General features: G+C 42.2%; 61 protein-coding genes (1 of these 61 running past the window's edge). 28 read left to right on the top strand and 33 right to left on the bottom strand.

Annotated features, from left to right (window positions below; translation table 11 throughout):
• The first annotated feature begins 292 nt into the window (after positions 1-292).
• The 6 genes from F905_RS04615 to F905_RS04640 all read left to right on the top strand — a co-directional run bounded on the left by F905_RS04615 (position 293) and on the right by F905_RS04640 (position 4,415).
• Positions 293-550 carry a hypothetical protein gene (locus F905_RS04615; protein ID WP_005177774.1) on the top strand — a complete coding sequence of 86 codons (258 nt, stop codon included), beginning with the start codon at positions 293-295 and terminating at the stop codon, positions 548-550.
• A gap of 3 nt (positions 551-553) precedes the next feature.
• Entirely contained in the window at positions 554-1,300 is a 747-nt protein-coding gene (locus F905_RS04620; RefSeq protein ID WP_005177777.1) for an ATPase, read from the top strand.
• A 496-nt stretch (positions 1,301-1,796) separates the two neighbouring features.
• Positions 1,797-2,213, top strand: a complete 417-nt coding sequence (locus tag F905_RS04625; protein ID WP_016658158.1) for a YeeE/YedE family protein — start codon at positions 1,797-1,799, stop codon at positions 2,211-2,213.
• Position 2,214: 1 nt separating this feature from the next.
• Positions 2,215-2,637 carry a DUF6691 family protein gene (locus F905_RS04630; RefSeq protein ID WP_005177782.1) on the top strand — a complete coding sequence of 141 codons (423 nt, stop codon included), beginning with the start codon at positions 2,215-2,217 and terminating at the stop codon, positions 2,635-2,637.
• The gene (locus F905_RS04635; RefSeq protein WP_005177784.1) at positions 2,634-3,509 is read left to right on the top strand and encodes an MBL fold metallo-hydrolase; all 876 of its coding nucleotides are present in this window, start codon (positions 2,634-2,636) and stop codon (positions 3,507-3,509) included. The genes F905_RS04630 and F905_RS04635 overlap by 4 nt, the downstream gene beginning before the upstream one ends.
• A gap of 141 nt (positions 3,510-3,650) precedes the next feature.
• Positions 3,651-4,415, top strand: coding sequence for an alpha/beta fold hydrolase (locus tag F905_RS04640; protein ID WP_005177786.1), 765 nt, complete (start codon positions 3,651-3,653; stop codon positions 4,413-4,415).
• A 13-nt stretch (positions 4,416-4,428) separates the two neighbouring features.
• Here the strand turns inward: F905_RS04640 and F905_RS04645 are convergent, their stop codons facing one another.
• Genes F905_RS04645 through tssH form a run of 6 tightly spaced genes read right to left on the bottom strand, consistent with a single transcriptional unit; the run spans position 4,429 to position 12,049 of the window.
• Positions 4,429-5,391, bottom strand: a complete 963-nt coding sequence (locus F905_RS04645; protein WP_005177787.1) for a M15 family metallopeptidase — start codon at positions 5,389-5,391, stop codon at positions 4,429-4,431.
• Positions 5,388-6,032, bottom strand: a complete 645-nt coding sequence (locus F905_RS04650) for a hypothetical protein (protein ID WP_005177790.1) — start codon at positions 6,030-6,032, stop codon at positions 5,388-5,390. The genes F905_RS04645 and F905_RS04650 overlap by 4 nt, the downstream gene beginning before the upstream one ends.
• Before the next feature lie 14 nt (positions 6,033-6,046).
• A complete protein-coding gene (icmH, locus tag F905_RS04655; protein ID WP_005177793.1) occupies positions 6,047-6,853 on the bottom strand; it encodes a type IVB secretion system protein IcmH/DotU in 807 nt (268 codons plus the stop codon).
• A 12-nt stretch (positions 6,854-6,865) separates the two neighbouring features.
• Positions 6,866-8,230, bottom strand: coding sequence for a type VI secretion system baseplate subunit TssK (gene tssK, locus F905_RS04660; RefSeq protein ID WP_005177795.1), 1,365 nt, complete (start codon positions 8,228-8,230; stop codon positions 6,866-6,868).
• 5 nt (positions 8,231-8,235) lie between these two features.
• Complete coding sequence (gene tssA, locus F905_RS04665; protein WP_005177797.1) at positions 8,236-9,351, bottom strand: type VI secretion system protein TssA; 1,116 nt, start codon at positions 9,349-9,351, stop codon at positions 8,236-8,238.
• 19 nt (positions 9,352-9,370) lie between these two features.
• Positions 9,371-12,049: a type VI secretion system ATPase TssH gene (gene tssH, locus F905_RS04670; protein ID WP_005177799.1), complete on the bottom strand. Its 2,679-nt coding sequence runs from the start codon at positions 12,047-12,049 to the stop codon at positions 9,371-9,373.
• A 390-nt stretch (positions 12,050-12,439) separates the two neighbouring features.
• Here tssH and F905_RS04675 point away from each other — a divergent pair, with 390 nt between their 5' ends.
• The 11 genes from F905_RS04675 (at position 12,440) to F905_RS04725 (ending at position 25,972) form a co-directional block, all read left to right on the top strand.
• Positions 12,440-13,078, top strand: a complete 639-nt coding sequence (locus F905_RS04675; RefSeq protein ID WP_051065016.1) for a hypothetical protein — start codon at positions 12,440-12,442, stop codon at positions 13,076-13,078.
• Positions 13,079-13,098: 20 nt separating this feature from the next.
• Entirely contained in the window at positions 13,099-13,602 is a 504-nt protein-coding gene (tssB, locus tag F905_RS04680) for a type VI secretion system contractile sheath small subunit (protein WP_005177803.1), read from the top strand.
• The gene (gene tssC, locus F905_RS04685) at positions 13,595-15,076 is read left to right on the top strand and encodes a type VI secretion system contractile sheath large subunit (protein WP_005177804.1); all 1,482 of its coding nucleotides are present in this window, start codon (positions 13,595-13,597) and stop codon (positions 15,074-15,076) included. The genes tssB and tssC overlap by 8 nt, the downstream gene beginning before the upstream one ends.
• Before the next feature lie 44 nt (positions 15,077-15,120).
• The gene (locus F905_RS04690) at positions 15,121-15,624 is read left to right on the top strand and encodes an Hcp family type VI secretion system effector (protein WP_005177807.1); all 504 of its coding nucleotides are present in this window, start codon (positions 15,121-15,123) and stop codon (positions 15,622-15,624) included.
• A gap of 67 nt (positions 15,625-15,691) precedes the next feature.
• The gene (tssE, locus tag F905_RS04695; RefSeq protein WP_005177810.1) at positions 15,692-16,168 is read left to right on the top strand and encodes a type VI secretion system baseplate subunit TssE; all 477 of its coding nucleotides are present in this window, start codon (positions 15,692-15,694) and stop codon (positions 16,166-16,168) included.
• Between the two features lie 11 nt (positions 16,169-16,179).
• A complete protein-coding gene (gene tssF, locus F905_RS04700; protein ID WP_005177813.1) occupies positions 16,180-17,985 on the top strand; it encodes a type VI secretion system baseplate subunit TssF in 1,806 nt (601 codons plus the stop codon).
• Positions 17,949-18,944, top strand: a complete 996-nt coding sequence (tssG, locus tag F905_RS04705; RefSeq protein WP_005177817.1) for a type VI secretion system baseplate subunit TssG — start codon at positions 17,949-17,951, stop codon at positions 18,942-18,944. Before tssF ends, tssG begins: the two co-directional genes overlap by 37 nt.
• Entirely contained in the window at positions 18,941-20,356 is a 1,416-nt protein-coding gene (locus F905_RS04710; protein ID WP_005177820.1) for a hypothetical protein, read from the top strand. Before tssG ends, F905_RS04710 begins: the two co-directional genes overlap by 4 nt.
• Positions 20,357-20,396: 40 nt before the next feature.
• Positions 20,397-24,212: a type VI secretion system membrane subunit TssM gene (gene tssM, locus F905_RS04715; RefSeq protein WP_005177822.1), complete on the top strand. Its 3,816-nt coding sequence runs from the start codon at positions 20,397-20,399 to the stop codon at positions 24,210-24,212.
• A gap of 31 nt (positions 24,213-24,243) precedes the next feature.
• Entirely contained in the window at positions 24,244-25,203 is a 960-nt protein-coding gene (gene tagF / locus F905_RS04720; protein WP_005177824.1) for a type VI secretion system-associated protein TagF, read from the top strand.
• A 1-nt stretch (position 25,204) separates the two neighbouring features.
• Positions 25,205-25,972, top strand: a complete 768-nt coding sequence (locus F905_RS04725) for an OmpA family protein (RefSeq protein WP_005177826.1) — start codon at positions 25,205-25,207, stop codon at positions 25,970-25,972.
• Between the two features lie 222 nt (positions 25,973-26,194).
• On the opposite strand, the gene F905_RS04730 is transcribed toward F905_RS04725, so the two are convergent.
• Together F905_RS04730 and F905_RS04735 are read right to left on the bottom strand one after the other, a co-directional pair.
• Positions 26,195-26,416: a hypothetical protein gene (locus F905_RS04730; RefSeq protein WP_005177828.1), complete on the bottom strand. Its 222-nt coding sequence runs from the start codon at positions 26,414-26,416 to the stop codon at positions 26,195-26,197.
• Positions 26,417-26,534: 118 nt separating this feature from the next.
• Positions 26,535-26,726: a hypothetical protein gene (locus F905_RS04735; RefSeq protein ID WP_005177829.1), complete on the bottom strand. Its 192-nt coding sequence runs from the start codon at positions 26,724-26,726 to the stop codon at positions 26,535-26,537.
• Positions 26,727-26,847: 121 nt separating this feature from the next.
• On the opposite strand from F905_RS04735, the gene F905_RS04740 reads away from it, so the two are divergent.
• The 7 genes from F905_RS04740 (at position 26,848) to F905_RS04770 (ending at position 32,493) form a co-directional block, all read left to right on the top strand.
• Positions 26,848-28,071, top strand: a complete 1,224-nt coding sequence (locus F905_RS04740) for a phage/plasmid replication protein, II/X family (RefSeq protein ID WP_034597672.1) — start codon at positions 26,848-26,850, stop codon at positions 28,069-28,071.
• 11 nt (positions 28,072-28,082) lie between these two features.
• Positions 28,083-28,406: a hypothetical protein gene (locus F905_RS04745; RefSeq protein ID WP_005177831.1), complete on the top strand. Its 324-nt coding sequence runs from the start codon at positions 28,083-28,085 to the stop codon at positions 28,404-28,406.
• 345 nt (positions 28,407-28,751) lie between these two features.
• A complete protein-coding gene (locus F905_RS04750) occupies positions 28,752-29,033 on the top strand; it encodes a major capsid protein (RefSeq protein WP_005177836.1) in 282 nt (93 codons plus the stop codon).
• A 65-nt stretch (positions 29,034-29,098) separates the two neighbouring features.
• Positions 29,099-30,727, top strand: coding sequence for a hypothetical protein (locus F905_RS15585; RefSeq protein ID WP_005177839.1), 1,629 nt, complete (start codon positions 29,099-29,101; stop codon positions 30,725-30,727).
• On the top strand, positions 30,728-31,042 hold the full coding sequence (locus F905_RS15125) for a DUF2523 family protein (RefSeq protein ID WP_005177842.1): 315 nt from the start codon (positions 30,728-30,730) through the stop codon (positions 31,040-31,042). It abuts the gene before it with no gap.
• Positions 31,043-31,045: 3 nt separating this feature from the next.
• Complete coding sequence (locus F905_RS04765; RefSeq protein WP_005177844.1) at positions 31,046-32,236, top strand: zonular occludens toxin domain-containing protein; 1,191 nt, start codon at positions 31,046-31,048, stop codon at positions 32,234-32,236.
• On the top strand, positions 32,233-32,493 hold the full coding sequence (locus F905_RS04770) for a hypothetical protein (RefSeq protein WP_005177846.1): 261 nt from the start codon (positions 32,233-32,235) through the stop codon (positions 32,491-32,493). Before F905_RS04765 ends, F905_RS04770 begins: the two co-directional genes overlap by 4 nt.
• A gap of 450 nt (positions 32,494-32,943) precedes the next feature.
• Here the strand turns inward: F905_RS04770 and F905_RS04775 are convergent, their stop codons facing one another.
• From F905_RS04775 to F905_RS04820, 10 genes are all read right to left on the bottom strand, one after another.
• On the bottom strand, positions 32,944-33,123 hold the full coding sequence (locus F905_RS04775; RefSeq protein WP_228127887.1) for a hypothetical protein: 180 nt from the start codon (positions 33,121-33,123) through the stop codon (positions 32,944-32,946).
• Between the two features lie 171 nt (positions 33,124-33,294).
• On the bottom strand, positions 33,295-33,552 hold the full coding sequence (locus F905_RS04780) for a hypothetical protein (RefSeq protein ID WP_005177851.1): 258 nt from the start codon (positions 33,550-33,552) through the stop codon (positions 33,295-33,297).
• On the bottom strand, positions 33,542-34,789 hold the full coding sequence (locus F905_RS04785; protein ID WP_005177854.1) for a zonular occludens toxin domain-containing protein: 1,248 nt from the start codon (positions 34,787-34,789) through the stop codon (positions 33,542-33,544). The genes F905_RS04780 and F905_RS04785 overlap by 11 nt, the downstream gene beginning before the upstream one ends.
• A 58-nt stretch (positions 34,790-34,847) precedes the next feature.
• Positions 34,848-35,132 carry a DUF2523 family protein gene (locus F905_RS04790; RefSeq protein ID WP_005177856.1) on the bottom strand — a complete coding sequence of 95 codons (285 nt, stop codon included), beginning with the start codon at positions 35,130-35,132 and terminating at the stop codon, positions 34,848-34,850.
• Positions 35,125-36,330 carry a virulence factor TspB C-terminal domain-related protein gene (locus F905_RS04795; RefSeq protein ID WP_005177858.1) on the bottom strand — a complete coding sequence of 402 codons (1,206 nt, stop codon included), beginning with the start codon at positions 36,328-36,330 and terminating at the stop codon, positions 35,125-35,127. The genes F905_RS04790 and F905_RS04795 overlap by 8 nt, the downstream gene beginning before the upstream one ends.
• 153 nt (positions 36,331-36,483) lie before the next feature.
• A complete protein-coding gene (locus F905_RS04800) occupies positions 36,484-36,756 on the bottom strand; it encodes a major capsid protein (RefSeq protein ID WP_005177859.1) in 273 nt (90 codons plus the stop codon).
• Positions 36,757-36,773: 17 nt separating this feature from the next.
• A complete protein-coding gene (locus F905_RS04805) occupies positions 36,774-36,977 on the bottom strand; it encodes a hypothetical protein (RefSeq protein ID WP_005177860.1) in 204 nt (67 codons plus the stop codon).
• A gap of 163 nt (positions 36,978-37,140) precedes the next feature.
• On the bottom strand, positions 37,141-37,428 hold the full coding sequence (locus tag F905_RS04810) for a hypothetical protein (RefSeq protein ID WP_005177861.1): 288 nt from the start codon (positions 37,426-37,428) through the stop codon (positions 37,141-37,143).
• Complete coding sequence (locus F905_RS04815; protein WP_005177862.1) at positions 37,418-38,863, bottom strand: replication initiation factor domain-containing protein; 1,446 nt, start codon at positions 38,861-38,863, stop codon at positions 37,418-37,420. The genes F905_RS04810 and F905_RS04815 overlap by 11 nt, the downstream gene beginning before the upstream one ends.
• A gap of 4 nt (positions 38,864-38,867) precedes the next feature.
• Complete coding sequence (locus F905_RS04820) at positions 38,868-39,116, bottom strand: hypothetical protein (protein WP_005177864.1); 249 nt, start codon at positions 39,114-39,116, stop codon at positions 38,868-38,870.
• A gap of 122 nt (positions 39,117-39,238) precedes the next feature.
• On the opposite strand from F905_RS04820, the gene F905_RS04825 reads away from it, so the two are divergent.
• Positions 39,239-39,433, top strand: a complete 195-nt coding sequence (locus F905_RS04825; RefSeq protein WP_005177866.1) for a hypothetical protein — start codon at positions 39,239-39,241, stop codon at positions 39,431-39,433.
• Positions 39,434-39,659: 226 nt separating this feature from the next.
• Here F905_RS04825 and F905_RS15700 read toward each other — a convergent pair whose 3' ends face one another.
• The 8 genes from F905_RS15700 to F905_RS04860 form a co-directional block, all read right to left on the bottom strand.
• A complete protein-coding gene (locus F905_RS15700) occupies positions 39,660-39,794 on the bottom strand; it encodes a hypothetical protein (RefSeq protein ID WP_257978080.1) in 135 nt (44 codons plus the stop codon).
• A 2-nt stretch (positions 39,795-39,796) separates the two neighbouring features.
• On the bottom strand, positions 39,797-40,357 hold the full coding sequence (locus F905_RS04830) for a hypothetical protein (RefSeq protein WP_005177867.1): 561 nt from the start codon (positions 40,355-40,357) through the stop codon (positions 39,797-39,799).
• A 21-nt stretch (positions 40,358-40,378) separates the two neighbouring features.
• Entirely contained in the window at positions 40,379-40,999 is a 621-nt protein-coding gene (locus tag F905_RS04835; protein WP_005177869.1) for a hypothetical protein, read from the bottom strand.
• Positions 41,000-41,190: 191 nt separating this feature from the next.
• Positions 41,191-43,380, bottom strand: a complete 2,190-nt coding sequence (locus tag F905_RS04840) for a TonB-dependent receptor (protein WP_005177871.1) — start codon at positions 43,378-43,380, stop codon at positions 41,191-41,193.
• Positions 43,381-43,732: 352 nt separating this feature from the next.
• Positions 43,733-44,533: a sulfite exporter TauE/SafE family protein gene (locus tag F905_RS04845; protein ID WP_005177874.1), complete on the bottom strand. Its 801-nt coding sequence runs from the start codon at positions 44,531-44,533 to the stop codon at positions 43,733-43,735.
• 41 nt (positions 44,534-44,574) lie between these two features.
• The gene (locus tag F905_RS04850) at positions 44,575-45,066 is read right to left on the bottom strand and encodes a flavin reductase (protein WP_005177877.1); all 492 of its coding nucleotides are present in this window, start codon (positions 45,064-45,066) and stop codon (positions 44,575-44,577) included.
• Between the two features lie 109 nt (positions 45,067-45,175).
• Positions 45,176-46,204, bottom strand: coding sequence for a methionine synthase (locus F905_RS04855; protein ID WP_005177880.1), 1,029 nt, complete (start codon positions 46,202-46,204; stop codon positions 45,176-45,178).
• A gap of 28 nt (positions 46,205-46,232) precedes the next feature.
• A complete protein-coding gene (locus tag F905_RS04860; RefSeq protein WP_005177882.1) occupies positions 46,233-47,219 on the bottom strand; it encodes a DUF1852 domain-containing protein in 987 nt (328 codons plus the stop codon).
• A 662-nt stretch (positions 47,220-47,881) separates the two neighbouring features.
• Between F905_RS04860 and F905_RS04865 the strand changes: the two genes are divergently transcribed.
• Positions 47,882-48,889, top strand: a complete 1,008-nt coding sequence (locus F905_RS04865; protein ID WP_005177886.1) for an OmpA family protein — start codon at positions 47,882-47,884, stop codon at positions 48,887-48,889.
• Between the two features lie 196 nt (positions 48,890-49,085).
• Here the strand turns inward: F905_RS04865 and F905_RS15385 are convergent, their stop codons facing one another.
• The 5 genes from F905_RS15385 to dsbD form a co-directional block, all read right to left on the bottom strand.
• Positions 49,086-49,250, bottom strand: a complete 165-nt coding sequence (locus tag F905_RS15385; protein WP_212749289.1) for a hypothetical protein — start codon at positions 49,248-49,250, stop codon at positions 49,086-49,088.
• A complete protein-coding gene (locus tag F905_RS04870; RefSeq protein ID WP_171065060.1) occupies positions 49,247-50,101 on the bottom strand; it encodes an Abi family protein in 855 nt (284 codons plus the stop codon). The genes F905_RS15385 and F905_RS04870 overlap by 4 nt, the downstream gene beginning before the upstream one ends.
• A gap of 341 nt (positions 50,102-50,442) precedes the next feature.
• Positions 50,443-51,183 (bottom strand): thiol:disulfide interchange protein DsbG, encoded by a 741-nt coding sequence (gene dsbG / locus F905_RS04875; RefSeq protein WP_005177894.1) that lies wholly within the window; start codon positions 51,181-51,183, stop codon positions 50,443-50,445.
• Between the two features lie 12 nt (positions 51,184-51,195).
• Positions 51,196-52,038 (bottom strand): TlpA disulfide reductase family protein, encoded by an 843-nt coding sequence (locus F905_RS04880; RefSeq protein ID WP_005177895.1) that lies wholly within the window; start codon positions 52,036-52,038, stop codon positions 51,196-51,198.
• Positions 52,035-54,017, bottom strand: a complete 1,983-nt coding sequence (gene dsbD / locus F905_RS04885; protein WP_005177896.1) for a protein-disulfide reductase DsbD — start codon at positions 54,015-54,017, stop codon at positions 52,035-52,037. Before dsbD ends, F905_RS04880 begins: the two co-directional genes overlap by 4 nt.
• Positions 54,018-54,126: 109 nt before the next feature.
• On the opposite strand from dsbD, the gene F905_RS04890 reads away from it, so the two are divergent.
• The gene (locus F905_RS04890) at positions 54,127-54,798 is read left to right on the top strand and encodes a response regulator transcription factor (protein ID WP_005177897.1); all 672 of its coding nucleotides are present in this window, start codon (positions 54,127-54,129) and stop codon (positions 54,796-54,798) included.
• A gap of 2 nt (positions 54,799-54,800) precedes the next feature.
• On the top strand, positions 54,801-56,192 hold the full coding sequence (locus tag F905_RS04895; RefSeq protein WP_005177898.1) for an ATP-binding protein: 1,392 nt from the start codon (positions 54,801-54,803) through the stop codon (positions 56,190-56,192).
• A 30-nt stretch (positions 56,193-56,222) separates the two neighbouring features.
• Here the strand turns inward: F905_RS04895 and F905_RS04900 are convergent, their stop codons facing one another.
• Both F905_RS04900 and betA read right to left on the bottom strand, forming a co-directional pair.
• On the bottom strand, positions 56,223-56,996 hold the full coding sequence (locus tag F905_RS04900; protein WP_005177899.1) for a TorF family putative porin: 774 nt from the start codon (positions 56,994-56,996) through the stop codon (positions 56,223-56,225).
• Positions 56,997-57,152: 156 nt separating this feature from the next.
• Positions 57,153-57,671 carry the 3' end of a choline dehydrogenase gene (gene betA, locus F905_RS04905; RefSeq protein ID WP_005177901.1) on the bottom strand. Its footprint extends 1,149 nt past the window's final position, so 519 of the gene's 1,668 nt are visible here — the last part of the coding sequence; its start codon lies beyond the right edge, outside the window; the stop codon is at positions 57,153-57,155.

A 57,671-nucleotide genomic window follows, 5' to 3' on the forward strand; every position in this document is an offset into this window, starting at 1 on the left:
TCTGTACGAAAGCCGTTCAGGCAAGGTTGGCAAAATTTGATAGTTCACGTATTGCCTAAACTGATTTGGCGAGTAGGGCCTTGATTTTAGAATTAAAAAATAACAGTATTGCTTTAATTAAGGGGAAATCTTCTTAAAAGCGACAAATATCTTAATTTAGCCTAAGTAAGACAGATCTATCTAATTCAGCCTGTGACAACTCTGTATCGGCGAAGTGCTGTATAAATAGACAAATAGCCCTGATGTGCTAAGATAAAGACATATTACACACAGTGTGAATAGGAGTTGTCCAATGACAGCTTATACGATTATGAAAGCAGGCAAGGTGGAGGATGATATGATTCCAAAACTGGCGATTCACGCATTTCGTGATGCCTTTAAGCAGGCATGTGCGTCTTCAACTGTGGTGTATGTGAAAGATCAGCAACTGGTACAGCGCCAGCCGAATGGTCAGGAAAGCGTAATGAAAGATGTATCGGCGGCTTATCGTAGTGCGCAGCATCTTCCAAAAACCTTGACACGCAAAAAGAAATTACAGACCGTTCACTAATTTATGCCACAACCCCGCATCAGAATGTTTGCAGGTCCGAATGGTTCAGGAAAAAGTACCATTAAGGAATATTTGTTGCCCCATCATATTGGGGCATATTTAAATGCAGATGAACTCGAATATCAGCTTAAACACTCTGCAGTTTTGCATTTGGACCATTATCATCGGGCATTGAATGCAGCTGCTTTAATTTCCTTTCTAGAACAAAAACAACGACCGCAGGCAAATACATGGGTGCCTTTATTACGTCAGCCACCGGTACTGATTAGTGCAAGCTGCGTACAGTTTGATCCTGCGGAAATCGACTCCTATTTATGCGCGCGTATTATTGATTATATTCGCCTGGAGTTTTTACGTTTAAAGGTGAGTTTTACCTTTGAGACGGTGATGTCGCATATTTCCAAAGTGGAATTTTTACATGAGGCAAAACGTCAGGGATTTAAAACCTATCTGTACTATGTTTCCACGGTTGATCCGCTGATTAATATTGCACGGGTGCAGTATCGCGTAGAGAAGGGCGGGCATGGCGTGCCTGAACAGAAGATTAAACAGCGTTACTACCGCAGTATGGATTTATTAATGCAGGCGGTGGATGCCACAGATCGAACCTACTTTTTTGATAACTCGACGGATGGTCAAGCCGCATCTTTTCTGGCCGAGATTGAAAATGCCGAGCTGTTAAAAATAAATCCCGAGGCGCAGGTGTTGCCAGAGTGGTTTGTAGAGAAAGTTTTAAATGCTTTTGAGTAAGTCAGTTCACTTGGATGGGTACTCATCTCTATTTCTGATCAGCAGCTTTAAAATGCCAAGAAATTAAAGCCAAACTACATAATATTCTGCCGAAGTACAAAATTCCCCGAGGATATATTCGGGGGATTTGCCCAACTATCAAGATCAGCTAATTAATTCACATGATTTTTCTAGCAAACTGTTTTCCATTTACGACCTGTAAGGCGGTTTATTAAACTAAAATAGTCTTTATCCAAGTCCTATTTTTAGAGATGTGCTGGCCGCGCTAAGCCTCTAGTCAGTGGAAGCTTTTTTATTTTCCTTATTTTTTAAACGCTTCATTCTCATTCCTTTATCCCTAAAATAGCCTAAGCAATACTCTCCTTAATCAGCAAATGACAACGCAAAAGCCAGAATAAAGGAAGGGGGGAGGATGGTTAGCTCTTTGTAAGAAAGGATAGCTATTTATTGATATTTTATATATTATAAAAACATATAATGTTTTGGGTGTATGGCGATGCATGATTTCCTGATTGCGTTTTTAGGTGGTCTTTTATTAGGGGCCGCCGTGGTCGGCTATTTATATGTGAACGGACGAATCGCAGGGATTAGTGGTTTGCTGGCTCAGGTGATGCAGCCAAGCACCATCTTTAAAACACCGGCGCTGTGGTTTTTATTGGGACTGTTTGTTACGCCGTTTATTTATGGAATCTGGCAGCAGCCACAGATTGAACTTGACGCCAGACCACTCATGATGGTGGTGGCCGGTATTTTGGTTGGTTTTGGGACCCGTTTAGGTTCGGGTTGTACCAGTGGTCATGGTATTTGTGGAATCAGCCGTTTATCCAAACGTTCGATGGTAGCGACCTTGACCTTTATGCTGACGGGCGTATTGACAGTGTATGTCATCCGCCATATCACAGGAGCATTCTAAAATGAAAAATATCTGGGCGTTTCTATTTGGCGGATTATTTTCATTGGGCCTGATGATTTCGGGTATGTCCAATCCGGAAAAAGTACTAGGTTTTCTGGATATTTTTGGGGATTGGGATGCCAGTCTGGCTTTTGTGATGATGGGTGCCATCGCCGTGGCTTTTATTCCGTTTCAAAAGGCAGTACGTCAGGCCGAACCTAAGACGGTGTATCATGAGGCCATTGAGTTACCGCGGCAAAATCAGCTAGATTCTAAACTGATTATCGGCAGCGCTTTGTTTGGGATTGGCTGGGGAATTGCCGGCATTTGTCCTGCACCTAGCTTTACGTTAATTGGTTTGGGCTATTATCAGGCGCTGTACTTTATTGCTGCGATGATGTATGGCATGTATCTCCATCATCGACTTTTAGGGAAAAAATCATGACCGCTACGCCAGTTGTACAACATTTTTTTGACAAAGAGACCAATACATTCAGCTATGTAGTGACCGATCCAGCCACGCAGCAATGTGCAATTATTGATAGCGTCTTGAATTATGATGCGGCTTCAGCATCTACCTCGACTGAAGGTGCAGACGCAATCATTAGCTATATTCAGCAAAATAGCCTAAGCGTTGAGTGGATTTTAGAAACCCATGTGCATGCAGATCATCTGACCGCAGCCCAGTATTTAAAAGAAAAGCTCGGTGGAAAAATTGCCATCAGTAACAAGATTATTGTGGTGCAGGATACGTTTGGCCGTATTTATAATCTGGATTTGAAATATCTGAATGCGCATCAAGCCTTTGATTATCTGTTTGATGATCATGAGCAATTCAGTATTGGTGAATTAACGGCCTACAATATTCCAACACCAGGGCATACACCGGCCTGTTTAAGCTATGTGATTGGTGATGCAGTCTTTGTCGGCGATACCTTGTTTATGCCGGATTATGGTACTGCACGCTGCGATTTCCCGAAGGGTAGTGCAGAGCAACTGTTTGATTCTGTGCAAAAACTGTATAAGTTGCCAGCACAGACACGGGTATTTTTATGTCATGACTATCTGCCTGAAGGGCGTGAGGTCTTTATACACGAAACCAGTATCCAGCAGCAAAAAGCCGAGAATATCCATATTCACGATGGCACGCAAAAAGCTGAGTTTGTAGAAATGCGTAATCGCCGTGATGCCGGTTTATCGATGCCAAAACTGATTCTGCCTGCCATTCAGATCAATATGGTGGCCGGACATTTCCCTGAACCGGAAGCCAATGGCACGCGCTATCTGAAACTGCCACTCAATTATTTCAACAAATAAACTGGATCGGCCAATGCTTTCGTGCAACTGGCCGATATTTTTGGCCTGATACAAAATAGCCTAAGCAAAAATACAATTTTAATAAAACACTTATCCTATAATATCGAGAAAGCCAAAACCGATGCATACAAGGAATCAAAAATGCTGCTCAATTTCCAGACTTCACAACAACATCTATCAAGCACCGACATTCCGGTTGTTCTTATTCATGGTTTATTTGGCAGCCTGAGTAATTTGGGTATGTTGGCACGTGCGTTACAGGAACGTTATCCGGTCATTCAGATTGATGTGCGTAACCACGGAAAATCGGAACATTGCCAGAGCATGAGCTATACCGAGATGGCGCAAGATGTACTGGAAACCCTGGATGCGATTCAGGTACAAAAATTTATCGTGATTGGCCATTCCATGGGCGGAAAAATTGCCATGCAACTGGCTGACCTTGCACCAGAGCGGGTAGAAAAACTGGTAGTGCTGGACATGACCCCATTTGCCTATCAGGAAAATCATCATGATCAGGTGTTTGATGCGCTATTTGCCGTCAAAAAAGCACAAGTAGAATCACGCCAGAATGCCACCCAGATTATGCAGCAGCATTTGCGTGAAGATGCGGTGATTCAGTTTTTGATGAAATCGTTTAGTAAAGGGCAGTGGTTATTTAATGTCGATGCACTTTATGCATCTTATCCGAAAATTTTATCTTGGCAGCCAGTCCAGGTGGATGCACCAAGTTTATTTATTCGTGGCGGTGCATCTCCATATTTATCTAAACCGGAACACTATGCTGCCATTGAACAGCAGTTCAGTCAGGCCAGCATTGAAACTGTTGAAAATGCGGGCCATTGGCTGCATGCAGAGAAAACTGCTGAAGTGGTTGATAAAATCCAGCAGTTTTTATCTGCATAAGCCCGGTATTGTTTTAATCAAGTGCATTGGCCATCAACTGACCTTCCGAGGTCAGCTTTTCTGCCATTTCCCGGGTTTTCTTTAAGCCTGGCATCCGGTATTCGGTATGGCCATAATCTTTAATGGATTTCCAGCGGCCACCCCAGGTCAGGCCGACCGACTCCGCCACCTCACCATACAGTTCATAACCGCGCATTGCCCACGGGTCACGCTCGGAAATTACCACTTTGCCATTGCGTTTAAAGGCCACATCGGCGGCTAAACCAAATTGATGATAGCTTTGATAACCACGGGCACGGGTGGTGTTTTTATTTTTGGACAGCGAGTTTTGTCGCTCCGGACTACGATACCCCTCCAATAGCACCAGCTCATAGCCATGGCGTTCTTTCATGATTTTAAACACCATCAGCAGGCGCTGTTTATAACGCGGATTCATCTTATGCCACTTTCGGTCAGCGCTCACAATTGATGGATTGACATGAGAATGAGCATGTAGATCTTCCACCGCTGGATCATAACTATGCTGATCTGCCGGCACAGACGCCCACTGATTTTCCAGTTGCATGGCCTCAACCACGGCGGCTTCAACCAGTGCTTCTTCTACTTCAGGTGGTGGCGACAGCATTTCACCTTCAAGCAGGGCATAAACTTGAGGATCGACTTCTCTTAAATAGTCGGCTTCAATTTTGGTGGCGCTAATCGGGCGGGTAAAGGCAAACAGGATGATGCTGGAAAACAGAAAAAATCCGGCAATCAGAATCCACCATTGCTGAATATGCCAATGGGTTTGAGTCTGTTCTGCTGCAGCCGCATGATTAAACTGTTGAGCCAGACTTTTCACCGAGCTCAACTGTTTTTTGCTGTTGGGAATAAGTGCCTGAAAACCGGATAATACCTTGGCCCGCAGTTCATAAGACAATAGCAGTGCCAAACTGCAGGCAACAAGCACAAAGGCAATAAAAATAACCGCAATCATGGATGAACGGCAGTGTCCTGTACGCTTACAGTTTCAACTTTTTCTACCGGTTTACGGGTGACCGAAATTTGGACACTGGCCTGTGGTGTTTCTTCTGGTTCTACGGCGGCCATTGGCACCACAACCGGTGCGGCCGGTTTAGCAGGACCAGCTTTGGCTGGTGCTGGAGCTGGTTTTTGTACAGATGGCTGTTTTGCTGTCGCCACAGGAGTACTGGCCATGTCTTGCGGAAAGTTCGGAGCTACACGCGCTTGATTTGGCGCAGGCTGGGCAGTAACTTTTGCTGGTTGATGGGCAAAGATTTTACTTAAATCACCATCATTGGGTTGCTGAAACTCAACCGGATGTTCAGCCTGCACATCTTCGAACTCGTCAAAACTGCCAGAGTGATCGGTCATCTGGTTTTTTAATTCTTCCAGTTCTGCCGGCAGTTCCGATGGAGTAGCCGCTGGCGCGGCCATTGCCTGAGTGGACTCTGCTAGTGTTGTCGATGGCTGGCCTGCATAAAAATAGGCATAACCGGCTAAACCGGTGACCACGACCCCCGCCACAAAACCGCCCAGACTATATAAAAGTGGCGACGGCGATTTTGGCTTGTTACTTTGTAAAATCCGTAATGAAGTTTGTTTTTCGTTTGCCATGTTTTATCTAAATTTTATGGTAAATGAATGGTGATATGCGCCTGTTCCGTTGGTGCAGTAATCACGTTTTGATATTGGCTCATTGCGCTATTATTCTGGTTGGACAGCATGTAACGCAGGCCGGCAAAGGACAATAAGGCAAAAAGGGCTAAGAACAGCAAAATCCAGAAAAAAGGTAATTCACGGTGAATAATATGTTTGATCTGATCCGGTAAGGCGGCAAAAGGCGAAAACGCGGTTTTCTTGCCTTTCAGATAATCAATTTCATCGCCAACACGCGCCACAATATGGTTCAGCGCTTCCATCGACTCAATACGATATTTGCCCTGAAAGCCCAGCAGCATGCAGTAATGATAAACCTCTAAAGCCGCCAGACGTTCTTTGCCACGACTTCTGAGCTGTTCCAGCATTTCAAAAAAGCGATAGCCGGCCAGCTGCGAACCGAACAGATTGAGTTGTAGGGGATTAATCAGCCAGTGATTCTGCAAATCAAAAAATTGCGGGTCCTGCTGGGTCACAATGGTTTCATCCAGCAAGGCACAATACGCATATTTGGCATCGTGAATATCATCGGCTGAAAACTGCAGTTTTTTTGCCTGGGTTTCAAAGCGGTTCAGCATATCCATGATTTTTTCACGGAATGCTTCAACATTGCCTGGCACATACTGGTTCTTGATCAAGAACACAATATAGAAGCCGTCATGAAGTAAATCGACCAGATTGGCACTATTGCTAATTTTCGGGTTGACCTGTGGTGGGGTCAGACCAGTACCAATCTGACCATCATCAAATAAGGAAGGTGCATGATGTGGAGTATTCATGAAAAAATGTCCTTAACCGTTCATGACAGCAATAAGTTCAATAGAAAGATCCTGGAAGCCGGCCGGCACATAGATACAGATCGATTCCGAGTCGAGCATGCGTTGATACAGGTCATTATTCGGCTCAATTTCAAAATAGCTCACTCCGGAACGTACCGGAATAGCGGTCGGAACCTGCATCAGGTGATGAATTGGAATAGCCGGTAAGGCAGCCATCACGCGCTGTTCAACATCAACCGTATTACCGACTTTAAAACGCAGTGGCACAATCTGGATCAGTTCATGCGCCTGCATCATCGAGCTGGACACGGCAATATACAGACGGGTATCGCGGGTGATTTTGTCGGATTCCAGACTGCCGACCCAATAAGACGGACGGATTTCTTTCAGGGCGATGCTGATATAACGGCTGGAAATAATGGTATCCAGCAATTCTCTGAGGATGACATCCAGCTGTTCAAAACTGTCCTGTAGCTGATGATGCTTATAACGCGGCAACTGATCGACTTCATAGGCCGTCGAGAAGGTCAGCAAAGAACCGGTTAAACGTAATAATTCAAAAAATAGACGTTCCGGATGAATCTGGGGATATTGCAGAACATGACTTAAAGTCGCATGTGCAGTATTTAAGGCATTCACCAGCCAGAACGAAACAATATCGCCAGAACGGAACTCAATCAGTTTCTGTTCATTTTCCCGGTTATTGGTTTGAATGGTTTTGATTTTGGCTTTAATCACATTCAAGGTACGGCGCAGGCCTTGCAGCAGGCTGTCGCTCGATTCAATATGTAAAATTGGTGGAATAAATTTGCGCTCAAACTCGAAATGGCCGGAACTGTGGCGTTTGATTTTGGCCACCGGCAAATAGATAAAGCCATCCATTTCATGATTTGGTTCAAACTGGGCATCCAGCAGTTTAAATTCGGCACGGCGTTTCAGCAGGGTAATATCTGCCGGGGTAGCGTCGGTGAATAAATCATGGGTTTGAGTGAGATGTGAATGGTAACGGCCCGGTTGAGCGCCAGATTCAAACACCACATTATTTTTATTTGGCTGTACAATCGGTAGCGCTAGATAAACCAGCATTTCACCACGCAGATTCAGGTCATCCAGCTGTACCGGTTCAGGTAGTAAATCACGTGCTGGCGCCTGATAGATTTCTCCATCTTGCCACAGCATTTCAATACTTTCTAAAGCCAGCACATGGGTATTTAGCTGAGCTTCATCAAACTTTATAGATTGCACACCATAAGCAAATGGAATGGTGGAACGAACAGTATGGTTCAGGCGCTGTTCATGATAGCTGTCTTGCAACTGAAAATGTTGCGGGCGTAAAAATAAGCCTTCGCCCCAAAGAATTTTATCTGCTTTAAACATGGCACTTACCAATCACTATTTGTTTCATTAGAGCTTTGCACACCCAGTAATTCCTGAATATTTTCAAGCGGGTTGTCATTTTTAATTACCTGAGTCAGCCATTCATGCAGCGGCATCTGACTCCATTTAATGGTTTTTTGCAGCATGTAGCTGACCGGGCTATGGGGTTCATTGGCCTGAAAGTAATCGGCAATTTCCTGTAAAACCTGCATGGCCTGTTCGCGGTTGGCCAGATGGTTTTGAGGTTGCGGTTGAAAACCGGTCGGTGCATTCATGATGGGCATCGCTATGGCAGGGGCTGCTGTAGCATTGATGGCATCAGCAGTCACAATGTTATTCTGTTCAGATGCTTCAACCAGAGTCTGCGCGGCAAAGGCATCTGTTTTATATAATTTTTTAAGCGTGGAATGAATCGAATCGAGCTGTGAGTCAATGGCGGCAAAACTTGGTGCATCCAGGCCCATCAATTGATCCAGTACTTCTTTTAAACTTGACCACTGCTGCAAAATGTCCAGAAAGTGCTGGTAATTCTGGTATTGCAGCGACTTCGAGGTATTCAACAGCGCCTGATCAAACTGCTCCAGCTGTGGCGTGGCTGCTTGATCAGATGAATCTTCACTTTGCTTGCGACGCAAATTGTCCTGATACAGAAAATTGTCATAATCACGCAGGCTCAAGTGAGGTGCAGTCACAATCGGCACGGTTTTAATCAGCACCGGAATCTGGTTAATCAAACCTTGCAATAAACCAATACGCTGATCCAGATCATCATCTTCAATTTCCGGATGCAGCTGCAACCAGTATTCATTCAAGCTTCGATGGCTGAGTTGAATAGCCTGAGCAATGCCCTCAAAGCCATACAAATTGCTCCATGCTTCCAGCAGCCAGCCATATAAACGGATATCCTTGGTTTTACTTTCCAGTAATTCAGTCGATTTGCTATGTACAAAACCCCAGTCGGCCTGTTTGGGTTCGGAGACCCAATCGCCCTGATCGAGAAGCGGATCATCCTGAGTTTTAGCCTTTTTAATGGCATGAAACTCATTGGAAAAAGAATAGTCTTCTCCACAAGGCTGTTCGGCAGAAATGGGGTGTAACAATACATCGAGGTTGAGGTTCATTGCTGTTCTGAATCCTTGATTACGCTTCAGTCATCTTTGCTTTTTTACTGCTTCGTTTTTTGGCCGTTTTTTGTTCCGGATCGAGCTGATAGATGATTTCATCGTCTTTGACATCAATATGAATCAGTTGCGGAATTTTTTGCTCAGCCAGTGCCATCAGGATTTCTGTCGCCAAAGCCGGAAGCACCGAAGAATTCAGAATATTGTCGACATTACGTGCACCACTATCGACTTCGGTACAGCGACTCAGCAGTAATTCGATTAAATCGTCGGAATAGCTGACTTTGGTCTGGTACTGCTGTTCCAGACGCGCGGTAATTTTACCGAGTTTGTGCTGGATAATTTGCACCAGTAAATCATCATGCAATGGGTAATACGGCACAATCCGCATACGTCCTAAAAAGGCCGGTTTGAACTGCTTGTACAAACTTGGTTTCAGCTTTTCAATCAGCTGTTCTGCGCTTGGCCATTCATCTACCGGCAGCGGCAGGCAACTTTGCATGATGGCGCCGGAACCGGCGTTAGAGGTCAGCAGGATAGTGGTATTTTTAAAGTCAATCAGGCGACCTTCACCATCTTCGAGCATGCCTTTATCAAACACCTGATAGAACAGTTCCTGCACATCACTATGCGCTTTTTCAATTTCATCGAGCAGGACCACGCTATACGGATTACGACGTACGGCTTCCGTCAGCACACCGCCTTGACCATAACCCACATAACCCGGCGGCGCACCTTTTAAAGATGAAACCGTATGCGCTTCCTGATATTCCGACATGTTGATGGTAATCAGATGCGATTCACCACCGTATAACTCATTGGCCAAGGCCAGGGCAGTTTCAGTTTTACCAACCCCACTTGGGCCGACCAGCAGGAATACGCCTTGCGGTTTGTTTGGATCTTCCAGCTTGGCTTTAGAGGTTTTAATGCCTTGCACCAGCTGATGCAGGGCATAGTCCTGCCCCATAACACGCTCAGAAAGTTTATCTTCTAAGGTCAGAACCTGCTTGATTTCATCATTAACCATTTTTCCGACAGGAATACCGGTCCAGTCCGAGATAATTTCATTAATAATCTGGGCATTGACGCGTTCAAATACCAGTGGATGTTGACCTTGCAGTTGCTGCAACTGGCTGCGTAACCGCTGCATCTGGGTCTGGCTGTTTTCATCGGCTTCGGTCTGCTGTTCTAGCATCTGAATCTGTTGAACCAGTTCCAGTTCTTGTTGCCATTGCTGCTGGGTGGCCGAAATTTCCTGCTCAAGAGCAGTAATTTTCTGATTTAAACCGTCTAAACGTTCATGATGAATCGGGAAGTGTGCATGTTCTTTTTCAACAATTTCGCGTTCAAGTGTTAAATTGTGCAGCTGCGCCTGTAACTGATCGAGTTTCACCGGCTGGGCATTTTGAGTCAGCGCCACACGTGCAGCGGCGGTATCTAATACACTAATCGCTTTATCCGGGAGCTGGCGACCACTGATATAACGATGTGAGGCATGCACAGCCGTGACAATTGCTTCATCATCAATATTCAGCTTAAAGTGATTGGCCATCACCGGAATCATGGCGCGCAGCATATCAATTGCGACTTCTTCAGTTGGCTCTTCAACTTTGACCACCTGGAAACGGCGGCTGAGCGCGGCATCTTTTTCAAAATACTGTTTATATTCGGCCCAAGTGGTGGCCGCGATAGTACGTAACTCACCACGAGCCAGTGCTGGTTTCAGCAGGTTAGCGGCATCATTTTGACCGGCCTGACCACCAGCACCAATTAAGGTATGCGCTTCATCAATAAACAGGATAATCGGATGGGTTGACGCCTGAACTTCCTGAATCACCTGTTTTAAGCGGTTTTCAAATTCACCTTTAACACTGGCACCAGCCTGTAACAGGCCCATATCCAGCACATGCAGATGCACGTTTTTTAGCGCATCGGGTACCTGATTATTGGCAATCTTAAGTGCCAAACCTTCTACCACCGCAGTTTTTCCGACGCCTGGTTCGCCCGTTAAAATCGGGTTGTTCTGACGGCGACGCATTAAAATATCCAGCATCAGGCGAATTTCAAATTCACGGCCAATCACCGGATCAATCGCGCCTGTTCTAGCTTTTTCGGTCAGGTTAATGGTGTATTGATCCAGCGCAGGCGTTTTTTTGCTGTTTGGTGCAGGCTCGATAGCTGTGACGCTTTCAGTTTCAGCCGTTTCCGGAGCGTGAGCGGTTTCATTTTCGACACTTTTAACACACACATCTAAAAATTTGTGCTTCATGGTGTCAATTGGGAACAGGTCAAACAGGCTCGAAGCACGCACCGCAATCTGATAAAGATCAGGTGCGGTTAGCAAAGCGACCAGTAAATGACCGCTGCGAATTTGCGGATTTTGCTCGGCCGAGGCCAATAACCAGGCCTGCTCCAACAGACGAATGATAGATTTTGCAAAGATAGGTGTACGATAATTACCCTTTGGCAGGTGACTGACACTTTCTTTTAAATCATGAATCAGGTCATCTTTTAAAATTTTATATTTATTGAGAAGGAGACTCAGGTCATTTTTATGGTCTTGGGTTAATAATTCTAGGAAAAAGTGTTCTATTTCAATTTCGTAGTTCTGCTGATTAATACAGGCATTGGCAGACTTTTCTAAGGCTGTTCTGGCATGACTTGATAGTTTATTAATCAAAATTTTTAAATTATTCATAACACGCTCTAGTTATAATTCCAGTCCAAATGGATTAAAGTAGCGACCATGGGCTGAACATCGTTTTCAGTAAATAAAATAAATTTTACTTACATATCAATAATTTGTATTGATATAAATATTGGGGTTGTAGTATTCTACCTAAAATTTTTTCAAAAATGAAAACAAATAAGACAAAAATAATTTCACTGGAAACAAAAATATGACAATTATTGTCGATAGTTGGCAGAATTTGTCTTGACGCCAGAAGTTTATTTTTTGTTAAATTTGCGCGATGTTTTTTTTTGATAAAAATTGTTCGTGTTCAGTTTTCAAATACACCCATTCACTATAAATGAATTTAGAAATTAGAGGCTCGTTTTGAAAAAAAGTATTCTTCTTTTTCCCCTAATGGCTACACTTTGTGCCACCCCAATTGCTTATGCAGATGAGCAGATTGAGCTAAAACGAGGCTGTATCAAGGATTATCCGCTGGTTAAGGGAGAAACTGATCAGGCATTGTTGGGGATTTATCAGCAAGTGTGTGCCAAAGAAAATAAAAAAAATCAAGAGGTGAAACAAGAACTGCAAGTTCAAGCCGCAAAGCGTTTTCAGGAACTTGGTAAAAATATGAAGACCCTGCAGCTGGTAGAACAGCTGGAAAACCAGGGCGTACGCCATCCTGACCTGACCGATGCGCACTTTTTAGCAGGCGTTTCGATTGCCAAAAATGCCTTAAATTATATGCGTACCGAGCAAATGCGCTTTTTATCTGACGAAGTGACCTATCCAGCGGCCAAGGAATTATCGGATACTATCCGCGCTTCAGTGCCTGCTCCGGATACCAGTTCTGCCAAGGCCATTACCGATGCATCGCTTGCCAAAAAAGCTGCAGCCCAACGGGCCGCAGCGCGTAAAGCAAGCAGTAATGCAAGTCGTGCCAAAACTACACGTACCGCATCGACCAAGGCAGCAACTGCAACAAGAACAACTGCTCCGGCAGCAAAACCAGCGGCTTCAAATAATCCATTTGAATCGCTACGAAAATAATAAAACAGGATCACTGTATTATGGCTAAACGTGAAAGTGTACAAAAGAAACTTCAGCGCATTCGTCCTCCACGTGTTCAACTGACTTATGATGTTGAAGTGGGTGATGGCAAAGAAGTGAAAGAATTACCTTTTGTGGTAGGGATATTGGGGGATTTCTCTGCTGCTTCTGAACTGGAAAAGACCAAATTAAAAGATAAAAAATTCATTAATGTTGACCTGGATAACATTGATGAAGTGATGGAATCTTTGGCGCCACGCGCAGCATTTGATGTGGAAAACACCTTAACCGAAGAGGGCGGTCGCATGTCGGTGGATCTGACCTTCACTTCCATGGAAGATTTCCGTCCGGAAAGTGTGGTACAACAGGTTGATCCGCTGCGTAAACTGGTCGAAGCACGTGAGCGTTTAACCGATTTGCGTAATAAGATTTCCAATAGCGAACGTCTGGAAGATCTGCTGGATGAAGTATTAAAAAATACTGACCAGATTCGTAAATTAAGCGCGGAGGCAGATCATGACTAATGCTCAGGCCGTTCAGGCGCAAACCCAGACTGCAGAAGAACTGACTTTGCTGGACTCCATTGTCGAGCAAAGCCGGATTGCCCGCAATGAAGAAGAACATGACCGTGCCAAAAGCCTGATTGGTGAACTGGCCAAAGAAGTTATGGCCGGGACAATTACCGTTTCTGAAAACATGACCTTGTCAATTGACAAGCGTATTGCTGAAATTGATGCGCTCATTTCTGCCCAGCTCAGCAAAATCATGCATCATGAACAGTTCCAGAAAATTGAATCGACCTGGCGCGGTTTATATTATTTCTGTCAGGAAACACCGTCGAATCCGCTGATTAAAATCCGCATGCTGAATACGACCAAAAAAGAACTGGTCAAAGATTTCCAGGGCGCGACTGATTTTGATCAGAGTACCTTGTTCAAGAAAATCTATGAAGAAGAGTATGGTTCATTTGGTGGTGCACCCTATGCGACTTTAATTGGTGACTTCGAGTTTGACCGTACGCCTTCAGATATGTATCTGCTGGAGCAGATTTCGCACGTGGCTGCGGCATCGCATGCACCATTTATTTCTGCGGCAAGTCCTAGCATTCTGGGGCTGGAGTCGTTTACCGATATTGACCGCCCGCGTGATGTATCCAAGATTTTCGAAACTGCAGAATATGTACAGTGGCGCTCATTCCGTGACAGCGAAGATTCACGTTATGTCGCATTGACCATGCCGCGTGTATTGGGCCGTTTACCATTCCATCCGAAAGATGGTGCAGCCACTGAAGGCTTTAACTTTATTGAAGAAGTGTCTGGCCAAAACCATGATGAATACTTATGGATGAACGCGGCTTATGCCTTTGGTACCCGTTTAACCAATGCCTTTGATATGCATGGCTGGTGTGCGGCAATTCGTGGCGTTGAGGGTGGCGGTCTGGTCGAAGGCCTGCCGGTTCATACCTTTAAAACCAGCGATGGTGAAGTGGTCTTCAAGTGTCCAACTGAAATTGCCATTACTGACCGTCGTGAAAAAGAATTAAGCGATTTAGGCTTCATTCCACTGGTGCATTGCAAAAATACCGACTATGCGGCGTTCTTCGGTGCGCAATCTGCACAAAAACCGAAGAAATACGACAGCGATAGCGCCAATGCCAACTCGGCCTTATCTAGCCAGATTCAGTACATTATGGCGGTTTCACGTATTGCCCATTATTTAAAAGCCATGATGCGCGACAAGGTCGGCAGCTTTGCCTCTGCTGGCAATGTTGAAGCCTTTTTAAATGATTGGTTATCGCAATACGTCTTGCTTGACGACGGTGCCTCTCAGGAAGCGAAAGCACAGTATCCGCTTCGTGAAGCATCGGTAAAGGTTGTAGAAAATCCTGCTCAGCCGGGACACTACAAGTCTGTGGTTTTCTTAAGACCGCATTTCCAGTTGGATGAGTTGTCGGTTTCTTTGCGACTTGTTACTGAGTTACCTCAGTCCTCAAATTGAGGCAACTTATAATAACTTTTAACTAAAACAGGAAAATTTATAAAATGAAAGATATCTACGTACAGTTTCGAGGGAAGTATAAAGTTGATGGCGAATCGCGTGACGCAGAGCACAAAGATTGGCTAGAAGTAAATTCTTGGGCGCACAATATCCGTCAGCCTAAATCAGCGACTTCTTCAAGTGTAGGTGGTCATACTGCTGAGCGTGTAGAACACTCCGACATGGTTTTTGTTAAAGATTTGGATGCTACCAGTCCAAAACTTTGGGAAGCATGTTCTGCGGGTTATACCTTCGATGAAGTACAGATCGATTTCTATCGTGCTAACGGTGACAAGCGTATCAAGTACCTGCAAATCAAACTGAAACATGTACTGGTTTCAAGCGTAACGCCAACCGTAAATGAAGAAGGTGTTCCAACTGAATCATTCGGTTTGAAATATGCTGCAGTCGAGTGGACTTATAACCAGCAAGATATTAACGGTACCCAAAAAGGTGCTGTTACTAAAAAATGGTCACTTTCAAATAACACAGCATCTTACGCTGCTTAATTTGTATGACCACGGGAGGCTGGCACTATGCCAGCCTCTACCTGATTTTATGCTTAATTAGTAACACATGAATTTAGACCAGCTTTATCCGTACGGTTTTAGAACTACATTATTTGACCGGCTTTTAACTACAGAAGATTATCATTTAAAGGGGCTGTCATTACATGAACTTCGCGAATCTGTCGCTGCAGATCTGGAAGACCTGCTCAATAGCCGCATGGCATCTTTGCATGAACAGATTGATGATTTTCCACTGGTCAAAAAGTCCATTATGCAGTTCGGGATTATTGATTTTGTCGGCTTATCGACCGCTAATCCAAGTGACCGCGATAAAATCTGCCAGTCTATTGCACAATCCATCGCGGCACATGAACCGCGTTTAAGACAGATTAAAGTTGAAATGTTATTAGATGAACAGGATATGGGGGCATTGTGCTTGAGTATTCAGGCCTATATCAATATTCATCCTTTATATGAACCTGTGATTTTTGATGCTTTATTAAAACCAACAACACAACAATATGTTATTTCGGCACGTGCATAAGTGGGATTTCTGTGATTGAAGACTTGTTACCTTATTACGAAAAACAGCTGCAAGAATTCGGCCAGCAATCTCGTGAATTTTCCCAAAAATATCCTAAAATCGCCCAGCGTCTGTCTTTAAATCAGGAACAGATTGATGACCCGCATATCGAGCGTTTAATTCAGGCATTTTCGCTAATTGCCGCGCGTATTGATAAAAAACTGGCAGACAGCTACGACATTTTTACCCGTGCCTTGTTTGAGGTCATGTTTCCACAGTATTTAAAGCCATTTCCGGCCTGTTCTGTGGTCAGCTTTGAAGATCTCAATAAAATTAAACAGCTGACCGAAGCACATACAATTCCCAAAGGCACGGCGTTAAAATCCAGAAGTTTCAAAGGTGTGCAGTGTGAGTTTTCCAGCACACACAGCGTGAATTTATTGCCAATTCAGCTCAACAAGCTGGAATTCAAGAGCAATCCGAGTGCGCATATGCACTTGAACCAGAACGCAACCTTAAGTCTGGGTTTTGAAATTTTTAATCAGGCACACGCATTGCTGCAACAACAGCAGTTGCCAATTTATCTGGATGCAATTTCCAATTTTCCGCTTCAGGTACTCGATGGTATTTTCAGTCCCAGTACCGGATTTTCATTAAAAATTGGCCAGCGCCAAATTCAGATTGCTAATCCGTTTCAGCTGATGGGCATGCATGAGCAGGAGAGTGTACTGCCGCTAGATGAGCATACCCATCATGCCTACCGGTTATTGCTGGAATATTTCTGCTTTCCGGAAAAGTTTAATTTCCTGAGTCTGAATCTGGATTTTCTGTGTTATCTTGAAGATCAGAGCCAGTTTGAATTGCTGATTCATCTGAAACTGAACCTGAATGATCAGATGGTGATTCGCAATTATTCCGAACTGAACGTGGCCAACTTTAAATTATTTGCCACACCGGTGGTGAACCTGTTTGAGAAGCAGGCCGAACCGCAAAAAATTGACCACAAGCAGCTGGAATATCCACTGGTGACCGATGCGCATCATCCTGAGTTTTATCAGATGTACAGCATTCAGGAAATGAACATGATCCGGGAAAAAACCAATCAGGATCAGGTAGTTTTTCCGGTTTATCCATTTTTTGCCATGAGTCATTATCGGCATGAAGATATTCAGTTTTATTACGCCCTAAATGCCAAGCAGCTGCATAACCGTTTTGTGGAAACGGGCTACAGTGTATTGTCAAAGCAATTACAACCGCAGCACACCAAGTCGGATTTTATCAGCGCCAAACTGCTTTGCTCAAACCGTGACTTGCCACATGAGGCTTTAAGCCAAGCCAATAATATTTTAAATCTGAATGACAGCAGTCTGGCACGGCGCGCTCTGGTACTGAAGCGTCCGAATAAGCCGTATTATTTTGAGCAGAATAAAATGGAACAATGGCGGGTGATCTCGCATTTATCCTTAAATACCTTGTCTTTGATGAAAGGCGATGCGATCAGTCATATCAAAGAGCTGCTTGAACTTTATAACCTACCAAAATCTAAAGAAAATCATTTAATTATTGACTCAATTAAAGCGGTCGAGTTTTCGTTAACCCAGAAAATGGTCGAAGCTAAACCCTTTCCTTTATTTGTGCGTGGTCTGAAAGTGCATCTGGATATTGATCCACAGGTATTTCGTGGCCATAGCCTTTATATTTTCAGTACCTTGCTCAGCCATATCTTTAACTTAAAAGTTCAGATGAACAGCTTTGTGGATGTGGTGGTGCGCGATGCCAACAGCTTACAGGAGTTATACCAATGCGTGCAGAACGTTGGTGGCAAGAAACTTCTGTAATTGCAGATCTGGTTGAACAGCCGACGGCATATGAGTTTATTCAGGCCACGCGGCTGCTGCGTCATGCACCTGAACAGGCCGCACAGGCCGACTGGAAAAAGGGCTTTCAGTTTCAGACCTCGCTCAATCTGAATTTTCCGGCGGCAGAAATTGAAACATTGGCGGTTGAAGATGATCAGATTCAGCTGACCAATTTAATGGTGGGACTCACCGGCATTCAGGGGGCCTTACCGTATACCTATACCCAGCGCGTCCGCCAGAGTCCACGTATCCAGCGTGAAGAAACCGTGCAGTTCCTCAGTTTGTTTAATAACAAACTGACCGGCCAATATATTGAAGCCAGCCTGGCTTATAACTTGCCGGTACGTTATGAGGTCGAACACGACAATCATTATCTGGATATTCTGCATGCGCTCAATGGTTACATCCGTTCACAACATGAACAGGATGAGGTGGATCATTATTTTGCAGAATTTTCAGGCCTGATGCAGGGTCAGAACAATACTGCACATGCCTTAAAAACCGTGCTGAACTGTATTTTTAAAACCGATTTTACTGTGCATGAATTTATTGAAGAAAAATTCAAACTGGATGATGCGCATAAAACCTGTTTAGGTGGCAGCAATCCGGCCTTGCTTGGAGTAAATACCTTTTGTGGGGAAACCATCCGCCAGATTGATGGCAAAATTGAAATTGAAGTCGGGCCTTTAAACCAGCAGCAATATCAGGAATTTTTACCGGGACAGCCAGCCAGTATTAAACTGAAAAAACTCTTACAGACCTGGTGCAGTCCGACCCTAATGGTTGACTTGCGTTTGGTGCTGAGCAAAGAAGATATCCAGCCTTTATGTCTGAACTCCTGTCATCGCGCTGGGCTAGGGCAAGGGGCTTTTTTAATGCCGCAGGCATGGGCAGATAATCGTGATAGCTGTTATCCGCTGTTGGGGGATCAAAGATGATCAAGTGGGTCATGGGCACTTTTGTCAGTATTTTTATTCTGGTCAGCACCGCCATTATCTTTTACTGGCGCGATATTCAGCATGATCCTGATACGGCAGATATGCTGGCATTTTTTGTGTTTTTGCCTTTGGCGATTACGCTGCTGCTGACGTCGCCTTTCATTATTTATAGCGCAGTCCAGCGTTATAAAAAACGGCAGGAAGAACAAAAGCAGCAGGAGCAGGCAGCACTTGCCCAGCAACAGACTCCTGAAGAAAAAGCGGAGCCGGTCAGAACGGTGGCGCTGAACCTGTACAGTGGTTATAGCCAGCATGCTTTTGGTGAAAATGAACAGATTGTCGAAGAATTAAAAAATTTCACCAGTCCGGAGCTGGATCATCAGCTGTTAAATGCCTATGGCTTGCCAATTTTGTCCTATCGCATTAAAGACCTGGATGATGAAATTGAGCTGGATGATGATGCAGATGAATATAGCGTCGACAGCCAGCGCAGTTTACGCATGCGCCGGTTGGTGCAGCAGCAGCTGGTTCAGCACAGCGATGTACTGATGCAAATTGCCGAACATTTAAAACTGTCGGCACTGTTTTATGACAGCGAGCTGGCCTATCAGTACCGTATGCATCCGGGCTGGAGTGATCCCAACCATCAGGAAGATGAAAGCCTTGAACCTGAGCCGGTACAACCCGTTGCACGTTTAAACCGGATCAATATTCATGTGGTGCTGGCAGAAGATTTGCTGCATTTGTGGAATGAAATGGACAGCCAGCAGATGATCATGGAGTTTATCCAGGATTTTCAGGTGATTCCGGAGCAGATTCATATCGAGCATCATTACTGGGGCAGTAAAAATGCCTATCAGGACTGGTTTGAATTGCTGGAACAGACCGCAGCACAAACCGAAGACGTATCACTAATTGTGCTGGTCGATTCTGAAATTGATCAGGACGTGATTGATGAAAAAACCTGGCTGACCGACCATTATTTACCGGCTGAATTTGTCTCTAGCTGTATTGTGGCCTCCACCGCGGTGCAGATTAACCAGTTAGAACCATTCAAAATGCTGCAGCTGGTGTTGAATGAAAAAAATATTGCCCATTACCTGCAGCAGCATCAGATGACAGAACTGGCGCAATTCGATCAGGAACAGCCTTTTGTGCTGATGCCGGATGATCCGACCCAGATTAAAGTCGTGAAGCAGATTGAACAGAGTTTTGCTGAGTCTCAAATCGAAACTCATCATTTTTTATATACAAAACAAAGTATTGGTCATACCCAACACTTATCGAAAGTGTTTTCTTTCATGTTGGGCATGCATCTTCCAGAGGGAATTATTTCCATGATTTACAGTACCGAACATCCGGCCACCCACGTACTTTTTATGCCGGTTTCCCATGAAACCCCACAGGGCTGATGTTGCAGTATCGCGCGAATTTTAGAACAACGAGAACAGTATGTTTTATACCATTTTAGGCTATGTCTGGCAGTATGTGACTAATCCGAAAGCGATTATTGCACTGTCTATTTTTGTGGCACTCATAGCATCTTATAACACCATTCCGCGCAATCTATTCTGGGCGCTGATGGCAGTGTATATTCTGGGTGTGGTCGGATACGGGATTTATGCCTTGATCCAGCGTTATCGTCATGAAAAGCAGGGCGAAGAGCTGGCCGAAGCCATCAGTAAAGACACCGAAGCTGAATACGGCAAGCAGAAAGATAAAGAAGAATTACAGCTGATTCAACAACAAATGAAAGAATCGATTCAGCTGATCCGCAAGTCTAAACTGGGTGATAAAAAGGGCAATGCGGCCTTATATGAATTGCCGTGGTATATGGTGATTGGTAACCCGGCCGCCGGAAAAAGTTCGGCGATTTATAACTCCGGTCTGAAATTTCCCTTTGAAGAAAGTCATCAGAAAATGGTGTCTGCCGGTTTAAGCGGTACCCGTAACTGTGACTGGTTCTTTTCCACCGAAGGGGTATTGCTGGATACAGCCGGGCGTTATTCGGTCTATTCCGAAGATCATTCTGAATGGCTCGGTTTTTTAGGTTTATTAAAGAAAAACCGTTCTCAAGCGCCAATTAATGGCCTGATTGTAATTGTCAGCATTGCCGAGCTGGTCAGCCAGAGTCCGGAAAAATCAATTAAACTGGCCAAGAATTTACGTGCCCGGATTCAGGATTTAACCGAGCGTCTGGAAATTTATCCTCCGGTGTATCTGGTGTTTTCTAAAATGGACCTGATTGCCGGCTTTACCGAATTCTTTGAATGTTATGAAGTGAATGAGTTTGATCAGGTCTGGGGTGCAACCTTGCCCTATGATGCGGAATCTTCTCAAAATGCGGTCGAGCTGTTTGAAAAGCATTACGGCATTTTATATGACGGTTTAAAAGGCGTAAGTACTACCCATTTAAGCCGCCGCCATTCACAGAATATTTCTCCAAGTGTCATGACTTTCCCGCTGGAGTTCAAGAGCTTAAAGCCAGCGCTGAAAACCTTTATTGGTACCTTGTTTGAAGATAATCCGTACCAGTTTAAACCGGTATTCCGTGGCTTCTATTTCACCAGTGCCTTACAGGAAGGCACCATTGAAAGCCCGATGACCGAGCAGATTGCACAGGACTTTTTACTGACCAAGATTCCCAACAGTGAACATGGTGTGCCGACCCGTTCGGTTTCACAAAACCATGGTTACTTCCTGAAAGGGCTGTTTTCCGATGTGATTCTGAAAGACAAGAATCTGGTCAAACAGCATATTAATCCACTGCGTAAACGCCAGCGTTATGTTGGCTTTATTGCCGCATTGTTTGGTGTGTCGATTATTCTGGGACTGTGGGTCTGGTCGTATCGCAATAACCAGCAGTTAATTGCCGAAGTGCAGCAAGACCTGAATAAAGTGGTGCAGATTGAGCAGCGCTCTGGCACCGAACTGGCCGGACAGCTTGAAGCCTTGCTGATTCTGCAAAACCGTATGTCACAGCTGGACAGTTTTGCTGAAGATCGTCCATTAAAATTTGGCTTTGGTTTATACCAGGGCAATGAGCTGCGTGAAAAGCTGAAGACTGAATATTTGCAAGGCGTGCAGCAGATTGTGCTGCAGCCGGCACAGCAAAACATGGCACAGTATCTGCAACGGGTAAAAGCCAATGAAGAAACCCTGAAGGCCAATCATGCCAATGTGGAAATCAAGCAGGTGGCCAATCAGCAGAAATATCTGGAGCCATCGGACAGTAATCCGCAAGATGCGTACAATGCACTGAAAGCCTACTTGATGATGAGCAATCCGGAATATCGTGAAGCTGGTCATTTAAGTGATCAGGTCACGCGTTTCTGGCGTCCGTGGTTAGATGCCAACCGGGGGAATTTGGCGCGCGGCCAAATGCTGAAAGATGCCGAGCAGATTTTATCTTATGCCATGACCCTGGCCAATGATGCCAAATTCCCGAATCTGGAAGCGGATACCTTGGTGGTTGATCAGTCACGTCAGGTGTTATTGTCTGTGGTGCGTGGTATGCCGGCACGTGATCGGGTCTATAACGAAATTAAAATGCGTGCAGCGGTACGTTTCCCGGCCTTAACCGTCAAACAGATGGTCGGTGAGAATAATCAGGCGGTGGTGCTGGGCAGTTATGCCTTACCGGGTGTATTTACCCAGAAAGCCTGGGCAGAATATGTCGAAACCGCCATTGATGAAGTCTCCAACCGGCCAACAGATTCTAAAGACTGGGTGTTAAACAGTACCCAGTCCGATGACCTGACCTTTAGTGGCAGCCCCGATCAGATCCGTAAACAGCTGACCGATCTGTACAAGCAGGAATATATTGCAGAATGGCGTAAATTCCTGGCTGGTGTGCACTATGCCAAAGGCAAGGAATTTAAACAGTCTGCGCAGAATATTGAAAAACTGGGTGAACCGGAAAATTCACCAATCCGTCAGATGATTACCCGGATTGCACAGGAAACCTTGTGGGATAATCCGGTGGTTCAGGCAGAACTAGCCGCACCGCAAAAAGGTTTTATTGCCTGGTTTAAACGTAAAGTGTTGAACCGCGATGAAGCGAAAATGGCGGAACAGGCCGTAGCCAGAGCACAAGGACCAATTTCCAAAGAATTCCAGATGTTCTATCAGCTGGTACGTAAGCGTGATGACCAGCAGAACAAGTCTTTACTGGATGAGTATATGCAAGCGATTGCTCAGGTGCGCAGCAAGTTCAATGACCTGAAAAGTGCGGGCGATATTGGTCCATCGGCCATGACCTTGGTGAAACAGACCATCAATGATCAAAGTTCGGTGTTTAACAGTACCCAGAAACTGGTCGATGAGAAGATGACGGTGGGCTTAAATGAACGTGACCAGCAGCTATTACAAAAACTGTTGATCAGTCCATTAACGCATTCATTTGAAAGCCTGTTAATTCCGGCGCAGGATGAGATCAATAAACTCTGGACCATGCAGGCTTATCAGCCATTTAGCGCCAATTTAAGCAAAAAATATCCATTTAATTCCTCTGCGACCTTACAAGCGACCAGCAATGAAATTAGCCAGATTTTGGGTGAAAATGGCAGTATCGCCCGTTTTGTGAAAGAGCATTTAGATCCGCTGGTGATCCGTCGTGGCTATACCTTAACCTCAAAAACCTGGAAAGATTTAGGTATCAGCCTGAACCCGCAATTTGTGATGAATTTCCAGAGCTATGTCGCGCCTAGCAATGGCATGGCGACAGGTGAATTGTCTCAAACCGCGGCGCAAGCACCGGTGAATCAGTCCAACTTCCAGTTCTATCCATTACAGAATCCGCAATTACTGGCCTATACCATTGATATTGATGGGCAGCGTATGGTTTATGAAAATGGCATTCAGCAATGGGTGAATTTCGTCTGGCCAAATCCGGGTGCGATTCCGGGTGCGCGTATTACAGCGGTGGATTTAGAAGGTAAAACCCATACCGTCTTTGATGAACCGGGTGAGTACGGCATTAACCGTCTGATTGACACGGCTCAGCGTACCCAGCAAGGCGGCAGCTTTGAAATGGTCTGGAAAAGCAAGCAGGACCCGAATATTGCGGTGAAACTGAACTTCCGACTGATTAGCGGCAACTCGGGTAATATTGGCTCAAGCCGTGGCTATGCGGGTTTACAGCTGGTTGATCAGGTGGTTACCAATAAATCGGTACGTGTCGTGGCTGCGCAAACAGCACCGACACCTGCCACTGCACGCACCAATAGCACATCGCCTTTAAAAGGAATTGAAGGAGTACAGCCATGATCAGCCAGAACAGGCGAGTGGGAGAGCAGGGATGAATGAGCTGAAAACCCTGCCATTTTATTATGGTAAATGTCCGGCTCGAGGCGATTTTTTGAAAACCAAAGGTCAGTCTTCACTGATTCAGGTGCTGGATCAGTGGATTACTGAGGCGCTGGAAAAAGCGATGCAGTCTCCAGAGTTTCAAAATCGCTATACGCAGCTGCCATCGCTAGATTTTTTCATTGCCAATCCGCAGGAATATAAATTTCTGGTGGCCAACTTAATTGCCAGCGAAGACAGTTCGGGGCGACAGTTTCCGATGGTGCTGAGCCATCTGCTAGATGTAGATGTCCCCCTGGAGCATTTGCTGTATGCGCCTTATCGCTATAAACAGACCCTGATTGATCTGTTTCAGAAAAACCGGGTACTCAAGTCGATTCGTGATCCTGAGATTTTGCTGGACAAGCTGGCCAAATTGAATAACCAGATTCAGGTATTTGATGTGCATGAAAGTGCGGCGTTTTATGAACATCATACGACGCATTCTTTTGCTCAGTTGATGAAAATCAGCACCTATGAGCTGGCACAAAGCATGATTGGACTGGGATTATTGCTGCAACCGGTGATCCATCAAGGCACCAGTAAATTAAATAAAGTGCTGATTTTACCGATTAATAATCATGCCTATTGCTATGAAATTGCAGCGTTTTGGGTCAGCCTGATTAGCCGTTTTGTCGCCAATCAGAACACAGAATTGCTGGTCGGTTTACTGCATTATGATAAACCCTTACTGATTTTTGGCTTTCATGGCGCAGATATTCAGGCTTTAAGCGAAATTTTCACCCAAAACCTGGACAGTTCGCATTGGGTATCGTTGGTCAATGCCAGCTGGATTGATCCGTATCTGGAGCAAAATGCAGGTTTGGCGGCGTTGGAACAGGCTTTATGTGAACGCCAGCTTAGCTTAAGCCAGGGAATCAAACTCTTTAGACAGACTTTTATAGATGGATAAAATGATTAAAAATCAATTAAATACATATAAAAATCAATGGCTGTCTGTACTCTTGTTCAGTGTTAGTAGCTGGGTATGTGCACAGCCGATTGTAGTTGAAGGCGTGGTCCCGAATGAAGCCAGCAAACAGGCCATCCTGACTAAAATGCACAGTGTGTATGGTGTGGACCAAGTCATTGATAAAATTCAGGTTAAATCGGTTGCTGCACCAAATGGCTGGAGCGAATCGGTCACACGAATGATCACGCCAGACCTAAAAAAAGTGAAGCAGGGTCAATTGTCGGTACGCGGTACGCAAATTGATTTAAATGGAAAAATGTCCAATCAAAATGATATCCAGCCAACCACAAATGCTTTTCAGGGCTTGGTACAGGCGCCATATCGTTTTAATGCACAGTTATCTGTAAATCAGGCCGAACAGAAAATTATTGATGATGCCTTGAAAAACCGGATTATTGAATTTGAATCTGGCAGTGCGGTTTTAGCCGCATCTGGGACAAAAATTCTTGATGAGATGGCGATTGCCTTAAATAAGGTTGGTGGCAAGCAGGTGAAAATTATTGGCCATACTGATAGCTCTGGTGATGCCAATAAAAACCTGATCTTAAGTAAAGAGCGTGCACAGGCGGTAAAAGATTATTTGATTGGCAAAAATATTCCTGCAGATAGTTTGAGTGTGGAAGGTTTAGGCGCCAACAAACCTGTGGCAGACAACTCAACAGCTGAGGGTCGTAAAAAGAACCGTCGTATTGAGTTTGAAGTGATTTAAGTGGTCATTAAAGGAATAAGAGCCATCTACAGGATGGCTTTTATTTAATATGCTATATTTCGTATAATGTGTGCAGGATTATGTTATTTGCACTTCACATTGCTACAAATAAAAAGCCCATTGGTAAATTCTCCAGTGGGCTTTTTATTTGTCAATGTTGCTAAGATCGCAGAGGGCATAGAAGGGCATTTAACATCAATCTGCATTATACGAAATCGTTTTTTATAGTTTTGGTTCTTTTCTTTCATTGTTTTTATTTTTCTCTTTATAACTAAATTTAACTTCTATGTCTTTGTTTTCATAGTATTTAATTAGCTTGTATACTACATATACAACTACAGTTATTAATATGATTGCTGTAATTCCCTTCATTAAAATCATTCTAAAAATCATTGATTCTATTTCAGCACTCATATTATTTAATTGTATTGCTGCTTCTTCCATTTTTTGTCCCCAGTAAGTAGTAGGTAGTAGTAGGCGCAGGCAGGAACTTGTTCCGCCGCGACTACTACTTGAAGGAGTCCACGTCTTCTAATGGTGGACTCTAGTCTTAAATTTGAGACTATTTAAGAATAATAACTTTCCCGCTTTCTGACACTTCGGCTAATGCTATAGCTTGTTCTAACACAATATGGGCTAATTCTGTGTCTTTTATTGGCTCACATTTTTTAGCAATTAATTTTTTGTTTAATTCAACTGCTTTGTTTCTCAAAAGCTCTTTCTCTTTAGCATTCAGCCTTAACATCTCTGCCATGATTGTTCCTTTTCAATGAGAGCCAATTTTCAACATTTTATATAAACATGTATACATGCTTTACAAGAAACATATAAATATGTTAATTTCAGCATCAATAAGAAACATGTATACAAGTATTATGTTAGATCATCTTTGCATCAATGCTCCGTTTGAAAGCTCATTCTATGGATTGAATGAGGCTGGTGAGTATTTTTTTATTGATGTTGATTTACATAGTATTGAGATTCCGCTTGCATCGCGTTCAGTACATAAAGATGAAGATGGTGACATAAAAGCGAATGCTTTATTTCATCCGTTTGAATCGGTCCCAACACATTATACGGGGATGGCTATGAAAGTATTTTTTGATTCTTCATATGCGCCTTACGTCCAAATTAAGGCTTCGCCTGCGAAATTATTGCAGGGCCATAATGTGTTTGGTACTGATGATATAGAGCAGGGTGCTTTAGAAATGATCGGCTTTTTGTATGAAGCTTATCCAGTTCTTTCTAGAATGCTTGATTGGTCACAAGCATGGGTTTCACATATTGACGTTACATATTCTGCCCGTGTCAAAGATCAAAACACCGCTCATAAAGTTTTGGATTTTTTATCCAATGTTTCTAATGGCCAGACTCGGCTTTCTAAGAAAAAATTTGACACTTCCGTTTACTGGGGCGGACAAACTTCCAGACTTGTAAACCACAAGTGTTATTTAAAACATGAGGAATTTTTAAAGCAATTTGAAGAACAAAAACAGCTCGCTTTAAAAAATGATAAAGCTGCTCAACGTGTTGTAGATGTTATGTCAGATCAAAGGCTGATTAACTGGACTGTTGGTTTATTGCGGTTTGAATCTAGATTAAAAAAACGTTGGTTAGAGCGGAATAATATCCCTACTAATTTATTTGAATTAATCAGATTCCAAAAGCAAAACCCTGAGATTCTCCAGCAGTTATGGACCAAAGCCACGTCAAAGATATTTGAAGCATTAAGAGGTCAAACTATGAAAGTTACTGACGATAAAACTGTTTTAGAAGCAATTGAAAAATCAGAAATTGTAAAACGTGCTAATGGCAAGCCATCGCATGTCAAAGTACGTAATCTTTTCGCTTTGTATTGTCTAGTACGTGAAAAAGGTATCGAAGAAATCAAAGCAAACTATTCAAAGGCATCTTTCCACCGTCTTTTATCTGATTTGATGTTGTGTGGTTTCTCAAAGGCTTATCTTCAGAATCTCCACACTGAAAAAGCTAACAACATTATCCCTTTTGTCAAGCTCGTAGAAATTGACTTATCTCAGCAATTGCCTGAGTGGTATCAGCCGCCAGTATCGCAATTCAAAACCTTAAAAATAGCTTAGGAGCATAGAACATGACAGGCCAACATCCAGTTATGACAGTTACTGGTATCCGCAAATCTGCCGGAGACTTCAAAGATGAGTCAGGTAAAGAAATTAAGTTTTCTAATACCGTTGTAACAGTATTACAAGAATATTCAGAACGTGAAAAAGAGCAGGGTGCTATCGGTATGAAATCTACCGATTACAAAATTAAAGGCGCTCAATTCTTCAATGATTATCTGCAACAGGAATTGCCAGCAAAAGCAGAAATGCTTTTCCAGTGGGATTTTTCAGGCAAACAGCCAAAGGCGGTGTTACATGCGCTTAATTTCGATATTGACGCTACATCAATCTGATTTGGTTGAGTGCCCGATCTGCTACACGATTATTTATCAAGGCACTCTTTTTAAACATATTTCCCTTTGTAAGGGTTAAAGGATTTTATAAATGATACAGATGCTCGTTTGGTACTTCTTTATTGTTGGTTTACTGCTCCACATTGCAGCGCCTGTAGTCATTTTTAAAATGAGAAAAGCAAAATGATTTGTATGTTCTACGCTGAAGATCAGACAAGTTGTATTGCTTATCTCTCCAGTGAAGCTGTAGGCGCTCTTATGATCATGTTTATTGTTCTTTTGGGTGTTTATGGCATTTTTAAAATAATACTCCGTTTGATGGGGTTTAATTAATAGGGGTCTATCATGGATCAAAAACAACTTGAACAAGGTTTAAAAAACAAATATGGCACTGGTAAGAATGGCTTTAAAGCATTCTTAAAAGACGCTCGCACTTATGGTCTAGGCGCTACTTTGGGCGGTGCTTTGGCTGCTTCAAATGTAAACGCTGCTGTTGATGTTACGGACACGGTTGCAACTCTAACCTCTGATGGAACGGCTGCTATTACTGCTGTTGGTACTGCTTTACTTGCTCTTGCTGGTATTGCTGTTGTTTTCAAATGGGTTAAGGCTGCATTTTTCAGTTAAGTGTTTCGGGTGGGCTTCGGCTCGCCCTTTTTTTCAATTAAATATTTAAGGGATTGGGGTTTTTTATGAGATTTTTTAAATATTTGATTTTTTCTTTTCTTTTTCTATTTTCTTCTTCTGCTTTTTCGTATTGGAAATATAACTATTATTCTTCTAAGGTTTTTGTTGGCCCAACTGCTGAAAATGTTTGTGAACAGATTATTAATTATGTTGGAAAAAACAAAAATCATAAAAGTACTACAGTTAAAGAAAATGGCTTTTGTCAGTACACATATTTTGCCACAGATACTCAGAAAACATACGCCTACATGACCGATTTATATAGGCCTTTTCAAGTTTTAGAGTGTTATTATCCTGATTATAAAATTGTAACTCAACCTGTTACTGGTCAAATTAAAGCTTCTATTTGTTTAACTATTGACGGTTCCATGTGTAAATATGTTGCCGATCGAAAAACTTTAAATAATGAACCTATCATTAATGGCAGTATTACAGCTATTTTTGAATCAGTTTCAAAAACGCCTGATCCTAATTGCCAAGAAGAATTATTAAATCCTCCTTGTGATCCTAAAGACCCGTATGGCGGTTGTTATACTCCTCCTAATCAAGAATGTACCCGACAATTTGACGGTTCTATAGTTTGCCCAGAAGAAAAAGAGCCGCCTATTGAAAAGGGCTGTAATGGTGCTGATTATTGCAAACGTCCTCCCCAGGGCTGCGGTGAAGGTTATGTATCAGGTACTTTCAACGGTGAACGAATCTGTATAAAAACAAAACCTAGTAATGGTGGCGGATCAGATGGCGGATCTGACGGTGGTGGCTCTGATGGTGGTGGCTCTGATGGTGGTGGCTCTGATGGTGGTGGCTCTGATGGTGGCGGATCTGACGGTGGCGGATCTGACGGTGGCTCTGATGGTGGCGGCTCTGGTGGCGGCTCTGGTGGCGGCTCTGGTGGTGGTTCTGACGGTGGCGGATCAGATGGCGGATCAGATGGTGGTGGTTCTGACGGTGGCGGATCAGATGGCGGATCAGATGGTGGCGATTCTCCTGAACTCCCAGTAAGCCCTGATTTGTCAGGCGTTATCAATGCAATTAAAAATGTCGCTTCTAAAATAGATCATTATTCAAAAGAAACCATTGAATCTATAGATACAATGTCAAAAAAAATCACAGGTAAAATAGATACTTCAAATGGTCATTTAGATCAAATTGAAGCAAATACGCTTGCCACAAAAAATAATACTGATCAAACAAATAACTTGCTTCAACAAATACTAGACAAAACTGGTAACGGTGGCGATGGCTCAGACGATGGATCAACTGGTGAGGGTGTTGATCTAACAGAAACAAATGGGCTTTTAGGTGAAATCCGTGATGGTATTAATGACATTAAAAATGTCTTTAGTGATGAAGGAAAAACAGAATTAGAACAGATTGGCCAACCGTCTAATGATTCACGCTATACCAGTGCTGAAGCAAATGCCCAATCTTCACTAAATAATTTAGCAAATAAGCTCACTTTTGGTTCTTCTGCTTGTGTTTCAGATTTTGAAATACAACTACCAATTTTTGGCTCTATCAATATTGCATTATCCCAATGGTGTAGCTTACTTGCGCTTATTAAAATTCTCTTTCAATTGGTTGTGCTTCTTACTTGTTTAAGAATGCTTGACGCTACAGTGAGAACAATATAAATGCCAATCCCTCTTTTAGTTCTTGCCTATTCGATTATTTCTGTTGTCGCAAAACTGGTTACTGGTGCAGCTACGGCAGGGCTTGTTTATTATTTTCTGATTAATACAGTCCAACCTTTATTGGATCGTTTAACTTCTGACATTACCAATAAAGTATCTGAATTTTCTTCTATTGGCGGCACATCATTCCAGGTTATTCAGTATCTAGATTTCCCACATGCTATTTCTATCTTGCTTGCAACTTCTTCCGCATGTTTCAGCATAAAAATTATGTCTATTGCAGTTCGTGCTTTCGGTATTAATACAGGATCATAAAAAATGGCAATTCAACTTATTACCGGAAAACCCGGCTCATATAAATCAGCTTATTTGATGTCTGTTGCTCTTGAGGAAATGAAACAAGGGCGATTAGTTTACTTTTGCAATTTTCGTGGCTTACAAGCTGAAAAATACCAATTAAATGTATTGGATCACTTCAATGAATGGGCTTCTGTTCCTGATGGTTCTTTAGTAATTATTGATGAGGTCCAAGAATTTACACGTGATGTACCAACAAACGCAAAAACAGAGGAGCTACCAGACTGGCTAACCTTACTTGAAAAACACCGCCATCGGGGTATAGACATTTTTGTTGTCACTCAACATCCTATGTTTATTCACACTCATATTAGACGGCTTTTAGAAAAACACATACACATGCAACGTGTGCAGGGTATGCCGTGGAGTAATAAAAGGGAATGGCAGCAAGTTTGTTCTGATCCTGAAAATATCGACAATGCAACGATCAAAAAAGGTTGTACTACTACAATTTATAGACCTAACAAAAAAGTTTTTGACTATTACGAGTCAACCGTTGTCGATACCCATAAATTTAAAGTTCCTCGTAAACTTATTACTTCTTTAGGTTTAGTTGGTGGTGCTTTGGCTTTTGTCTTTTGGCTTGGTGCGCCTGTTTTTAATAAATATATAAATCCTACTGGAGATAAGGAGGTTGTACAGCAAATTGCAGATAATCCTAATGCACCTAACCCCAATTTTTCAGCCGAAAATCAGTTATTAGTTAATATTTCAAAATGTATTGATCAATTGAATCTAACTGAAGAACAATGCAAAGAAATGTATGACCCGCAAATTATGCAGGCAAGACACGATCAATTAGAACAAACAACTAGAAACCACATGGATAATATTGTTGTTGACTATTCACCAGCCGATCCATTTAAACCAATCAATGTACATTATGAGGTAACCGCAAAACCTATTTTTTCAGGTTGTACAAAATTTAATGGCAAGTACTACGCTTACACGCAACAAGGCACTAGGCTTGATGTAGACCCGTCAGTCTGTCAACGTGTTATAGATGATGGTGATAGACCTTTCAATTATTTTAAACAAGAACAACAAGTTCAAGCGCAGGCGCAAGTGCCCCAACAGCAAAATCACCCTCAACAGTTCACCAGTGAAGATTTAGCAAAATATCAGCAAGCAAAAATCCAGGGCTTAATATGATTACTATTCAAGATATTTCTGCATTGCAATCCATGTCTACTTTTATTTTTGTAATGGGAATAATAGCCGGTTCAATTTGTACTGGACTTTTTAAGGCTATTAGAACCGCTATTTTCTTGCATTATAAATATCCATCTCGCATTAAAACTGAAAACGGTTATTTATATCGCTTTAGAAATATGTATGTTCCGCTTGATAAACGTAACGCTCTGCGTTCGCAGGCTATTCAGAAATATAAGGAATCACGCATTAAATAAAGTCTTTGATAATTCATGCAATTTTAGAGGGGCCGGAGTGGCCCCGAACTGATGCAATTAAAATTTTAAAACCTTCTTTCCCTGATTACAGGCTCCCATTTGACATAGATCGGTAGGATCAGAGCGACCCGAATGGGCGCGAACTGATAATTTTTTGGATAAAACTTGATTTCGTATAATGTATATTATGTTAAATAGAATATTCAAGACTGTGGCCTACACAACCTGTTTGTTGCCACAGCTCAGTAACGTGATGATCTACGATTATACATCACGTTACTGAGTATCCTAATGAACATAATATAAGTTATGCAGAAATCAGACCGCTACTCGACTTGCGTATTAGTCCAAGCCTACGCAAGTCTGCGTGGCTATGACCTCTATGTCTGGGTACATGATGCAGATTTGGTCAATCGTTTCCCGCATATTATAGGTTGCGGGAAATTGAAATTATGACCAGCGATTAAAGCTATAACTTTGCTGTGCTGGTCTATCTATATGATGCTCTAACTTATGGATTAGTAACTTAACTTCGTTAATTTTATCGTTTGTTGAACCTTGATCATGCTGAACATAAATAAGATATTCATTTAATATTTCAATAAGTTCTTGCCAATCATCTTGGCGCATGACTCCAATTGAACGTCTATATCGCATATATATTCAGCCTAGCGCGTCTGTTATTTTCTTTGAATAATCAATATATTCAGTCCTTGCTTGCTCCTTAAGCCACTGTAATTGTTAAAAATAAAGCAATCGTAGATTGCTGATTTTTATACAATTCCATACGTTTAAGCAGCCCTAAACATCAACAACTACAGTAAACATAGCAACTTTGAAATTCAAATGAAGATATTTTAATAATAAATCTAATGAGTTAAATTTTATTTGCTCATCTTGTGAATTAACTAAATTCCCTGATGCAACTGGACAATGAAATCCTATGCACCATTTATCATATTTCTTAGGTCTTGTCGGAACTGCAAGAAATTGAAATTGATCTTTATGCAATTTATAAATTTTCTTAAGTTGCTCTAATGTATATAAATCATGTTCCATAAATAACATTCTCATTAATATTGGGTGTGGTAGGTTCAGTATGATTTCCATTGACTGGTTGTACTTCCTGTTGTCGTTTTAGTTTAGACAAAGGAATTCTTGTATTTTTTCGAGACAATAATCGGCATTGTTCCTCTGTGATTTCAACAATATCACCGTAAGAATTTTTAGCATAACAATCACTTGATGACTCAATAACCATAGCAACTCTTTTTAATTCATCTTTTTGTAAATCAATAGGCTGATTAGCTTGTGTGACTTGTTTTTCTTGTTGAATTGATGGTGTAGAGCTGGGATTAATTACTTGTTTTTCGTCTTTAATTTCATCTTTTTTAAAGGGTGATAATGATGATTTACTTGGCCCTGAACATGAATATAGAAATAAACAAAATGCAGCAAGAATAAATAAACCTATACCTACCAACCCTTTTGGGTATCTTGGTTTATGAGTATCAATCGTGGTCGATTTATACAGCTTAAAGATGCGTTGTTGCGGTTTAAAATCAAACTTGGCTTCACAGTTTAATTTATTTACCAATGTATTTGGGTATTGACGACATGAACCAAAACGGTAAATTTTGGGTGTACGCCCATATGGACGTGTAATATGGTAATGGCAGCCGATTAATTCTTTTATGGTTGGGTGTAAAAGGCTTGGTGCTTGAGTAATAAAGTAAAAGTCAAAACCACGATGTCGATGGGTCGTTAGCTCCATAACCATATCATCTTTTACTTTAGTTTGAGCGTATGGGTCAACGAGCTGAACCTCGTCAATAGTAATAATTGAACCATCAGGACATTCACGCCAATCATGAATATTAGCTCTAACATAATCAATTTTAAGGGCCTTAATATTACTATAAATGGTACGAACAGGTTGTAAGCGTTTAAAGCCTTGCTCTCCTTCCCGATCTTCAATCCGTTCTATAATTTCATTGTATCTAACTGAACGTAGAAAGTAATAATCAGGTCTTAAATCATCAAAGTCTTGATTCAAGAAATTAAAATAATCATCAGGTAAAAACTCAATTTCATTTTTTAACTCATGACCTGAACCTATCTCAATTTCATAGTAAGCAAAGTCATCTTTATATTTCGTAAATAGCTGTTGATTATTTTGATGAATTAACTTGTTCTTTTCTAAGTTAATTTTATTTTGACGTTCGATTTTATCTAATTCAGTCACTACATAAGCGGTTTTACTTGCACCTGGAACGCCTGTTACTAAGTTTAGCATGATTGATTAATTCCTTTGGTGCAGTAATCGTCCTTCTCGTCGTAGCTCCTCGTCATCCTCATACTGCACCTACTTTTCTAAGGCTTAGTTTTGATGAATTTTGAACGTATTTGGTGACGATAGCCCCTAAGATTATTGAAAAGGCATAATCAAAGCCTGCTAAACCAGCAAGATTTAAAACAGTTGCAGAAATAGAGCCAAGAGAGCTTCTAAATGTAGTAACAGCTTGATTAAGCACGATCAGTAGTGCGCCACTGGTTGCAAGAGTAATACCGGCACCAGTTAAAACATTTTTAAGAAACCCTTTTTGTAAGGATGAAAATAAGGTTGATAAACTACTCATTGGTACGAACTCCTGCAATGATTAGCACAGCAACAAACGAAGAGATAGCAATAACAATCGGCTTGAATATGTCATTTAGCATTGAACAGAATGGAGTGAAGTCTTTGATACCAAAGGATTGAGAAACACCACCATAATTAAAATCATATGTGATAGGTGCCGGACATTGACCATTAAATTTAATATCCGTATTAATATTGACTGGTGTATCTGTAGGAAAATCTAAGTGAGTATCTTGTTGTGGTTCAGGTTTCAAATAATCTGATAACTCCCCTACTTTCTCTTTGATGAAATCAACTGATTCACAGACTGTACTTGCCCATGTACAGAAGACAGGAAAGTCTAAATTGATTGAACCATCACTATATCCCCCTGTAGCCGTTCCACTTGTAGGCGCTGGAGCTATATAGGGTGGTACATAAACCTGATCATCAACCAAGCCATTATTTAGTTCATTAATTGCTTCAGTAACTTCAGTTGGTAAAATATTGGTTGGAACAAGCGTAGGATCAACTAGTTTTGGTGCTTCTTGAGGTAATTGGGGAATTACTAAATCTACAGCAACGCTATCAGGTATAGCTTTAGGCTTTGATTGTGTAGGATTTAAAACAAGTGTTAAATCTCTTGTCCAGCCACAACCACTAGGAATAGTATCTTTACATAAGTCCATCGTGACACTGCCATATGAAGCACCATTCCATCTGCAATTTTGATAGCCAACAGGATTCAATTGTGGCCATTGCCAAGCCAATTCTGGATAAGCCACGGCACAAGCTTGATTCAAATTAGTGATTTGGATAAAACCACTATTCCTTGTGTCGATACCAATATTGCGATCAGCGATAGAACCAGTGATTGGAGTATAAATAGTTTCTGAATCTTGGTATTCGATACCCGTAGTAGAAGCAATAGAGGCAAGAGCTGCAAAAGGAGCAAGGCGTTTAGAAACGACATAACGTAAGACCTTAGATAGTGATTGTGGTGAAACTGCCTTAGTAACTACACGGCTTAAGCCACTAGCACTATTTGATAATTTAAATTGAAAATTGTAGTAGCCATTCTGTAAGCGACCTAAATATGAGGATGTAATCACTGATGCTGATGTATTTGCATAGGCTTGATACGGCATAAATAACGACATCAATAGAATAAGTTGCGCTAAAAAAATTGCTAAGAAGCGTGATAAATATTTTTTCATAGACGCTCACATACTTCTTATGACGAGCCAACATGCAGCTAAGATAATCAGAATGGGTATCCAATTAAGCACACTTGCTTCTTCCATGACTTCACCTTTTTTTATTTTAGTACCGCAACTTTTTTATAAGCTGCGGTATTAAGTGAAATTGAATTAAGCAGAGTTAGCACCACGTTTGATATAACGCCAACCAGCAAAGATACCGAGTAAAATAAGACCAGCAGCGAAAAGACCAGTAATAATTTCTTTACCACCTTCAATTTCGTTTGTTAAGCCTGATGCATCAATAGAACTTGCTGCATTGGTATGAATTGCTAAGGCTGTACCTGTTGCAATGATTGCCCCTTGTTTGATGCGTGTAGCAAATGTTGGACGTTGTACCAGTTGTAAAGCACCACGCTTTTCAATTACTGTTAGTTTTTCCATGGTAATATTCCCATTGGTTAGAGTTGATTTACAGCTTTTGCAAACAATGCATAGGCAATGAATACACCAGCTATACCTACTAATGAGCCACCAATCATTATCATTTCACTTTTTGTAATCGCTACCGATTGAAAAAGATCAAGGTAATTAAAGGTTGCCCATTCCACGCATGTTTGCAGACCCGATTCATTTGGTTGTGATAAAGTCTTGCAAACGTGCATTTTTTAAATTCCTTTTTCTTTAAATTGCACTACTGATAAATCAGATTGTAATTTTTCTAAATCTGTCATGAAGGTCATCCATCACATCGTTTTTCATGATTTTTGAGTGGCTCTAAATAAAAGAAATAAGCACCACATTTTTTACATGAATATGTTAAGCAACTCATTTTTGAACTTGTGGCACAAGGTCTTTTAAGATCGTGACCATTGATTTACCGTTACTCACTTGTTCCATTGTTGCCTCAGCATTCAATGGAAATTTCAAAGTTTTCAATTTCTCAAAATTGGCAGATGTGCCCCAGCGGATTTGTTCACCCACTTGACCAACAAAGTTATCCCCATCTTGTAATTCGGCTTGGAAAAAGATAGTTGTAGAGTCATAAGGTTTACCGTTGAACTCACCCTTTGAACTCTTTGCTCCAAGTACGGTAATCGTTGTTTTAAATTGCATGAGCTAATTCCTCATATATTGGTTGATTGATACGAACGGCTTGCATTGCTGCAATTGCAGAGAATTTCAGACGTTTAGGGACTTCATCTTTGGATGATGAAAGCATGGTCAGTAATTCAGAATCGTCATAGACTTTTCGGAATTGGCGAATGTATTTACCAAACTGAGTTTTGGTAATTTCGATTGCTTTTTTCCATTCGATTTGTGATTGTTTTTTAATGATCTCAGTCTTTTCGGGCATGATGTATTGCCCTAGTCTTGGCAATAAAACCTTTTCAAATACTGGATAAGCACCGACAAAATACTGGGATGGTGAAAGCAACATTTCTAATTCTAGGTAACGATCTTTGGATTTAAACTCGATTTCAATACGAACCCATTCGCTTAAGGGATCACCCTTTTCTTTACCTTTTTCATAAATTCGGCAAGATTTTCCACTTTCACGGACACCGATATATAAAGTACGTCCTTTTCCACTAGGACGTTTCCAATTACCAGCCTGTCTTGACTCAGGAACTCGACCTGAAACCCAAAACATTTCTTCTGTATCCCATTTATCGGCTTCGTCTAGAGAGATGTATTCACCCTCTAAGTCATCAAAGCAAATATCCACACGAGAAAGCTTTGAACCTTTGATTTGCTTCAAATATTTATATAGTTGTTCATTCCAGCCTTTACGAGCAAGCGCACATCCTGAGCCATTGATTTGAATATAAATATATTTTTGTTGATTTCCATACAGAACCATACCTAGATCATCCTGTAAGGTATAAGCATATCGATTATGATGCATGCCTTTATCACGTTTTTGACCTAGACCAAATCCAAATAATTCAAAAAGTTCTTGATCTATAACAGATTCGAGTAATTCAGTTAGAGCCTCATCCTCAATTAAAGGGTCAAGAGATAAATATTTTTCATGGAAATGAGATAAAGGGATACTGAAAGTGACCCAATCTATGCCAGCTATACCGTTATCGACTTTTGCAGCAATTGGTATAGGTACAATGCCTTTTCCAGTAGAAATAATTTTGTGGTTATCTAAATATCTTGGAAAGGCCCATTGTTCAGATTGCAGTGATTCATTCGGTAACCCCATATTATAAATTGGGGTTTGAGAACCTTGCTGATTTGGATGTACCGTGTTTTTTAGTACATTGGCTATTTTATGTTCAAATGTTTGAATGACTGAATTGTCCTGTGGCTGTTTCTGTTTTTTAGTGATGAGCTGCTGGCAATGGTTCAATTTGTTCTGAACAACACCGTTTAGGAAATCTTTTAGATTTTGGCAAACACCGAAATTAATTTCTGAGTAAGTCGCAGCTAAGACAATTTCATCCATGATGGATTGTGATTGTTCATAGACTTCTGTAAGTTGATGAATATTTCTATCGAAGTCTTGGATTTTATTAATCAGTTCCCATGCCTTGTCCATCACCCTACTCTCCTAAATATTCACGAATTTCAGCGTTTGCTTTTTTATAAGTTTCTAGGTGGGCATCAATCAGTGAATAGTCATACGACCAATCACTTGCGACCACTGCCAAATGCTCAAGGCATCTTTCTGTAGATTCTGCTGGGCAGCAGACTTCTAAGCATGGATTACCGTGTTCGGCAACAATCTTGGCAACTTGGTTAAAAGCAGCTTGAATGAAATCGAGATGATTTTGAAACGATATAGCAGCCATAGTTACCTTGTTTAAAAGTTACCAATATGTGTATTTAAATTAAATCATTTTAAAAGTAACTTTACAACTTAAATTTAAGTTTAAAATAAAACAAAGTTACTTTTAAAAATGGATTCAAAGTTATGGCAAAGGTTTATAAAATTCGAGATGAAGAAGTCGACAACATCAAAGAATCTTTGATGAAGTTCGTTATTGAAAAAAAAGTCTTAATGAAAGAATCAGATGTAATTCATGCTCTGATTAAATATCATCTAAAGAATTTAAAGGCAGATGAAGTTATGAAGTATCGAGAAGAGGTACTAGATAAAATTGATTAAAGAGCTTCATAGTTAGTAAAATCTATAACGTTTTATAAGATATTACTGATATTTATTTTTATTAAAAGATATATTTATCAATGGTTTATAACCTAGGTTATACAAGTACCACCTACTCTATTGAATTTTAAAAAATTACTCAATTGTAAATATTTATTAAAAGTCTTAAATTTGAGACTAGAGTCCACCATTAGATAACGTGGACTCTTTTTTTGTTCATAAAAAATCAATCTTCGCTGAAGTATTCACTTGTGCTTCCACCAGATTGATCACTTTCAAGAATATCTACAACGAAAGGAACATCAAACTCTTCTGGTACTGCTTCAGAATCATTTTGCGAAATATTTGGATCTATACTCATAGCTAAGCCATTTTATAAAAGAAAATAAGAATCATAGATACCATAAAAAAGATACCTGCACCAATAGTAAACCTATATCCCCAAATCATTAATCCAGTTTTTTTCTCATTTTCTATTCGATATTTAGATATAATTTGAGCATAATTTTTCGCTAATGTTAAATAAACAGATTCTAATTTTTTCTCTTTAAAAAAATTGATAAGACTTTCATCTGAAGACATCTTTGCAACTGAACGAAGTTTTATGCTTGAGAGAATAAAGCCCCATGCAATACAGAAAAGAAAAAAAGTAATCGAAATAACCGCCTTAACTAATAGGAAATATAGATACTCTGGCTTTGAAGTCCACTCAAAAACCCATCTAACTATTAGGACATACGCAGTTATTGCTACAGTTAAAGCAGTTAAATATTTAGCTGCTTTATCTTCTAATTTACCAAATCTATTTTTTTCATCTTCAAGCTGAGCTTTTTGATATTCATAAAGAGCTTTATATTTCTCTCTATCAACCTTTGGTAACTCAGCTTTTGGTTCATCTTTTTTAAAAAAACATTTAAATTTCATATTTACAATAGCTCAAACCATTTATTTAGGCACAGGCAAATCTGAAATTAATTTATAATCAATTCTACGTTGAATAAACTGTTCTTGCATCCATATAAGTAGCTTCATAACTAAAGTCACAAATACAATCATAATTTTCTTATTTAAATCAGCATCTTTATAAAGGTATTCCTGTTTTACTCGCTCACCAGTCGCCATGTTAGTTCCTTCTAAATATACACATAGCTGATCACAAGGCAGAAATCTACTACGACCTGAAGGTAAGGCATCAACTTTCAATCTAAGTGAATCTAAACGGCTATCTTCAAGTAAATATTGTCGACGATGTGAATAGCTATTTCTTATGTCATTAAACTTGTCAATAGCATCATAAAAATCTTCATTCAAACCTAGATTCTTAGATATATTTAATTTAGCTTTAAATGAAGGATTACTTCCTCGGCCTGAAAATAAATCATTTGTATGTGTAATTTTGGCACACCAAATATTAAGAAAATCTTCTAGAATTAAATGCCCACGTAAAATAACCCCCATAGTATCTGGGGAATTAATCATTGCACCATAATCATTATGATCAAAAACATTAGAGAAATCTCCTCCAATAGGTACATAGGTGGAATAATCTATTTGATTGTCAGTCATCTTTTTCTCAAGTATTAAGTCATTCTGAAGTCGCATAACTTCATTTTATGTTAAATAGAATGTCGGGGATTGTGCCCTATACAAACTGTATACTGGCACAACTTCACTGGAGATATTTGCTAAAGGTATATAGAGTTGCGAACTCATAATCCGATTCTTAAGTACTTGTTCAAGAACTACCATCATTAAAATTAATAGTTGATAGTATAACTTAAGGCAAAAGTTCGGCCTTCGGCAGGAATTGCTAATAAAGAATTGGCATTTGTTACCGCAGCCTGTTGAGCAAATACAGTTTTGTATTGGCTATCCCAAAGATTATAAATACCAAAATCTACGCGCCCTTTTGCCATTGGAAAATGGGCCAATACATCCATAGTACTGTAGCCTTTAATATCTGCAGCACTATTGCTGTCAGTCAAACCGGCTGTCTTTAATTGCTGGTCATCCTTATAGGCTTTATTGGTACCTTTAATGGCCTGTATTTGTGCACGGACACCATAGCCAGCGTCGTTATTCCATTCAGCGAATAAAGTTCCTTTGGTTGGAGAAATGGCAAAAGCATTTAATTCATGCCAATTGTCGGCAACATCTTTATACTGCCCACGTGTATAACCTAGAGTACCTCCGACCTTATAGTTTTGCATAAATGGATAGCTGACAGTCGCTTCTGCACCATATACTCTTTGATCAGCATCTACTACGTTTACAGAACGGTCAGCATTAAACTGTACCACCTGATCCGAGGTATTATAAAAACCGGTTAAGCCAAGATTTAAGCCCGTGTCCTGATTTAAACGCCAGCCTAATTCATAGCTGTTTACTGTAATCGGTGCAATACCAGAAGTCGTTAAGGTATAAGCAGCCACATCACGCAGCACCCGTTGTACATCTGGATAACTATAACCCTGTGAGAAGTTAGCATAAACTTGCTGCGCGTCTGTTAACTCATAGACTGCACCCAAATTGAATAGAAATTTGTCCGAATGGGTGGAGTCAGCCGCCATTAAAGTAATCGGTTTACGTGCGGTTAAATAACTGTCAGTGTCTGCCTGAACATATTGATAACGCACACCGGCCTGAATATTTAGACGATCTGTTAAGGCATAATCTCCTTGGACAAATGTGCCAATATTCTGAATTTCTGTATCAGGACCGGAACCCTGTTTTTCCCCTGTAGCGGTATAAACCAGACCATTATGACTAGGTGTATAGTAATCTGCCCATTGATGGTCTTTTTCCCAGTCATAGTCGAGGCCATAAGTCAGTTTTAAATCTCGATCTGCGACCTGTATATTAGATTGAATGGTAGAACGAATACCGGCATAGTCAATATTGGATTGGCTTTGCTTTACCTTACTCCCATCTTTCGAATAGCCGTAAGGTACAAAGCGTACTTTTTCATTACGATAATATGCCTCCACATTCAAAGTCTGTCCAAGGACATCTTGATTTTGATATTGGGTATTAACGGCATAGCGCTCTGTAAAGGGCTGATTATCGAGGCTCCATCCTTTTATTGCTTTATGGGAAGGCTCAGTACCAGTTTGTAAGTAGGAATAGTCTGGTCCATATTCTGTATCCTGTTTATCTTTATAATATTGCGCCCCTACACTGAAAGTTTGCGTATCTGTTAAGTCAAAGTTTAAACGGCCATTGATGTCAAGGGTATCGGTATCCATTGTGCTACCCTGCCAAGGACTTAATGAAATACGCTCTCCTCGACCATCAAATTGAGAACCTCGGCGGGTATAATCTAGGCCTAAAAATCCATCCACTTGATCATTACTAAATGAGGCAGTTTGACCTACTTGGTAAGTTAAACCGTCACGGCGGAAATTATCGGCTGATGTGATGCCCAGCTTGGTTTGAAAACTTACGGGTTCAGATTTATCTGCGCGTTTGGTAATAATATTAATAATGCCACCCGTAGCACCTGAACCATAAATACTGGATGCGCCGGAAACCACCTCAATATGGTCAATCATATTTGGACTAATACTATTCAGTTGACGAGCAACATCCCGTGAACCTGTCTGTGAAACTCCATCAATCATGACCAGTACATTACGTCCACGCATGGTCTGACCATAATTACTTGTAGTTCCACTACTAGGTGCTAAAGATGGTACAAGCTGCGCTAAAATATCCGCGACTTTTCGACCTGCGCCAGCTTGTTGAACAATTGCTTCGCCATGAATGGTTTGTACTGTCCCTGCGATCTCGGCGATTGTTTTAGGTGTACGTGTGGCGGTCATCACTATTGTTGAAAGTTGAGTGATATCCGGTTTTTCTGGTGCAGCTGCTGGGCTACTCTCTTTTGCATAAAGATGCATAGAAATAGCGATTGTGAGAAGACAAAGATTAAATTGAGATCGCCGCATTTTTATTCCCTAGATTGCAATTGTTAATTTTGTGGCAAATGATAATCATTATTATTAATGATGTAAAATTATTATTTAAAAATTTTATTGAGTACTTTCCTGGCTTGAAACTTCACAGGAAAAATTTCATAAAACAGACAATGAACACTGCTTTGAAATGAAAAAAATTAATATTTATTGATCTATTTTTAATTGAGGTAACCGACTTCTTCTAAGTAAATCAAGTAATCCAAATTGAACAGGAAGCTCCTTCTAAAGATAATTATTTAGATCATGAATCTGCTAAGAAGCATACGCTCTATAATCAAACCACCATTATGAGCGTATTCGTTATCTTCCAATTGCCTTCAGCTTAACCCAAACCCTTAACCAGAAAGAAACAGCCCACAATCACCAATAACACGGCGAAACATTTTTTCAGGATTTGTGGCGATAATGCATGTGCTGTTTTCGCCCCAAGTTTGGCAGTAAAGAAACTCATAATGCTAATACCAAGAAAAGCATAAATATGAACAAAGCCAATAGTATTGGGCACATTCACCTGCGCCTGCATCCCAAAAATCATAAATCCCAAAGCACCGGCAACTGCAATGGGGAAACCACAGGCTGCAGATGTGCCTACTGCCTGTTGCATGACCACGCCATAACGGTTGAGATACGGTACGGTCAAGCTGCCACCGCCAATCCCAAAGATGGCTGAAGCAAAACCAATTCCCGAACCTGCAGCGATTTGTTGACCGGTTGAGGGCAAGGTTCGCCCCTGCTCTGCCGGATTTTTGCTACCTGTAAACATGGTATACGCCACCCAGATCAGAAAGATTCCTACCACAATCTGCAAATGTAAGCCCGAAATTAAACCGGCAATCCCTGCACCGAAAAAGCATCCAATGGCCATAGGCGGAGCTAGATGTCTAAAGACTGGCCACAGCACTGCCTCGTTCTTATGGTGCGCCATCAATGAACTGATAGAGGTGATCACAATAGTTGCTAGCGATGTACCTAAAGCCAAATGCATAATCACATCCGGACTATAACCCATCTGCATAAACACGATATATAACAGTGGCACAATGATTGTTCCGCCACCGACCCCAAACAGCCCAGCGGCAAAACCTGCGCATGCCCCGATAATTAAAAAAATGATAATTTCCACGAAATACTGACTGAATAATTTGAAATTAAAGACAAGGCGCCTTAAGCAAGTTCCAGCTCACCAACCTGATGATAGGCACGATTAAAATACACCAGACCATGTTCTTGCTGACTGTGCTGAATGGCCAGCACACGGCACATAAAAATGCTATGCGTACCCACCTGCTGAATCTGCTCAATCTCGCAATCAAAGCTGGTCAAGGCATCTGTTAACACCGGCGCGCCGGTTTCCAGCTCAGTCCAGGTTCCATATTGAAAGCGCTCTTCAGACTTCATTTTGGAGGCAAAGACATTGGAGATTTGTTGATGCTGCGCGCCTAGCACATTCACGCTCAAGATTTTATTTTCAATAAAATGGGCGTGTGAGCGTGAAGCCTGATTCATGCAAACCAATAAGGTCGGTGGTGTATCGGTTACACTACACACGGCAGATGCGGTAAATCCATGCACACCAGACGCCCCTGCCGTGGTCACCACATTGACCGCGCTGCTGAGCAAAGACATGGCATTTCTAAAGTCTGCTGCTTCAATCATCACCAGATTCCTTCATTTTCTTGGGTTATGCTTGAAATGGTTGTTAAGCGGATGGGCCAGATGTTTTCCATCCATTCCCATCAGCTCTGCCACATGATGTGCCTGCGCGTTAAGCACTCAATTCTTGACGCACAATATCGGCGCCAGCGCTTAAAGCACGAAGTTTACCTTGCGCCACCTGACGCGATAACGGTGTCATACCACAGTTGGTCGATGGATAAAGCTTGTCGGCATCAACAAATTGCAAAGCTTTACGCAGGGTATTGGCTACTTCTTCTGCGGTTTCAATCTGGCTGGTGGCCACATCAATAGCGCCAACCATGACTTTTTTACCGCGGATCAGCTCAATCAGGTCCATCGGTACCCGCGAGTTTTGGCATTCCAGCGATACAATATCAATTTTGGATTGTTGCAGTTTCGGGAACACGGCTTCATATTGACGCCACTCGGAGCCTAAGGTTTTTTTCCAGTCGGTATTGGCTTTAATGCCATAGCCATAACAGATATGCACGGCGGTTTCGCATTTCAGACCTTCCAGTGCGCGTTCCAGCGTGGCCACGCCCCAGTCATTGACCTCATCAAAGAACACGTTAAAAGCAGGTTCATCAAACTGGATAATATCAACCCCAGCAGCTTCGAGTTCCCTTGCCTCCTGATTCAGGATTTTGGCAAATTCCCAAGCCAGTTTTTCACGGCTTTTGTAATGACCATCGTACAGGGTATCAATCATGGTCATTGGACCCGGCAAAGCCCATTTAATTGGCTGAGTGGTCTGGCTGCGTAAAAACTTGGCATCTTCTACAAACACCGGCTGTTTCCGGGCCACCTCACCGATCACCGAAGGTACGCTGGCATCATAACGGTTACGGATACGCACCGTTTCCCGTTTTTCAAAATCCACACCTTCGAGATGTTCAATAAAGGTGGTGACAAAATGCTGACGGGTTTGTTCACCATCGCTTACAATATCAATTCCGGCCAGTAACTGTTCATGCAGTGACAGGCTCAAGGCATCCTGTTTGGCTTCACGCAGTGCATCACCTTCAAGTTTCCATGGCGACCAGAGTTTTTCCGGTTCTGCCAGCCAGGATGGTTTCGGTAAGCTGCCTGCGGTTGAGGTTGGGAGTAAAATGCTCATCTTTAATCTTCTATCTCTATACGTTGAATTAAGCAGCGTTGGTTGCTACGGCGTAGCTGGCAGCCCACTGTTCCAGAATGTGCTGATACGGTTTAATAAAGTGTTCTTCTGTCCATTTGCCCTGTTTTACGGCCAGCTGGCTACGCTCGACACGGTCATAGACAATTTGCGTTAAGGAATAATCCGGGTACTCAAGACTAGGTTGATAGACCTGACCTGCAGTCGAGTTGGCATTATAAATTTCAGGACGATAAATCTTCTGGAAGCTTTCCATGGTGCTAATCGCGCTGATTAATTCAAGATCGGTATAATCTGCCAATAAATCACCGCTAAAATAGAATGCCAAAGGTGCAGCACTATTTTCTGGTTTAAAATAGCGAACGGTTAAACCCATTTTAGCGAAATAATGATCTGTTCTTGAGTATTCATTTTGCTGATATTCAACCCCTAACACCGGATGAATATTGGCGGTACGATAATAGGTTTTGGTGGTCGATACGCTCAGGCAGATCACCGGCTGTTTATTAAACTGTGACTGGAACGCCTCGGAATTCACCACGTACTGATACAGCTTGCCGTGCAAATCACCAAAGTTGTCTGGTATTTCCCCTGCTTTATAGCCTTGGGACAATAAAAGCACGCTAAAATCATAATCACGTACATACGATGAAAAACTGTTTCCGATCATGCCTTCAATACGCTGATTGGTACGATGATCAACAATCGTCGATTTCAGCATTTCAATGGCTGGAAAGGCGTTACCATTGCCTTCGACATCAAGATCTGCAGATACAATATCAATTTCCAGTGAATAACGGTCACCCTTCGGATTATCCCAATGTGCCAAGGCATTAAAACGGTTATTGATCATGCGCAGCGTATTACGCAGGTTCTGTTCACGGCTTTCGCCACGCGCCAGATTGGCAAAGTTGGTTGTTAAACGGGTACTGTCCGCTGGTTGATAGTTTTCATCAAAACGAATACGTTGAATTGAACATGCAAACTGTTGACTCATCTGTTCCACCGCTTTAAATATCTAAAAATAAAAATCTGAATATCTTTCTGGTTTTAGTTATACGTGAACCCTAAGATGAATAAAAATGATTTAATCTAAGTTAATAATGAATAAAATTCATGTTTAATTTTAAATAAAGTTATTTAAGAGGGAAAAACAGAAAAATAGACTGCCTTATTAGTGATCAATCTAGTCCAATTTTTCTAGCAGAAAAAAGGTCAAAACAATGCTAGATTTAAAATCAAAATAAATTTTCAAATTCCAATAAAATCAATTATTTATAATTTTTATTTTAACTAAGTATCTTCACATTTTGTTGAAGAGAATGAGTTTCTTGATGGAATAAAAAATTGGCTCGCCTAAATATTTGGATCTGGTCTGTTTAGGTCAAACGGCGCTTATATAAAAATGTCTATAAAAGCATCAACATGAATTTGGCTCAGTTAAAGATGAGGAAAAATCAAGAGATTTAGCTTGTAAATGATCAGTGATTTACCTTTCCTATTAAACGAATAGATGCAGTGTTCTTCTGTAGCCCAATTTCCTTGAGAAACGACTTTGCGACTTTCAGCTTCTATAAGAAATGAAAATTTAAGCCGGCCCAGCTATACTGCTTAAAATACAAGCAGAATATTAAGAGCAGTAAAATAAGGAAATATCCGATGACTTTTCAAAAAACAATCTTAGGTCTAAGTTTAGGTTGTGTACTGACACTTATGTATGGCTGTGCCAAACCCACTTCTGATCAGTCTGAAACTGAAGTCAGTACTTCTGAAATCACATCGGATTCAAATGAAACTGCCAAAGCCAGCTCAGATTTTGATCTGAATAACATACCCATTTCGAGCGCAGTGCCTGGTGAGTTGCCTTATATTGAATTACCAGAGGGCTATCGCTATCAGAATGATGAAAAACGAAATTTTGAACGTGTACCCTTTTGGACAGGACATGACTTTCACTGGGTTGAAGGAAAACTGTTTAGTTCGGGTATTAGCGCTGAATCAGATTATAAAGAAGGCAGTTTTTTAGAAATACAGCGTAACCTTGATGCGGTGATTCAGCAGCTTGGCGGTGTAGAAGTTGCTAATAGTCAAATTCCAAGAGAGCTTGCCAATAGTCTGCCTGATGCCATTCGGGTGCAACATGGTTCAGGTTTGGCTGATATTTATAATTACCCTGCGCAAACGTATGTGATTCGACAAGCGGATAAAAATATTTGGTTCCATTTGGCGCAATCTGGTAACTATATGGGTTTAATGGTAGCGGAAAGTCAGCCCTTAAATATCACGGCCAAAGCACTGACATCGAGTGCACTGAAACAAAGTCTGGATCAGGACAATAAAGTGAGTGTGCAAATTAACTTTGCCACAGATCAAGCCAAGATTTTGCCAGACTCACAAGAACAAATGGATCAGATTATTACTTTACTGAAAGATAACGCTGATTTAAAGCTTGGCATTTATGGACACACCGACAATACAGGCGATGCAGCGCATAATTTAAAACTGTCTGAACAGCGTGCGCAAGCTGTAGTTGCTGCCCTAACCAAAGCAGGTATCGCTTCAAATCGCCTAACAGCCAAAGGTTTTGGGGATGCTCAGCCTGTTGCAGATAATACCAGTGATGAGGGTAAGGCGAAAAACCGTCGAGTGGAGTTGGTGAAATTATAAAAGTCTAAGTGTAAAAAGACCGCTCAATTGCGGTCTTTTTACATCTTTTTATAAATGGTGTCACGGCGGTCAACGTCTAAGACAAGCACCACAATTTTGGCGTCAATGACTTGATAGAATAAGTGATACGTGGATTAAGCTTATCAAACTTCTTAAGCGCGGTTTTTGTGAACTCGAGCTCTTAAGTCATCTAAAGTTATCCTGATAGTTTCTTCACTTTTTGCTTTTTTGCTAGTTGTAACAAATAAACCTCGTCCATAACACAATCTTTTAAGATTATTTTTGTATTTTCCAAAATGCGATTTTGACGATCAGGGCTACGACCATCTAAAAGTTCTGGTAATTTTTTTACCATATTCATAAGCTCCAAATAGGATGTTTTTCCCAGTTATCAGGAAAACCCATTGCAACACGCCAATTTTCATCTTTCACAATAGGTTTTAAGAGTTTATTCAATTGATTGCACCACTCTGAATCAAATCCTGTCGGTCTTAGCAAGGTTTTTAAGATTAAGAGTACATAGAAGATACGTTTATTCGTCGGTGTAATCGGTGATTGCCAATTTGGATCTTTGTCGGCTTTAGATTTAATAGCTAATTCTTTATTCCATAACCGTCCATGATGGGCACAAATATTTCTCACATAGGTCAATATATGCAACCATTCAGCTAATTTTTCATGATGCAAAGAAAAATGCTGTGCGATTGCTTTCTTATCTTCTTTATTGTTAGCCTTATTATTTATTAAACCACTATATAAAAATGACAATGAACCAAAACTTAAAACTTCTGTCAGCATCCAAATTGGGATTTGAGGAAAACCATCATAATTTTGTTGAAAATGCTGGATGAACGTATCTTTAGAGCGTCCAACTTCTTTGTTGCATGTTTCTAAAAATTTTCTATGGTTAAATTTGGGATAAAAATTTTGTGCATTGCAGATACCAAATGCACCATATTGATGACCGAGATAATACGTTAATTTCGTTCGTAAAAACGTTTCTATAATTTCGATAGCACCGAATATTTGTAATCGTAATTCAGTATCAAATTCATATAATTGCACAATTTTTTCACACGAAGTGCCCGGCTTGAATCGATCTAAGACATTATTTCCTGACCTTATTCGGTAAGGATACCAATATGCACTTAAGCGATAATAACCATATTTTGCCAATATTCCTTCAGCCCAAGCAACATTATGAATACTCAATCCTTTAGACTGTAGATGATGCACTTGCTCAGCATATGATAAAGGCTTTTTATTTATAAGGTTTTAACATAATTCACTAAAATCGAGGCATAAAAAACCGCCAAGGTTGCGCGGACTTCAAAAGAAGAACTAAGCGTGGCGGCTGTATTAAATACATAATAGCGACAATTGTCATTATTAGCAAGTTATGATCAAAAACTGCCCTTAGCGACGGTCTTTTTTATATCTAATCTCCTCTACCCCCTATTTATTAAAGAGGTGAGGAACAGCATTCCGCAAGGGGAGAATTTTTAAGCCACAGGTGATAACGTAAACAACACCTGCCATTGTTCATGAACCTTTTATTTCTCAAAAATCTCTCTTAAATCCTCCGTCATCCCTTGGGCTGACTTAAACTCGCCTTGCTGGTTTTTCCACACCATTGACGGCGTGGCAAAGAAACCATATTTAGCCATTAGTTCCTGGTTGGCATCTATTTTTGCAGCAATATCAGCAGGGATATTCTTGGTAATTTTTAACTTGTTTTGCCCTTTGTTGGCATTGTAACTGGTAAACACCTGCTGTGGATTTTTAGCCATCAGCATGGTTGCCACTTGCCCGCGGCTCTCATCACGAATGACTGCCACCTGAATATGTCTAAGCTGTACCTTCCCCGCCTTCACCCACGGACGTGCCTTTTGCCAGAAGGTATGGCAATACGGACAATTCGGGTCTGAAAATACATATACAATCCGCGGCGCATCTTTTTGTCCGTCCTGAATCCAGGTGGAGTTTTCCAGACTTTTCCAGACATCATCCAGCACGGCGTCTTTGACATGGGTTTCAAGCGCTTTGATGGTCAGGTTCTCACCCTTGGCATTGTGCAAATCGCCAATAATGTAATATTTCTGGTCATTGGAAATAAACACGGTTGCCGGACTTTGCTGCATATGCCCGGCCCATCCGGTCATTTTTTCTGGCGCTTCAATCTGTTTGATAAATTTAAAGTCTTCCTGCTCAATCTGTTTTTTCAGATCAGTCTGGGCAAATGCTGTCGTATTTAACAGCAGCAGGAACAACGCAGCGGGATAAATCATTTTCATGAGAATTTCCTGTTATTTTGAAGATGGAGCAGAAAGATCATTGATATAGCGACGCAGCATCGGCTGGGTCAGTTCTCCCATATGCCGATGCACGAGCTGTCCTTGTGCATTAAAGAACAAGGTGCTTGGCAAGCCATACATATTCATCTGGGTGGCCATGTCACCTTGAGGATCAAACAGGACATGCTGGAAATTAAAACCATGCTGACGCAGATAATCCTGTACGGTGTCAGTCGTTTCGCCCTGATTCAGCATTACAAAATGAATGTCCGGATAATCCTGCTGGGCCTGATGTAAAACCGGCATTTCCCGGTGACACGGCGGACACCAGCTGGCCCACAGGTTGATGACGGTCGGTTTGCTGACCCAGTGCTGTAGTGGCACCTGTTGCTGCTGTAAATTTTGAAATTGCAGGTCAAGATACTGATTCTGCTGTGGTAAAACCGTTTGAATACCCCAATTCAGACAAAGCTGGATCGCAACAAATAGCGTAATCAATATCGCTTTAGGCAGATTGGCCAATGACCGGTTTTTCCATAAAAACCACCCAATGCCGGCAATCAATCCGCCATAAAAATGAAAGCCTTTGTCCTGAATTTTGATTATATCCAGTGGTGTCGCCAGATAAAGATCGGCATGCATTAGTACAAAAACCAGTCGTGCGGCAATTAATCCCACCCAGAATGACGTCCACAAGCTGTCACTAAAGATGCGCCAGCTAGGTTCAGGCCATTGCTGTTTCTGTCTGAAATATCGCCCTGCCCCATACACCAGCACTAATCCGGTGAGCAGCAGCACAATCTGCCACGGCAACATCAGTGGGCCCATATGCAGCGCCGTTGCAGAAACCATCATGGCGTGTTCGCCTGCTGAAGTTGCTGCAAGCGCTGAATAAGTTGGGTCGCGGTAAAGGTGCCGGTTAAACGTAAAGTACGCTGTTCCTGCTGCTGGCTGTCCAGGAAAATCATGGTCGGTGGGCCAAGAATCTGCCAGTCACGCAGTAATGCATCTTGAGATGGATGATACTCGGTTAAATCCAGTTTAATCCGCACCACATCCTGCAAGGCTGCTTGTACATCGGTACGTGGCAGGACTTCATTTTCTACCGGTTGACAGGCCACACACCAGTCGGCATAGACATCAATCACGATACTGCGTCCACTGTTTTGCTGTAGCAGCTGTGCCAGTTCCTGCTGGGTATGCACCTTTTGCCAGCTGAGTGTTTGCTGGGCATGGACCGCACCCATCTGCTGAAGGCCATGTTGAATATGCCAAATACCAATAGCGGTCATGGCCAGCGCCAGCACAATAACGCCAACACGCGAAATTTTCCCTTGCAGATGTCTGCGGATTAAATCGAAGCAGTAAATCGCCAGTGCCAGGAAAATAATGCCCATCAACAGGAAATAGGCCACGGTCGGCAGCAATGGACGGGCGAAATAAACCGCCAGTGCCAGCATTAAAAAGCCGAAACTGAATTTCAACCGGTCCATCCATAAGCCTGGTTTGGGTAAATATTTGGCACCAAATACGGCGGCAATAAATAAAGGAATCCCGAGGCCCAGACCCAGTACAAACAGATAGGTCGCGCCAAGTACCGGCTGATCCAGCTGTGAGACAAACAGCAAGGCACCGGCTAAAGGCGCGCTCATACACGGGCCTACAATCAGCGCGGAAATCATCCCCATTAACGCAGCACCGACCAGCGTACCGCCCTGCTGTTTTTGCTGCCATCGGTCCAGTCGTTGTAATAAACCCTGCGGTAAGGACAGCTGATACACCCCAAACAGGTTCAAGGCAAACAGGATAAACAGCACCGCAAAGATGCCAATAAAGATCGGGCTTTGGAACCAACGCTGGAAACTATAGCCCAGTTGCGCAACCGCCAGTCCCATCACTGCATACACTGCGGCCATACCCAGAACGAAAGCCAGCGCAATCAACGCAGCACGATAACCACGATGACGCTGTACCAGAATGCCAGACAAAATTGGAATCAGTGGCAAAGAACAAGGTAAAAAGGCCAGTAAAATACCAAAACCTAAAAAAATCAGCAGATTAAAAAATAAATGATGTTCCGAGAGTAAATTGAAAAAATACTGGTCATTGTTCCATTCAGATTGTAATGACGCGGCTGCTGTCGTTTGTGTTTCGCCTGCGATTTCACTGGCCGGCACCGGATTGGACGCTACGACTGAAATTTCTGAAGCCGCGACAGCATCAGTGATTTTTGTCAGCTCTGTATTCTCTACTGCGGCAATCGCTTCATCTTCAATTACATTTGCTTCTACTACAGCTGGTGCAGTTATCAGCGCTGTTTTTTCAGGCTTACTGGGTGCCGCTTCAATTTTAGCCGGTGCATCCAGCGCGACCGGTTTGGCGGCACTTAATAAACGCCGTTCGCTTGAAGGCGCATCTGACTGGGGCAACAAGCCTTGCGCATCGGTCTGAATGGTGGCGCGTTGCACCGGATAACATAAACCGCTTTCGGCACAGCCCTGCCACTGAATTTTAAATTGCTGGTTTGGCGCGACCTTAATTGTAGTCTTGACCTGATGATAATGCACCTTGGTCTGGCCAAAGGTCGGATCGTTCTTATCTTCCGGGACTGGCAGCTGTAATTTTAGCGCACCGGCATCGCTACGCACCTGCAGCTGATCATGATATAAATAATAATCCTCGGCGATGGTCCAGCGCAGTTCCGCCTGATCATCACTAATAGAACGCGCCTGAAACTGAAACGCCTGATCGGGTGGCAAGAACTCCTGCGCCTGTGACCAGACTGGCCAGAATGCACAAAGAACCACAAGCAAAGCACTTACACGCGTAATCATGACGTCCATTTTTCTGTAGAAAACCCGATTCATTATTAAAAAGATTAAATTAAGAGAACATTAACATAGCTCATTATTTATAAAATAGGATTTCAGGTGGAGAGTAACTATGTTTGTGGTTCTGGTCGAAGATGATCCTTATATTGCCCAAAGTATCTGTTCAGCGCTGGACTATTTAAATATTTCAGTCGAGCATGTGGCCACTGCACGCGCTGCCGATTATTTTATCCGGCAAAGTGCGGTCGACCTGTGTCTGCTGGATTTGGGCCTGCCTGATCAGGACGGTCTGGAACTGCTGCAGCAGTGGCGCCAGGATGAAATTCATCTGCCGGTACTGGTTTTAACCGCCCGACACCAAACCCGGCAATGTGTAGAAGCCTTAAATCTGGGGGCCGATGACTACCTGACCAAACCCTTTGAACTGGATGAGCTGATTGCCCGTATTCATGCGCTGGCACGGCGTAATCGTGGCTTTTCTTCCAATCTTTTACAACTGGGTGATTTGCTGTTAAACCGCGATACCCAGGAAGTCACGTTCCAGCAGCAGCCGGTGACTCTGTCACGGCGTGAATACAGCTTGCTGGAAACCCTGATGAGCCATCCCAACCAGATTTTAAAAAATGAACAGCTGCTCGATAAACTGTATGGCTATCAGGACAGTATCGAGAGCAACGCGCTGAATGTGCATATTTATCATTTACGCCAGAAACTAGAGCCGCAGCTGATTCAGACCATTCGTGGCGTGGGCTATATGTTTAAAGTGTCGGAAACCGAGAGCTGAATATGCAGAACTACAGTTTAAAATGGCGGCTGGTTAGCATGTTTATGGTGGTGTTTCTTAGCCTGTGGAGTCTGGTGTTTTGCTGGCTGTATTATGATTTGCAGCAGCGGCTGCAAGATACGCTGGATCAGCGCCTGTTTGCCTCTGCACAAATGGTGGCGCGGCTGATTCAGCATTTGCCGCTACAGGAAATTAATCCCGATTCCTTAAAACAGGTGGCCGAACAGTATCATGCGCAAAATCTGATTGCCTGTGAGGTGTCGGTGTTTAGCTCGGATATTACCTTGGGGCCGTATGTGGTGGCTCGCACCCGCGGTGCGCCGGCGCAGCTGACCGGACAGCAACCGGGCTTTAGTACCTGGCAGGAAAATGGTGTGGAATGGCGCAGTTATGTGCTGCGTAAAGGCGATATTCAGGTGGTGGCCGCAGAACGGCTGGTGCTTAGAGCGTCGTTATTGCAACAGATTCTGCAATCGGTGCTGATTCCGCTGGTGTTATCGCTATTGATCTGTATGGCGCTGGTGATTCATATTCTGCGTAAAGAATTCCGCCCTTTAGATGATATGGCCCAGCAACTGGCAGATAAGCAGCATTCGCTGTCAGATGCCGCGCATTATCTGCAACATCTGGATGCGCGCAAAATTCCCAAAGAAGTCCAGCCTTTTGTCGATAATTCCAATCAGCTGATTCAGAATCTGCATCATAGCCTGGAAAATGAAAAACTGTTTACCGCCTATGCCGCGCATGAACTGCGTAGTCCTTTAACTGCAATTAAAACCCATGTACAACTCAGTCGGATGATGGTTGAACAGAATCCGGCGCAGGCCAGCAAGCTGATTGAAAACCTGAAGCAGGCTGAAAACAGCATCTGGCGCTATCAGCAGTTGCTGGAACAGTTGTTATTACTCAGCCAGACGGATCATGACGCTGCGCAAGCCGCCCCAAATTCGGAAACCACCGAAGTCGCACCAGTTTTGAGGCAAGTGATGGAAGAATTAAGTCCGGTTTATCCACATTTAAACACTATCTTGCAGGTCGATTGGGAAAATCTGCAAACCCTGCAACTACCACCGCTGAGCTTGCAGACCATCCTGAAAAATCTGCTGGAAAATGCCCTGTTACATGCCCAAGGCTTAAGCCGGATTGCAATTGCCATGCATGATCAGCAACTGCTGGTACAAGATGATGGTCAGGGGCTGACTGCCGCTGAACTGACCCAGATGACCCGGCGCTTCTGGCGTAAATCTGCCCAGCAACAGGGTCATGGTTTAGGGCTGGCTTTGGTGAAAGCGCTGCTCCAACATCATCACTACCAGATGGATTTAAGCCTGAACCCGCCTCAGGGTTTAAGCATTCGCATTCGGCCGGAGCAGCCCTCGTCTACGCCCAATTGAAGGGTTAGGATTGATGCTTGGGGACTAAGATTAGAAGCTATATCTTAAGCCCCAAACCGCCTGATTTTTCTGTTTGATTTTACTGCGGTCATAGCCACCCAGAATGAAGTCGGAAAAGACATTCACATTCGGCGCAACTGCATAATCCAGCCCGACCGAGGCAAAACGAAAAGCAGTATCGGTCTGGGTATCTAAAAATTCCTGACCTTCATATTTGCCGGAGTCATTAAAATAAGAACCGGCAACGGCTAGATTTCCAGTTAATTTATCACTGAGCTGATGGGCATAGTTCAGGCTGACATAGGTATCCCCCTGATTCATATACACCACATCATATAAATAGGTCGACACACCAAAGGTTAGTGTAGCCTGATCATTCACATTCTTGCTGACACGCAGGCCCAGTTCATTGGAGGTGGTACTGTCCCCACCCGGATAATAATAGGTCGCATTCCACAGATCCCAAGTGAGGCCTTTAAAATCTGACACATGCCCGACAATAAAATCATGTTCCATTTTATCGGTGCTGTATTGCCGGCCTTGTTGTAAATCGCGGTATGAATAACCCAGTGTACTGCCCCAATAAGCAGCATAAAAATTTCCGTAACCCAGGGTTAAAGAGGCCTGCAAAGCCAAGTCTTCATTTTCTGGTGCATTGGTCAGACCGCGCGACACATATTTAGATACTGCGGTCAGCTGACCAGACACATCAATAGAGGAAGAGGATGCATCATTGGCCCAGCTGGACATGCTGATACATGACAGACACCCGGCGGCGACCACCGTTCTTGTAAATGGAATCATTGTTTTAAAATTTAACCTGATTGAATGTAAAAATCCCAGCCAACCATCCGACCGTGAGCTGTGCGGATGGTTGGGTATGTGGTTTTAACTAAGAAAAAAGGATGTGTATAAAAATGCACATCAAAACGATGTCAAGATCAAAGTGTTCTGTTGCGGCTAGATTGACCGGACTGGCGTATTGGCCCGGTAAAATGGCGCCGTAGATTTGGCCAGCGCCGGTTTGGCGCGAATATGATCGGCCAGTTTTTCGGCCATCATAATGGTGGTGGCATTCAGGTTGCCGGTAATAATCAGCGGCATGATGGAAGCATCAATCACTCGCAGGTTTTGCAGCCCATGTACCCGCCCGTAGCCATCGACCACGGCCATATCATCTTCACCCATTTTGCAGCTGCAAGATGGATGGAACGCAGTTTCAGCGTGGTTACGGATAAATTCGTCCAGCTCGGCATCACTTTGTACCTGTTTGCCCGGGCTGATTTCTTCGCCGCGATAGGCATCTAAAGCCGGTTGATGCATGATGTCCCGGGTAATGCGGATGGCATCACGGAACTCGCGCCAGTCCTGTTCGGTACTCATATAATTGAACAGGATACTTGGATGCTGAAACGGATCTTTGGAGCGCAGTTTGACCCGACCGCGGGATGGAGAGCGCATGGAACCGACATGCGCCTG

This window comes from Acinetobacter sp. CIP 53.82, from assembly GCF_000369465.1.
GTDB classification, from domain to species: domain Bacteria; phylum Pseudomonadota; class Gammaproteobacteria; order Pseudomonadales; family Moraxellaceae; genus Acinetobacter; species Acinetobacter indicus.

What these genes read in the sequence shown, in the direction of transcription:
- F905_RS04615 (WP_005177774.1), top strand. Translation starts at nt 293, where the DNA reads ATGACAGCTTATACGATTATGAAAGCAGGCAAGGTGGAGGATGATATG.
- F905_RS04620 (WP_005177777.1), top strand. Translation starts at nt 554, where the DNA reads ATGCCACAACCCCGCATCAGAATGTTTGCAGGTCCGAATGGTTCAGGA.
- F905_RS04625 (WP_016658158.1), top strand. Translation starts at nt 1,797, where the DNA reads ATGCATGATTTCCTGATTGCGTTTTTAGGTGGTCTTTTATTAGGGGCC.
- F905_RS04630 (WP_005177782.1), top strand. Translation starts at nt 2,215, where the DNA reads ATGAAAAATATCTGGGCGTTTCTATTTGGCGGATTATTTTCATTGGGC.
- F905_RS04635 (WP_005177784.1), top strand. Translation starts at nt 2,634, where the DNA reads ATGACCGCTACGCCAGTTGTACAACATTTTTTTGACAAAGAGACCAAT.
- F905_RS04640 (WP_005177786.1), top strand. Translation starts at nt 3,651, where the DNA reads ATGCTGCTCAATTTCCAGACTTCACAACAACATCTATCAAGCACCGAC.
- F905_RS04645 (WP_005177787.1), bottom strand. Translation starts at nt 5,391, where the DNA reads ATGATTGCGGTTATTTTTATTGCCTTTGTGCTTGTTGCCTGCAGTTTG.
- F905_RS04650 (WP_005177790.1), bottom strand. Translation starts at nt 6,032, where the DNA reads ATGGCAAACGAAAAACAAACTTCATTACGGATTTTACAAAGTAACAAG.
- icmH (WP_005177793.1), bottom strand. Translation starts at nt 6,853, where the DNA reads ATGAATACTCCACATCATGCACCTTCCTTATTTGATGATGGTCAGATT.
- tssK (WP_005177795.1), bottom strand. Translation starts at nt 8,230, where the DNA reads ATGTTTAAAGCAGATAAAATTCTTTGGGGCGAAGGCTTATTTTTACGC.
- tssA (WP_005177797.1), bottom strand. Translation starts at nt 9,351, where the DNA reads ATGAACCTCAACCTCGATGTATTGTTACACCCCATTTCTGCCGAACAG.
- tssH (WP_005177799.1), bottom strand. Translation starts at nt 12,049, where the DNA reads ATGAATAATTTAAAAATTTTGATTAATAAACTATCAAGTCATGCCAGA.
- F905_RS04675 (WP_051065016.1), top strand. Translation starts at nt 12,440, where the DNA reads ATGGCTACACTTTGTGCCACCCCAATTGCTTATGCAGATGAGCAGATT.
- tssB (WP_005177803.1), top strand. Translation starts at nt 13,099, where the DNA reads ATGGCTAAACGTGAAAGTGTACAAAAGAAACTTCAGCGCATTCGTCCT.
- tssC (WP_005177804.1), top strand. Translation starts at nt 13,595, where the DNA reads ATGACTAATGCTCAGGCCGTTCAGGCGCAAACCCAGACTGCAGAAGAA.
- F905_RS04690 (WP_005177807.1), top strand. Translation starts at nt 15,121, where the DNA reads ATGAAAGATATCTACGTACAGTTTCGAGGGAAGTATAAAGTTGATGGC.
- tssE (WP_005177810.1), top strand. Translation starts at nt 15,692, where the DNA reads ATGAATTTAGACCAGCTTTATCCGTACGGTTTTAGAACTACATTATTT.
- tssG (WP_005177817.1), top strand. Translation starts at nt 17,949, where the DNA reads ATGCGTGCAGAACGTTGGTGGCAAGAAACTTCTGTAATTGCAGATCTG.
- F905_RS04710 (WP_005177820.1), top strand. Translation starts at nt 18,941, where the DNA reads ATGATCAAGTGGGTCATGGGCACTTTTGTCAGTATTTTTATTCTGGTC.
- tssM (WP_005177822.1), top strand. Translation starts at nt 20,397, where the DNA reads ATGTTTTATACCATTTTAGGCTATGTCTGGCAGTATGTGACTAATCCG.
- tagF (WP_005177824.1), top strand. Translation starts at nt 24,244, where the DNA reads ATGAATGAGCTGAAAACCCTGCCATTTTATTATGGTAAATGTCCGGCT.
- F905_RS04725 (WP_005177826.1), top strand. Translation starts at nt 25,205, where the DNA reads ATGATTAAAAATCAATTAAATACATATAAAAATCAATGGCTGTCTGTA.
- F905_RS04730 (WP_005177828.1), bottom strand. Translation starts at nt 26,416, where the DNA reads ATGGAAGAAGCAGCAATACAATTAAATAATATGAGTGCTGAAATAGAA.
- F905_RS04735 (WP_005177829.1), bottom strand. Translation starts at nt 26,726, where the DNA reads ATGGCAGAGATGTTAAGGCTGAATGCTAAAGAGAAAGAGCTTTTGAGA.
- F905_RS04740 (WP_034597672.1), top strand. Translation starts at nt 26,848, where the DNA reads ATGTTAGATCATCTTTGCATCAATGCTCCGTTTGAAAGCTCATTCTAT.
- F905_RS04745 (WP_005177831.1), top strand. Translation starts at nt 28,083, where the DNA reads ATGACAGGCCAACATCCAGTTATGACAGTTACTGGTATCCGCAAATCT.
- F905_RS04750 (WP_005177836.1), top strand. Translation starts at nt 28,752, where the DNA reads ATGGATCAAAAACAACTTGAACAAGGTTTAAAAAACAAATATGGCACT.
- F905_RS15585 (WP_005177839.1), top strand. Translation starts at nt 29,099, where the DNA reads ATGAGATTTTTTAAATATTTGATTTTTTCTTTTCTTTTTCTATTTTCT.
- F905_RS15125 (WP_005177842.1), top strand. Translation starts at nt 30,728, where the DNA reads ATGCCAATCCCTCTTTTAGTTCTTGCCTATTCGATTATTTCTGTTGTC.
- F905_RS04765 (WP_005177844.1), top strand. Translation starts at nt 31,046, where the DNA reads ATGGCAATTCAACTTATTACCGGAAAACCCGGCTCATATAAATCAGCT.
- F905_RS04770 (WP_005177846.1), top strand. Translation starts at nt 32,233, where the DNA reads ATGATTACTATTCAAGATATTTCTGCATTGCAATCCATGTCTACTTTT.
- F905_RS04775 (WP_228127887.1), bottom strand. Translation starts at nt 33,123, where the DNA reads ATGCGCCAAGATGATTGGCAAGAACTTATTGAAATATTAAATGAATAT.
- F905_RS04780 (WP_005177851.1), bottom strand. Translation starts at nt 33,552, where the DNA reads ATGGAACATGATTTATATACATTAGAGCAACTTAAGAAAATTTATAAA.
- F905_RS04785 (WP_005177854.1), bottom strand. Translation starts at nt 34,789, where the DNA reads ATGCTAAACTTAGTAACAGGCGTTCCAGGTGCAAGTAAAACCGCTTAT.
- F905_RS04790 (WP_005177856.1), bottom strand. Translation starts at nt 35,132, where the DNA reads ATGAGTAGTTTATCAACCTTATTTTCATCCTTACAAAAAGGGTTTCTT.
- F905_RS04795 (WP_005177858.1), bottom strand. Translation starts at nt 36,330, where the DNA reads ATGAAAAAATATTTATCACGCTTCTTAGCAATTTTTTTAGCGCAACTT.
- F905_RS04800 (WP_005177859.1), bottom strand. Translation starts at nt 36,756, where the DNA reads ATGGAAAAACTAACAGTAATTGAAAAGCGTGGTGCTTTACAACTGGTA.
- F905_RS04805 (WP_005177860.1), bottom strand. Translation starts at nt 36,977, where the DNA reads ATGCACGTTTGCAAGACTTTATCACAACCAAATGAATCGGGTCTGCAA.
- F905_RS04810 (WP_005177861.1), bottom strand. Translation starts at nt 37,428, where the DNA reads ATGCAATTTAAAACAACGATTACCGTACTTGGAGCAAAGAGTTCAAAG.
- F905_RS04815 (WP_005177862.1), bottom strand. Translation starts at nt 38,863, where the DNA reads ATGGACAAGGCATGGGAACTGATTAATAAAATCCAAGACTTCGATAGA.
- F905_RS04820 (WP_005177864.1), bottom strand. Translation starts at nt 39,116, where the DNA reads ATGGCTGCTATATCGTTTCAAAATCATCTCGATTTCATTCAAGCTGCT.
- F905_RS04825 (WP_005177866.1), top strand. Translation starts at nt 39,239, where the DNA reads ATGGCAAAGGTTTATAAAATTCGAGATGAAGAAGTCGACAACATCAAA.
- F905_RS15700 (WP_257978080.1), bottom strand. Translation starts at nt 39,794, where the DNA reads ATGAGTATAGATCCAAATATTTCGCAAAATGATTCTGAAGCAGTACCA.
- F905_RS04830 (WP_005177867.1), bottom strand. Translation starts at nt 40,357, where the DNA reads ATGAAATTTAAATGTTTTTTTAAAAAAGATGAACCAAAAGCTGAGTTA.
- F905_RS04835 (WP_005177869.1), bottom strand. Translation starts at nt 40,999, where the DNA reads ATGACTGACAATCAAATAGATTATTCCACCTATGTACCTATTGGAGGA.
- F905_RS04840 (WP_005177871.1), bottom strand. Translation starts at nt 43,380, where the DNA reads ATGCGGCGATCTCAATTTAATCTTTGTCTTCTCACAATCGCTATTTCT.
- F905_RS04850 (WP_005177877.1), bottom strand. Translation starts at nt 45,066, where the DNA reads ATGATTGAAGCAGCAGACTTTAGAAATGCCATGTCTTTGCTCAGCAGC.
- F905_RS04855 (WP_005177880.1), bottom strand. Translation starts at nt 46,204, where the DNA reads ATGAGCATTTTACTCCCAACCTCAACCGCAGGCAGCTTACCGAAACCA.
- F905_RS04860 (WP_005177882.1), bottom strand. Translation starts at nt 47,219, where the DNA reads ATGAGTCAACAGTTTGCATGTTCAATTCAACGTATTCGTTTTGATGAA.
- F905_RS04865 (WP_005177886.1), top strand. Translation starts at nt 47,882, where the DNA reads ATGACTTTTCAAAAAACAATCTTAGGTCTAAGTTTAGGTTGTGTACTG.
- F905_RS15385 (WP_212749289.1), bottom strand. Translation starts at nt 49,250, where the DNA reads ATGAATATGGTAAAAAAATTACCAGAACTTTTAGATGGTCGTAGCCCT.
- dsbG (WP_005177894.1), bottom strand. Translation starts at nt 51,183, where the DNA reads ATGAAAATGATTTATCCCGCTGCGTTGTTCCTGCTGCTGTTAAATACG.
- F905_RS04880 (WP_005177895.1), bottom strand. Translation starts at nt 52,038, where the DNA reads ATGATGGTTTCTGCAACGGCGCTGCATATGGGCCCACTGATGTTGCCG.
- dsbD (WP_005177896.1), bottom strand. Translation starts at nt 54,017, where the DNA reads ATGATTACGCGTGTAAGTGCTTTGCTTGTGGTTCTTTGTGCATTCTGG.
- F905_RS04890 (WP_005177897.1), top strand. Translation starts at nt 54,127, where the DNA reads ATGTTTGTGGTTCTGGTCGAAGATGATCCTTATATTGCCCAAAGTATC.
- F905_RS04895 (WP_005177898.1), top strand. Translation starts at nt 54,801, where the DNA reads ATGCAGAACTACAGTTTAAAATGGCGGCTGGTTAGCATGTTTATGGTG.
- F905_RS04900 (WP_005177899.1), bottom strand. Translation starts at nt 56,996, where the DNA reads ATGATTCCATTTACAAGAACGGTGGTCGCCGCCGGGTGTCTGTCATGT.